Annotated in this window: 51 protein-coding genes (1 of these 51 cut by a window edge); 31 read left to right on the forward strand and 20 right to left on the reverse strand. The window is 64.0% G+C overall.

The genetic code is table 11. The features are described from left to right. The coding region (locus PRZ01_RS14410; RefSeq protein ID WP_273597497.1) for a hypothetical protein at positions 1–421 on the reverse strand (421 nt) is incomplete at its 3' end. 329 nt (positions 422–750) lie between these two features. Between PRZ01_RS14410 and PRZ01_RS14415 the strand changes: the two genes are divergently transcribed. The 9 genes from PRZ01_RS14415 (at position 751) to PRZ01_RS14455 (ending at position 8,320) form a co-directional block, all read left to right on the forward strand. Continuing rightward, positions 751–1,968 carry an amine dehydrogenase large subunit gene (locus tag PRZ01_RS14415; RefSeq protein WP_273597498.1) on the forward strand — a complete coding sequence of 406 codons (1,218 nt, stop codon included), beginning with the start codon at positions 751–753 and terminating at the stop codon, positions 1,966–1,968. 1 nt (position 1,969) lies between these two features. Next, on the forward strand, positions 1,970–2,524 hold the full coding sequence (locus tag PRZ01_RS14420; RefSeq protein ID WP_273597499.1) for a MauE/DoxX family redox-associated membrane protein: 555 nt from the start codon (positions 1,970–1,972) through the stop codon (positions 2,522–2,524). Beyond that, on the forward strand, positions 2,521–3,159 hold the full coding sequence (gene mauD, locus PRZ01_RS14425) for a methylamine dehydrogenase accessory protein MauD (protein WP_273597500.1): 639 nt from the start codon (positions 2,521–2,523) through the stop codon (positions 3,157–3,159). Before PRZ01_RS14420 ends, mauD begins: the two co-directional genes overlap by 4 nt. Next, entirely contained in the window at positions 3,156–3,698 is a 543-nt protein-coding gene (locus tag PRZ01_RS14430) for a methylamine dehydrogenase light chain (protein WP_273597501.1), read from the forward strand. Before mauD ends, PRZ01_RS14430 begins: the two co-directional genes overlap by 4 nt. Positions 3,699–3,700: 2 nt before the next feature. Continuing rightward, positions 3,701–4,183: a c-type cytochrome gene (locus PRZ01_RS14435; protein WP_273597502.1), complete on the forward strand. Its 483-nt coding sequence runs from the start codon at positions 3,701–3,703 to the stop codon at positions 4,181–4,183. Continuing rightward, on the forward strand, positions 4,180–4,671 hold the full coding sequence (locus PRZ01_RS14440; protein ID WP_273597503.1) for a c-type cytochrome: 492 nt from the start codon (positions 4,180–4,182) through the stop codon (positions 4,669–4,671). The genes PRZ01_RS14435 and PRZ01_RS14440 overlap by 4 nt, the downstream gene beginning before the upstream one ends. Before the next feature lie 40 nt (positions 4,672–4,711). Next, positions 4,712–6,142: an aldehyde dehydrogenase family protein gene (locus tag PRZ01_RS14445; RefSeq protein WP_273597504.1), complete on the forward strand. Its 1,431-nt coding sequence runs from the start codon at positions 4,712–4,714 to the stop codon at positions 6,140–6,142. A 154-nt stretch (positions 6,143–6,296) separates the two neighbouring features. Further along, positions 6,297–7,310 carry a helix-turn-helix domain-containing protein gene (locus PRZ01_RS14450; RefSeq protein WP_273597505.1) on the forward strand — a complete coding sequence of 338 codons (1,014 nt, stop codon included), beginning with the start codon at positions 6,297–6,299 and terminating at the stop codon, positions 7,308–7,310. 110 nt (positions 7,311–7,420) lie between these two features. Continuing rightward, positions 7,421–8,320, forward strand: a complete 900-nt coding sequence (locus PRZ01_RS14455; protein WP_273597506.1) for a LuxR C-terminal-related transcriptional regulator — start codon at positions 7,421–7,423, stop codon at positions 8,318–8,320. A gap of 33 nt (positions 8,321–8,353) precedes the next feature. On the opposite strand, the gene PRZ01_RS14460 is transcribed toward PRZ01_RS14455, so the two are convergent. From PRZ01_RS14460 to PRZ01_RS14475, 4 genes are all read right to left on the reverse strand, one after another. After that, on the reverse strand, positions 8,354–9,490 hold the full coding sequence (locus tag PRZ01_RS14460; protein ID WP_273597507.1) for a DmpA family aminopeptidase: 1,137 nt from the start codon (positions 9,488–9,490) through the stop codon (positions 8,354–8,356). 5 nt (positions 9,491–9,495) lie between these two features. After that, positions 9,496–10,848, reverse strand: coding sequence for an omega-aminotransferase AptA (locus PRZ01_RS14465; protein ID WP_273597508.1), 1,353 nt, complete (start codon positions 10,846–10,848; stop codon positions 9,496–9,498). Positions 10,849–10,909: 61 nt separating this feature from the next. Next, positions 10,910–12,082: an MFS transporter gene (locus PRZ01_RS14470; protein ID WP_273597509.1), complete on the reverse strand. Its 1,173-nt coding sequence runs from the start codon at positions 12,080–12,082 to the stop codon at positions 10,910–10,912. 22 nt (positions 12,083–12,104) lie between these two features. Beyond that, complete coding sequence (locus PRZ01_RS14475; RefSeq protein WP_273597510.1) at positions 12,105–13,508, reverse strand: DUF1329 domain-containing protein; 1,404 nt, start codon at positions 13,506–13,508, stop codon at positions 12,105–12,107. 278 nt (positions 13,509–13,786) lie between these two features. Between PRZ01_RS14475 and PRZ01_RS14480 the strand changes: the two genes are divergently transcribed. From PRZ01_RS14480 to PRZ01_RS14505, 6 genes are all read left to right on the forward strand, one after another. Beyond that, the gene (locus PRZ01_RS14480) at positions 13,787–15,445 is read left to right on the forward strand and encodes a DUF1302 domain-containing protein (RefSeq protein WP_273597511.1); all 1,659 of its coding nucleotides are present in this window, start codon (positions 13,787–13,789) and stop codon (positions 15,443–15,445) included. Between the two features lie 18 nt (positions 15,446–15,463). Then, entirely contained in the window at positions 15,464–17,848 is a 2,385-nt protein-coding gene (locus PRZ01_RS14485) for an efflux RND transporter permease subunit (protein WP_273597512.1), read from the forward strand. Between the two features lie 10 nt (positions 17,849–17,858). After that, entirely contained in the window at positions 17,859–18,851 is a 993-nt protein-coding gene (locus tag PRZ01_RS14490) for a WD40/YVTN/BNR-like repeat-containing protein (RefSeq protein ID WP_273597513.1), read from the forward strand. Positions 18,852–18,921: 70 nt separating this feature from the next. Further along, complete coding sequence (locus PRZ01_RS14495) at positions 18,922–19,812, forward strand: LysR substrate-binding domain-containing protein (RefSeq protein ID WP_273597514.1); 891 nt, start codon at positions 18,922–18,924, stop codon at positions 19,810–19,812. A gap of 138 nt (positions 19,813–19,950) precedes the next feature. After that, entirely contained in the window at positions 19,951–21,612 is a 1,662-nt protein-coding gene (locus PRZ01_RS14500; RefSeq protein WP_273597515.1) for an L-lactate permease, read from the forward strand. 16 nt (positions 21,613–21,628) lie between these two features. Beyond that, positions 21,629–22,774, forward strand: coding sequence for an alpha-hydroxy acid oxidase (locus PRZ01_RS14505; RefSeq protein ID WP_273597516.1), 1,146 nt, complete (start codon positions 21,629–21,631; stop codon positions 22,772–22,774). On the opposite strand, the gene PRZ01_RS14510 is transcribed toward PRZ01_RS14505, so the two are convergent. Further along, positions 22,764–23,672: a LysR family transcriptional regulator gene (locus PRZ01_RS14510; protein WP_273597517.1), complete on the reverse strand. Its 909-nt coding sequence runs from the start codon at positions 23,670–23,672 to the stop codon at positions 22,764–22,766. The two genes, PRZ01_RS14505 and PRZ01_RS14510, sit on opposite strands and share 11 nt — an antisense overlap. A 142-nt stretch (positions 23,673–23,814) precedes the next feature. On the opposite strand from PRZ01_RS14510, the gene PRZ01_RS14515 reads away from it, so the two are divergent. Both PRZ01_RS14515 and PRZ01_RS14520 read left to right on the forward strand, forming a co-directional pair. Continuing rightward, on the forward strand, positions 23,815–24,363 hold the full coding sequence (locus PRZ01_RS14515; RefSeq protein ID WP_273597518.1) for a carboxymuconolactone decarboxylase family protein: 549 nt from the start codon (positions 23,815–23,817) through the stop codon (positions 24,361–24,363). A gap of 96 nt (positions 24,364–24,459) precedes the next feature. Continuing rightward, positions 24,460–24,969, forward strand: coding sequence for a nuclear transport factor 2 family protein (locus PRZ01_RS14520; protein WP_273597519.1), 510 nt, complete (start codon positions 24,460–24,462; stop codon positions 24,967–24,969). On the opposite strand, the gene PRZ01_RS14525 is transcribed toward PRZ01_RS14520, so the two are convergent. The 6 genes from PRZ01_RS14525 to nirB all read right to left on the reverse strand — a co-directional run bounded on the left by PRZ01_RS14525 (position 24,939) and on the right by nirB (position 33,849). Further along, on the reverse strand, positions 24,939–26,513 hold the full coding sequence (locus tag PRZ01_RS14525) for a methyl-accepting chemotaxis protein (RefSeq protein WP_273597520.1): 1,575 nt from the start codon (positions 26,511–26,513) through the stop codon (positions 24,939–24,941). The two genes, PRZ01_RS14520 and PRZ01_RS14525, sit on opposite strands and share 31 nt — an antisense overlap. 157 nt (positions 26,514–26,670) lie before the next feature. Further along, positions 26,671–28,443 carry a bifunctional protein-serine/threonine kinase/phosphatase gene (locus PRZ01_RS14530; protein ID WP_273597521.1) on the reverse strand — a complete coding sequence of 591 codons (1,773 nt, stop codon included), beginning with the start codon at positions 28,441–28,443 and terminating at the stop codon, positions 26,671–26,673. A 20-nt stretch (positions 28,444–28,463) separates the two neighbouring features. Next, on the reverse strand, positions 28,464–29,276 hold the full coding sequence (locus tag PRZ01_RS14535) for a formate/nitrite transporter family protein (RefSeq protein WP_273597522.1): 813 nt from the start codon (positions 29,274–29,276) through the stop codon (positions 28,464–28,466). A gap of 247 nt (positions 29,277–29,523) precedes the next feature. Continuing rightward, positions 29,524–30,819, reverse strand: a complete 1,296-nt coding sequence (locus tag PRZ01_RS14540) for a nitrate- and nitrite sensing domain-containing protein (RefSeq protein WP_273597523.1) — start codon at positions 30,817–30,819, stop codon at positions 29,524–29,526. Between the two features lie 105 nt (positions 30,820–30,924). Next, complete coding sequence (gene nirD, locus PRZ01_RS14545) at positions 30,925–31,263, reverse strand: nitrite reductase small subunit NirD (RefSeq protein WP_273597524.1); 339 nt, start codon at positions 31,261–31,263, stop codon at positions 30,925–30,927. 42 nt (positions 31,264–31,305) lie between these two features. Continuing rightward, positions 31,306–33,849, reverse strand: coding sequence for a nitrite reductase large subunit NirB (gene nirB / locus PRZ01_RS14550; protein WP_273597525.1), 2,544 nt, complete (start codon positions 33,847–33,849; stop codon positions 31,306–31,308). A gap of 590 nt (positions 33,850–34,439) precedes the next feature. Between nirB and PRZ01_RS14555 the strand changes: the two genes are divergently transcribed. Further along, the gene (locus tag PRZ01_RS14555; protein WP_273597526.1) at positions 34,440–36,380 is read left to right on the forward strand and encodes a methyl-accepting chemotaxis protein; all 1,941 of its coding nucleotides are present in this window, start codon (positions 34,440–34,442) and stop codon (positions 36,378–36,380) included. 124 nt (positions 36,381–36,504) lie between these two features. Continuing rightward, a complete protein-coding gene (locus PRZ01_RS14560; protein WP_273597527.1) occupies positions 36,505–37,878 on the forward strand; it encodes a sensor histidine kinase in 1,374 nt (457 codons plus the stop codon). Here PRZ01_RS14560 and PRZ01_RS14565 read toward each other — a convergent pair. Continuing rightward, a complete protein-coding gene (locus tag PRZ01_RS14565; RefSeq protein WP_273597528.1) occupies positions 37,838–38,155 on the reverse strand; it encodes a DUF2917 domain-containing protein in 318 nt (105 codons plus the stop codon). The two genes, PRZ01_RS14560 and PRZ01_RS14565, sit on opposite strands and share 41 nt — an antisense overlap. A 107-nt stretch (positions 38,156–38,262) precedes the next feature. Here PRZ01_RS14565 and PRZ01_RS14570 point away from each other — a divergent pair, with 107 nt between their 5' ends. Continuing rightward, positions 38,263–39,729 carry an aminotransferase-like domain-containing protein gene (locus tag PRZ01_RS14570; RefSeq protein ID WP_273597529.1) on the forward strand — a complete coding sequence of 489 codons (1,467 nt, stop codon included), beginning with the start codon at positions 38,263–38,265 and terminating at the stop codon, positions 39,727–39,729. A gap of 190 nt (positions 39,730–39,919) precedes the next feature. On the opposite strand, the gene PRZ01_RS14575 is transcribed toward PRZ01_RS14570, so the two are convergent. Further along, on the reverse strand, positions 39,920–40,393 hold the full coding sequence (locus PRZ01_RS14575) for a hypothetical protein (protein ID WP_273597530.1): 474 nt from the start codon (positions 40,391–40,393) through the stop codon (positions 39,920–39,922). A 314-nt stretch (positions 40,394–40,707) separates the two neighbouring features. Between PRZ01_RS14575 and PRZ01_RS14580 the strand changes: the two genes are divergently transcribed. The 7 genes from PRZ01_RS14580 to PRZ01_RS14610 all read left to right on the forward strand — a co-directional run bounded on the left by PRZ01_RS14580 (position 40,708) and on the right by PRZ01_RS14610 (position 46,932). Beyond that, entirely contained in the window at positions 40,708–40,998 is a 291-nt protein-coding gene (locus PRZ01_RS14580; RefSeq protein WP_273597531.1) for a DUF2249 domain-containing protein, read from the forward strand. 64 nt (positions 40,999–41,062) lie between these two features. Beyond that, positions 41,063–42,283, forward strand: a complete 1,221-nt coding sequence (locus PRZ01_RS14585) for an NnrS family protein (protein ID WP_273597532.1) — start codon at positions 41,063–41,065, stop codon at positions 42,281–42,283. Positions 42,284–42,339: 56 nt separating this feature from the next. Continuing rightward, entirely contained in the window at positions 42,340–42,828 is a 489-nt protein-coding gene (locus tag PRZ01_RS14590; protein WP_273597533.1) for an RrF2 family transcriptional regulator, read from the forward strand. Beyond that, positions 42,825–44,252 carry a cytochrome c oxidase accessory protein CcoG gene (gene ccoG / locus PRZ01_RS14595; RefSeq protein WP_273597534.1) on the forward strand — a complete coding sequence of 476 codons (1,428 nt, stop codon included), beginning with the start codon at positions 42,825–42,827 and terminating at the stop codon, positions 44,250–44,252. Before PRZ01_RS14590 ends, ccoG begins: the two co-directional genes overlap by 4 nt. A 9-nt stretch (positions 44,253–44,261) precedes the next feature. Next, positions 44,262–45,515, forward strand: a complete 1,254-nt coding sequence (locus PRZ01_RS14600; protein ID WP_273597535.1) for an NnrS family protein — start codon at positions 44,262–44,264, stop codon at positions 45,513–45,515. After that, entirely contained in the window at positions 45,512–45,844 is a 333-nt protein-coding gene (locus tag PRZ01_RS14605) for a metal-sulfur cluster assembly factor (protein WP_273597536.1), read from the forward strand. Before PRZ01_RS14600 ends, PRZ01_RS14605 begins: the two co-directional genes overlap by 4 nt. Beyond that, entirely contained in the window at positions 45,841–46,932 is a 1,092-nt protein-coding gene (locus tag PRZ01_RS14610) for a hypothetical protein (RefSeq protein WP_273597537.1), read from the forward strand. Before PRZ01_RS14605 ends, PRZ01_RS14610 begins: the two co-directional genes overlap by 4 nt. A gap of 22 nt (positions 46,933–46,954) precedes the next feature. Here PRZ01_RS14610 and PRZ01_RS14615 read toward each other — a convergent pair whose 3' ends face one another. Continuing rightward, a complete protein-coding gene (locus tag PRZ01_RS14615) occupies positions 46,955–47,713 on the reverse strand; it encodes a Crp/Fnr family transcriptional regulator (protein ID WP_273597538.1) in 759 nt (252 codons plus the stop codon). Between the two features lie 228 nt (positions 47,714–47,941). On the opposite strand from PRZ01_RS14615, the gene PRZ01_RS14620 reads away from it, so the two are divergent. The 4 genes from PRZ01_RS14620 (at position 47,942) to PRZ01_RS14635 (ending at position 51,662) form a co-directional block, all read left to right on the forward strand. Then, on the forward strand, positions 47,942–48,418 hold the full coding sequence (locus PRZ01_RS14620) for a putative zinc-binding protein (protein ID WP_273597539.1): 477 nt from the start codon (positions 47,942–47,944) through the stop codon (positions 48,416–48,418). A 183-nt stretch (positions 48,419–48,601) separates the two neighbouring features. Beyond that, entirely contained in the window at positions 48,602–50,260 is a 1,659-nt protein-coding gene (locus PRZ01_RS14625) for a cytochrome D1 domain-containing protein (protein WP_458296227.1), read from the forward strand. Between the two features lie 65 nt (positions 50,261–50,325). Next, a complete protein-coding gene (locus PRZ01_RS14630; protein WP_273597630.1) occupies positions 50,326–50,628 on the forward strand; it encodes a c-type cytochrome in 303 nt (100 codons plus the stop codon). Positions 50,629–50,891: 263 nt separating this feature from the next. Next, complete coding sequence (locus PRZ01_RS14635; protein ID WP_273597540.1) at positions 50,892–51,662, forward strand: oxygen-binding di-iron domain-containing protein; 771 nt, start codon at positions 50,892–50,894, stop codon at positions 51,660–51,662. Positions 51,663–51,711: 49 nt separating this feature from the next. On the opposite strand, the gene PRZ01_RS14640 is transcribed toward PRZ01_RS14635, so the two are convergent. The 5 genes in view from PRZ01_RS14640 to ahbB (PRZ01_RS14660) are tightly spaced (at most 12 nt apart) and all read right to left on the reverse strand, a layout consistent with a single transcriptional unit that may run on beyond the window. Beyond that, on the reverse strand, positions 51,712–53,385 hold the full coding sequence (locus tag PRZ01_RS14640) for a nitrite reductase (protein ID WP_273597541.1): 1,674 nt from the start codon (positions 53,383–53,385) through the stop codon (positions 51,712–51,714). Beyond that, complete coding sequence (nirJ, locus tag PRZ01_RS14645; RefSeq protein WP_273597542.1) at positions 53,382–54,665, reverse strand: heme d1 biosynthesis radical SAM protein NirJ; 1,284 nt, start codon at positions 54,663–54,665, stop codon at positions 53,382–53,384. The genes PRZ01_RS14640 and nirJ overlap by 4 nt, the downstream gene beginning before the upstream one ends. A 12-nt stretch (positions 54,666–54,677) precedes the next feature. Beyond that, a complete protein-coding gene (gene ahbB, locus PRZ01_RS14650) occupies positions 54,678–55,178 on the reverse strand; it encodes a siroheme decarboxylase subunit beta (protein WP_273597543.1) in 501 nt (166 codons plus the stop codon). Then, positions 55,171–55,698, reverse strand: a complete 528-nt coding sequence (locus PRZ01_RS14655) for an Lrp/AsnC family transcriptional regulator (protein ID WP_273597544.1) — start codon at positions 55,696–55,698, stop codon at positions 55,171–55,173. The genes ahbB (PRZ01_RS14650) and PRZ01_RS14655 overlap by 8 nt, the downstream gene beginning before the upstream one ends. Continuing rightward, positions 55,691–56,236, reverse strand: the 3' portion of a protein-coding gene (gene ahbB, locus PRZ01_RS14660; RefSeq protein ID WP_273597545.1) for a siroheme decarboxylase subunit beta. Its footprint extends 495 nt past the window's final position; only the last 546 of its 1,041 coding nucleotides appear in the window; its start codon lies beyond the right edge, outside the window; its stop codon occupies positions 55,691–55,693. The genes PRZ01_RS14655 and ahbB (PRZ01_RS14660) overlap by 8 nt, the downstream gene beginning before the upstream one ends.

Genomic DNA, 56,236 nt, shown 5'->3' on the forward strand with positions numbered 1-56,236 from the left:
CCAGGCCGGCCCACCACAGACGGGGGCGGACGGTGAGGCTGCAGGCGATCACCTCAGGGCCAAGCGGCGCATGGCGACCTTCTGCCGCCAGCACATCCACGCCCAGCTGCACCTGGGCCACGCTGCCGTAGAGCGGCACCTGGCTCATGGCCTGAGCCTGTAGCGCGAAGCAGGCGGGCAAGCCGTTAGGGCGGCTCAGGCGCTGCTGCAGATCGGAGCCGAAGAGCGCAGCGTGTTCACGCAGCACTTGCAGCACCAGGGTCAGGGTGTAGGGCTCATCCAGGGCAGCGGCATAGCGCCAGGCTTGTACGGAATAGGCTGAGGAGGGGATGCCTTGCAGGGTCAGGGTGAAGGGGGCGCTGTGGGCGGTGTGGGCGCTGGCACCAACGGCAGAGCAAAAGTCGTCGTTCAACGGGTTCATGGACCCCCTCCGGTTGTGGTGTGGCTCGACAGATCGTGAGGGAAGAGGGCTGCGCACAACAAGGTGAAGTGTTGCTAACTGAGGCATCCGCACGTCAGTTGTCCCGTGAATCAGGGGCGGGGGGGCAGCCCCTGTGCGGCGTATCAAGCAGGACTCAAATCCCATCGATCAGGGCGCCGGCCCGGACGCTTCGAGTAATAAGTGTGCACTCACATGTGTCGCGGTTTCTGAAGCGGGTGCGTTCTTACTGAAATGGGATAAAGCTTCGCGGCGGTGCTGAATACGATCCAGGCAGAGCAGATCTGTGATCTGCATTGGGGAGTATTCGTATGGATTTCCAACGGCGAAGGCAAGGATCGAGGGGTTTGTTGGCGGTGGCGGCGGCATTGGTCGCCTGGGCGGGCGTGCACGCCGGTGAGGTGCGGGCTGCGCCCCTCACCCCTCCTCAGCAGCCCCCTGAGCTACCTCTGGAGCAACTCACGGTTGCCGCGCTACCCGCGCCGGACGCCTACCGCCTTTATCTGTCCGATCCGACGATGGGGCATTTGGTCGATGGACGCTTGCATGTGATCGACGCCCGGGGCATGCGCTACCTGGGATTGCTGGGTACAGGCTTCGCGGGTTCGTCAACCTTGTCGCGGGATCGCCAGTCGATCCTGGTGGCCAGCACTTATCACAGCCGCTTGCAGCGCGGCACGCGCAGCGATGTGGTGGAGGTCTATGGCACCAAGGATCTGGCTTTTCAGTATGAGATTGAAATTCCGGCCAAACACGTCCAGTCGCTGCCCATGCGGACGTTGATGGGCACTTCGAACGACGGCCGATTCCTGTTCATTCAAAACGCCACGCCGGCCACCTCTGTCAGCGTGGTTGATCTGCATGCGCGCAAGTTTGTTGAAGAAATCCCGACGCCCGGCTGTTATGGCGCCATTGCATGGCCAGACCAGGCCCGGCGTTTTTCATCCGTTTGCGGTGATGGGCGTCTTGCCACCTTCGAGCTGGATGAGCAGGGTGTCTTGAAGCAGCGTAGCGTCAGCGAACCGTTTTTTGATCCGGACAAAGACCCCATCTTTGCGCACTATCAGTGGAGCGGCTCCCGCCTCACCTTTGTTTCGTACCGCGGGCAGGTGCATGAACTGGACCTGCGTGGCACGGCGCCGGTGGCACTCAAACCCTGGGGGCTGACGGATGCCGCCGCGGCCAAGCAGGGCTGGCGCCCGGGCGGCTACCAGTTGTTCGCGCTCGATTCGCGAAGTGGTCGGTTGTATGTCGGCATGCACGACAAGGGCAGCGAAGGGTCGCACAAGAATCCGGCCAAAGAGATCTGGGTTTTCGACAGCCAAACGCAGCGGCGCATCGGCCGCCTGCCCGGGCAAGGGGCGATTGGCATGGCTCTTTCTCATGAAGACAAACCGAGCCTGTTTGTGTTGAGTGCGATGGAAAACCGTTTGCTGTCCTTCGCCCTGTCTGAGCGACCACCGCTTGCGCGGTTGTTGCACCGCTCGGAGCCCGTGGGTGAAACGCCGGTCTACATGGAGATGCAGTGACATGAGTACCTTGCTGCCCCTGCTCGACCCTGTGCTCTGGCACGCCGCATCGTCGGTTCTGGCTGCGGTCCTGCTTATCGGCGCGGCGGAGAAGCTGCGTGAACCCGAGATCTTTCGCAGCGCCATCGACAACTATCAACTGCTGCCGCCAGCCGCTGTGGGGGGGATGGCTCTCGGCTTGCCCTGGGTCGAGGGTTTGGCCGGCGCCCTGCTGTTGCCCACGGGCACCCGCACGATTGGCGCGGTGCTGGCCTTGCTGGTGATGCTGGCCGTTACGGCCGCGATCGTCATCAACCTGCAGCGCGGGCGTGACCGCATCGACTGCGGTTGCGGTGGCGATACCCACACGCCGCTGAGTGCCGGCTTGGTGGCGCGCAATCTGGTGCTCATCCTTTTGTCGCTGGCGGCGACGGCGTCGCCATCCGCCCGTCCTTTGACCTGGCTGGATTTGTTTGCCACCAGTGTCAGCACGCTATTTCTGTTGGGTTTGTACAGCGTCGTCACGACGTTGTTGAGCCATCAATCGCAATTGTCAGACTTGAGGAATGCGCCATGAATGACGCCCTGATCATCTCCAATATCGTGCTGTGGGTGGCGGTACTCGCCCTGCTGCTCGTTGTGCTCGCGCTGTCGCGCCAGATCGGCATTCTCTATGAGCGCATCGCGCCGATGGGGGCCTTGATGATGGACAGCGGCCCCAAGGTTGGCGACGCGGCGCCGCGCTTCGAGCTGCCGACACTGGGTGGCACCACGCTCGCATTGGGCGGCGCCGATGCGCAGCACAGCCACACGTTGCTGTTCTTCCTCTCGCCGACTTGCCCAGTTTGCAAGAAGCTGCTGCCGATCCTGAAGTCGGTTCGCAAGGCCGAAGGGGCGGGTTTGCAAATTGTTCTGGCCTCGGACGGCGACCGGCCTGAGCATGACGAATTCCGGCATCGTGCGGGCCTCACGGATTTTCCCTACGTGCTCTCTACCGAACTCGGCATGAAGTACCAGATCAGCAAGCTCCCCTATGCGGTGTTGATCGATGGCTCGGGCCGCATCAGCGCCAAGGGGCTGGTGAACTCGCGCGAGCAACTCGACAGCCTCTTCGCCGCGCGCGAGTTGGGGGTGGCGTCTGTGCAGGACTACCTCGACGTCGCGGGCTCCCAAGCCGGTCATAAGCACGCACTGTCGAAGGAGCACGCATGAAACGCCTATTCCAATTCATCGACGGCCTGACCGAGCGACGCGTCCGGTCCCTGGCCAGCAACACCTCGCGGCGCAGCGCGCTGGTCAAGGTTGGCAAGGTCATGGTGGCCAGCGCCTTCACACTACCGGTTTTGCCCTTCGACCGCAGCTCGCAGGCCTTTGCCGCAGGCCATGGCGGCAGCGGCGGCGCGAAAGAACCTTCAGAAACGGATTGCGACTACTGGCGCTATTGCTCGGTCGACGGCTTCTTGTGCTCGTGTTGCGGCGGCAGCACGACAAGTTGCCCGCCCGGCACCTCGCCCTCCAAGGTCACTTGGGTAGGCACCTGCCACAACCCCATGGACGGCAGGGACTACCTGGTCAGCTACAACGATTGCTGCGGGCGCACGAGTTGCGGACGCTGCATGTGCAATACCAACTTCGGTGACCGGCCGGGCTACCGGATGGGGGTGCACAACGACGTCAACTGGTGCATGTCCAATGACAGCTCGGTCTACCACTGCACCGTGTCCATCATCGTGGGGGTTGCGGAGCAATGAAGATGAAGATCAGCAAACCAGCGGTCGCCGTGGCCTGGGGCCTGGCACTTTGCGCCGTGCTGTCGGGGCCCGTGCGGGCGGCGGAGCCGGCGCAGGTTCAAGTCCCTGCGGGCCAGGCGGTGTTCGAGCGGCAATGCGTCGCTTGCCACCAGGCCGGCGGCAAGGGCATGGCGGGTTTTGCGCCAGCCTTGGCGGGCACCCTGGCCCATGCGTTTGAAACCGAGGATGGCCGACGTTATGTCACCTGGGTGCTGCTCAACGGTTTGAGTGGCCGCATTCTGTCCCAGGGGCAAACCTTCACCGGTGCGATGGCGAGCCAGGCGGCCCTCTCGGACGCAGAGCTTGCGGATGTGGGTAACCATCTCGCCCGCGATCTCAATGGCGCGGCCACTGCACCTTTCACGGCGGAAGATTTTGCCCGGGCCCGTGTGAAAACGGTGCCGCACAAAGAGATCCGCGAACTGCGCGCGCGCTTGGCCCCATGAAGAACCGCCGCCTCCTTTCTACGGCTGCGCTGGCCGTGGCGCTCGTCAGCAGCCTGGACGGTGCCACCGCAGGAGAGGGGGCGGGCGCGCCGTACGTCCGACACGACCAGGGCGCCCAGCGCGCCCAGCGCAATTACACCCAGTTTTGCAGCGGCTGCCATTTGCCCGATGGCAGTGGGGCGCCGACCAAAGGCATTCCGTCCATGCAGGGCATGCTGGCCCGATTTCTCGGTGTTCCGGGGGGGCGCCAGTACATCGTCCAAGTGCCCGGGGTTATGAATTCGGGGCTGAAGGACGGTGAGGTCGCTGAGTTGATGAACTGGCTGGTCGGGCAAATGTCGCCGGAGAACGCGGCGACGCCACCCCCAGGCTACTCACCCAGTGAAATCGCCATGTTGCGAAGCACGCGGCCCGTGGATGTGCCCGCGGCGCGGCGCGCGCTGATCCAAAGGATGGCGCTGCCGGAGTCGGGCCAGAGGGCGCCTTGAAGTTTTTTTCCAAACGTACAAAAACACCCAGGAGATGGCCATGAAGACTTTTCTCAATACCCTGAACGGCCAGTTGGTGGCCTCCCCCAGTACCTTTGAGTCCTTGAACCCCGCCACGGGCGAGGTGATTGGCCTGGTGCCGCAGTCAACACCGGAGCAGGTCGCGCAAGCGGTGGCTGCTGCCAAAGCCGCCCAACCCGCCTGGGCCGCCCGCTCGGACGAAGAGCGTAAGGCCTTGACCCTGAAAGTGGCAGCCGTCATCGAAGCCAACGCCGATCACCTGGCCCAATGGGTCACCCGTGAGCAGGGCAAGCCCCTGGGCGGCGTGGGCCCGGGCCAAGTGCCGGGTGCCCGCTTTGAAATCTGGGGTTGCCAAGTCTGGTCGCAGGTCACCGCCTCGCTCGACCTCCCGATGGAAGTGGCCTTTGAAGATGAGACCCGCCGCGACGAGGTTTATCGCAAGCCGTTCGGCGTGATCGCTGCCATTGCGCCCTGGAACTGGCCTTTGCTGATTGGCATCTGGCAGATGATTCCCTCGATCCGCGCGGGCAATACCGTGGTGATCAAGCCCTCCGAGTACACCAGCATCGGCACGCTGGAGTTGGTTCGCCTGATCGCCGAAGTCCTGCCGCCGGGCGTGCTCAACACGGTGAGCGGCACGGGCCAGGTGGGGGCCTGGTTGGTTGAAAATCCGGACGTGAACAAGATCATGTTCACCGGCTCCGGCTCGACGGGCGCGAAGATCACCGCCGCCGCCGCGCGCAACCTCACGCCGACCACGCTGGAGCTTGGTGGCAATGACGCCGCCATCGTGCTGCCCGACGCGGACCCCAAGGCCATCGCGATGGACCTTTTTTGGGGGGCCTTCCTGAACATGGGACAGACCTGCGCGGCCGCCAAGCGCCTCTACGTCCACGAGAGCCTGCATGACGCGCTGGTGGCCGAGCTCAAGGCCATTGCCGAAGCCATGCCCATAGGCAATGGCGCGGACGCGGGCATCGCCATGGGGCCGATCCAGAACCGCATGCAATTCGACAAGGTCGTGTCGCTGGTGGATCAGGCGCGTGCCGGCGGCGCCACCATTGTGTGCGGTGGCCAGCCGACGGGTGGGCCAGGCTATTTCTATCCGCTGACGCTGGTCACGGATATCGCGGACGGCGCCAGCCTGGTGGATCAGGAACAGTTCGGGCCGGTGCTGCCCATCATTCGCTACAGCGATGTGGAGGCGGCGATTGCCAGCGCCAACCGGCTCGATGTGGGCCTGGGCGCCTCGGTGTGGTCCAAGGACATCGCCAGTGCCAAGGCGGTCGCCAGCCGCATTCAGGCCGGCACGGTCTGGATCAACCAGCACGGTGCCATTCACCCGATGGTGCCTTTCGGCGGGGTCAAGCGCTCGGGCTGGGGCGTCGAGTTTGGCGTGGACGGCCTGAAGGCGGTGACCCAGGCGCAGGTGATCAGCGTGAAGAAGTAAGCGGTGGGCATGCTGCGGCGAGGCGCTCGGTAAACGGGGAGGGGTTACTCCACCCGCCGGGAAAGTACTTAGCCCTTCGGCGCTATGGTCACGCGCTTGCAAATTGATGAAACTCCGGATCGCAGACCCCAGTTCTGCGGTTCGGAACTTCATCATGTCTCTCGCCAGCCCAATCTCAGTCTCCCGCAGCGCGCGTGCCCCGGCATCAATGTCCGGCGACACGGTGTTCGTGCGCCAAGTTTCAACCCACGAAGTCGACGAGCACACCGAGCTTCTGGGTGACTGGAGCTTGTCCTATGACCAACTGGACCGTGGCGCTTTTGAAGGCGGCTTCGTCGACATCCGCTGGCCGGGCATGCAGTTGTTCGTCGAGACGACGAACCGGCGCCTGCGCCAGCGCGGCGGGTTCTCGCCAGACACTTTGGCCCTGGGCACCCTGGTTGCGGGCGATGGCGAAATGCTTTGCAACGGCCGGCGCAGTGGGCGGGACTCCTTGATGGTTGTTCACGGTGCAGAAATTGACTTCTGCTCACCGACGAACTGCGCCGTCGCAGGTTTCGTGGTCGACCACTACGGTTTGCTTGAAGCCACTGCGTCAGTGCCGGCGCTGCCGGATGCGTTCAAGTCCGCCGTGACGGTCATCGCGAACCCGCCCGAGTCTGCGCGGGTACCGCTGCGCGCGCTGTTGCAGTCTGTCACCGAGACGGCGCTCCGCCACCCGAAAGCGTTGCAAGACCCGAATGTTCAACAAGGGATTCGTGACGATCTGCTGTTGGCGCTGGAGGGCGCGACGGGGGCCGCGGTGCCGGACGATGCGGCCTGCGCCGATACTCGCCGCAAGGTGGTCGACCGGGCCTGCGAGATCATGCTCAGCCAGCAAGACAGCCCGCCGACGCTGCTTGAAGTTTGCCAGCGGCTGGGCACCAGCCCGCGCAAACTGGGCTACTGCTTTCAGGACATTTTGGGCCTCAGCCCCGCCCGCTACATCAAGACCGTTCGTCTCAACGCGGTGCGGCGTGACCTGCGGCGTGCCGCCGCGTCGCATACCAGTGTTTACGACGTTGCGGCGCGGTGGGGGTTCTGGCATTTCGGGCATTTCTCGGCCGACTACAAACGGCAATTCGCGGAACTGCCTTCCCAGACCCTGCGGGGTGCGATGCTGGCATGATGGTCGTATCATCGGCGCCGCACTTTTCCTGACCGCTAATGCCGATTCTCGACGCCATGTCTGAAACGCCCTCTGCAAACCCCACAAGCTCTGCAATCCCGTCAAGCCCTTTGCCTGCCCCCACAACCGCAGCGAGCGAGATTGATGCCCTGATTGCCAGCCCGAACTGGCATCGCAGTTTTGGCGCCTTGGTCGACATGCTGGACAAGCCCGGTTTCTGGACGGTGCTGATTCGCTATTTGCGCGATGCGGTGGCCTTCGACAACTGGGTGGCTTTGGTGTTCCATCGCGATGCCCGGCCTGAGGTTTGTGCCGAGAGCCCGGCCGCGGGCGGCGGCAACGACCTGCTGTTCAAGGACTATCTGGAGAGCTTTTACCTGCTCGACCCGTTTTATCTGGCCAGTTGCGATGAGCCTCGCGCGGGCCTGTTCCGCATCGACGATGTGGCGCCCGACAACTACGAGGCCGAAGATTATTACCAGCGCTACTTCCAGTTCAACATCGTCAAGGACGAGGTGCAGTTCAATCTACCGCTGGACAAGGGCGGCGTGCTCAGCCTCTCACTGGGCGCGGCGCGGCGTTTCACGGCGGACGATATGTGCGTGCTCAGCGCCATCACGCCCTGGATGCTGGCGCTGATGCGCCAACGCATGCGCTTCGAGGCGCGGCCGCTGGAGGGGGCTGTCGAAGCCGCGCTGCGTGGCACCCGCTCTGCCGAAGCGCTGCACGAAACCCAGCACGAAGCCCCGCACACTGCGGAGCGTGAGCCCGGCGTTGTCAACATGCCGCTGGGCTTGACCGCCCGCGAGGTGCAGATCGTGCACCTGATGCTCAGTGGGCACTCCTCGAAAGGCATCGCCCAGAAGCTGCAGATCTCTCCCGAGACCGTGAAGGCGCATCGCCGCCACATCTACACCAAGATGGGCGTGCGGTCGCACCCCGAGTTGTTCAGCATCCTGATTCAGGCCGGCGCCCTGCCGATGCGCCGGCCGCCAGAGCCCGACCTTTGAGTGGCCAGGCGCCGCGCGGTCCCGTCTTGCCGATCAGGTCATGGCGCGGTGTTCGCGCATCAGGCGCAGCAGGCGTTCGTGGTCGATGGCTTTGTAGGTCTTGCCCAGGGGGCGAATCAGGCTCATGTCTTGCGCAGCGAGCATGGCGTTGATGACGGACTCTTCACAGGCCAGTGCGGTGGCGCGGCTGAGCTCGTCGGTGAGGTTGTCCTCCAGGCAGTTCAGCGGCTTGACCGCGGCGCCGTGATGCAGCTCTGCGCTCGCCCAGCGGCGGGTGTTGGCCGTGCTGAAGGCCAGCATCAAATCGCCTGAATTCACGCCGCCCGTGGTGCCGGTGCGGGTGATGCCCAGGCAGCCACGCTTGGCCAGACGTTTGAGCTGCACCGGGTTGAGTGGGGCGTCGGTGGCCACCACCACCACGACCGAGCCGGTTTCGCCCATCGCCAGTTCGGTCAGCGGCGCGTCTTCGGGCCACAGCTGGCCGATGGGCACGCCCAGGATTTGCAGGTCCTGGCGGGCGCCGAAATTGGCTTGCACCAGCGCGCCCACGGTGTACTGCTGGCCTTCAATCTCGACGCAGCGGCTGGCGGTGCCGGTGCCGCCTTTGAACTCATAGCACATCATGCCGGTGCCGCCGCCCACATTGCCCTCAGCCACGGGGCCGCTTCGCGCGCTGTCCAGGGCCTGGGCCACATGCTCGGGGCCAATATGCTGGCCATTGATGTCGTTGGTGGCGCCGTCGTAGGTCTCAGCCACCACGGGCATGAACCAATGGTGGTGGCTGCGCACCGCCTCCACGTTCTCGATCATCCAGTGGGTCAGGCCGTGATGCACCATGCCCACGCTGTGGCTGTTGGTGATGGCCATGGGGCCGGAGAAGTAGCCGGCGTCGTGAATCCAGTGCGTGCCGGTCATTTCGCCATTGCCATTGAAGGAGAACTGGCCGGCCCAGACGGATTGGTCTGCCCCTGCGCGACCCCGCGGGAAGATGGTCGTCACGCCGGTTCGCACCGGGCCCTTGTTGCCCTGCCAGGTGCTACCCGGCTCGCAGCGCGTGTACATGCCGACCTCGACACCGGGCACATCGGTGATGGCGTTGAAGGGGCCGGTCTTGCCCACGAAAGGCAGGCCGAGGTCGCGGCCGCGGGGCTTGGCGTTAGCTTGGGTCATGTTGTTCAGGGCTGTTCGTTCAGAGCTTCGCCGAGCGCGCCGATCAGGGCATCGATTTCGGCGCGTTCGGTGTTGAATGGGGGGGCGATCTGCAAGGTGTCGCCGCCGCAGCGCACATAAAAGCCGCGCTCCCAGCAACGCATCGCGATTTCGAAGGGCCGGCGGGCCGGCTCACCCGGCAGGGCGGCGACGGTGATGCCTGCAGCCAGACCGAAGTTACGCACATCGGTGACATGCCGGGCGCCCTTCAGGCTGTGCACGGCCGACTCGAAGTAGGGCGACAGTGCACGCACACGTGCCGGCGCGTCATCGGCCTGCAGCGCATCGAGCGTGGCCAGCGCGGCAGCACAGGCTACCGGGTGGGCTGAGTAGGTGTAACCGTGCGGGAACTCGATGTTCAGCTCCGAGCCGCTGGCCTCCATGAAGGCCTGGTAGATCTCGGCCTTGGCGACCACGCCGCCCAGCGGGATGACGCCGTTGGTGATCTGCTTGGCGAAGTTGATCATGTCGGGCGTGACGCCGAAGGCTTCCGCCCCCGTCCAGGCGCCGGTGCGCCCGAAGCCGGTGATCACCTCGTCAAAGATCAGCAGAATATTGTGCTGGGTGCAAATCTCGCGCAGGCGTTGCAGATAGCCCAGGGGCGGCACCACCACCCCGGCTGATCCGGAGAAGGGCTCCACGATGACTGCGGCGATGTTGGAGGCGTCATGCAGCGCGATCAGGTCGAGCAAGTCGTCGGCCCGGTGCGCGCCTTGCGCAGGCATGCCGCGGCTGAAGGCGTTTTCGGGCAGCAGGGTGTGGGGCAGGTGGTCGGCCTCGACACCGCTGCCATAGAGCTTGCGGTTGCCGACGATGCCGCCCACGCTGATGCCGCCGAAGTTGACGCCGTGGTAGCCCTTGCTGCGCCCGATGAAGCGCGTCTTGCTCGCCTGCCCCTTGAGGCGCCAGTAGGCGCGCGCCATCTTGAGCGAGGTGTCGGCAGCTTCCGAGCCCGAGCCGACGAAAAATACATGGTCAAGGCCGGTCGGCATCAGCGAGGTGATGCGCTCGGCGAGTTGGAAGGACAGCGGGTGGCCGAACTGGAACGCCGGCGAATAGTCGAGCGTGGCCACTTGGCGGCTCACGGCCTCGACGATCTCGGGACGGGCGTGGCCAAGCCCGCAGGTCCACAAGCCCGAGAGGCCGTCAAAGATTTTGCGGCCGGCTGCATCGCGGTAGTAGTTGCCCTGGGCTTCCACCAGAATGCGTGGGTCTTTTTTGAACTGCCGGTTGGGCGTGAAGGGCATCCAGTGGGCATTGAGCTGCGCTTCGGTCAGGCCGGCAGGCCGTTTGGCCGACGAGGGGGGCGTCATGTTCATGTCTTCAGTCTCCAATGTTTGAAAGGCGCCAGCGGCGATGCGTTGCCGGCTTGCGCGGGGGTCAGGCCTGGACGGGAACCGCGGCGCTGTGGCGCTCACGGAAGGCGATCCAGGTGGACAGCAGGGCCAGCAAGGCAAAGCCGCTGGCCAGGGCCATTGCGGCGGGGTAGCCGCGCTGCTCGGCCAACTCGCCCGCCAGTAAGGGGGCCAGCGCCAGCCCGAAAGCCTGTGCAGAGGGCGTCAGGCCCACCGCCAAGCCTTGGGCGTCCCAGCGGCCCAGCACAGCCATCTGCACCACCATCAGGGCATTCCAGAGCAGCACGAAAAGCCCCAGATTGAGCAGATAGCCCGTCGGGTTCAAGGGCAACAGCAGGCCCAGTGGCACCAGTGCAGCCAAGCCCAGGCCCAGCAGCAGCATGCGGCGTTCGCCCAGGCGCTCGGCCAGCCAGGGGGCGCCCAGAGAGGCCAGCAGTGCCGGCACATTCGAGATAGCCAGCCACAGGCCGACATCTTCTGCGCTCAGGTGCGCCAGCACACCCACGCGTTCGATAAAGGCCCAGTACACGCCAATGCAGGCAAACAGCAGCAGCACGGCCGCCAGCCCCGCTTTGGCGGGTCGGTCCAGCGGCAAGTGCCTGGCCGGGCCTGAACTGACGCGGGGCAGATGGGCCAGGCGCAGTGCGGCGGCACCGGCCAGCAAGGTCAGCAGCGTGAGGCTGGCGTAGATGCCCGGCACGCCGAAATGGCGCGCGGCGTAGGTAAAGGCGAACAGCTCAGCCGCGCTGGTGCTGACCTGCGCGCCAACGGCCCACGAGAAGGCACGCTCGGGTCGGCTTGTCACCCCCAGGCAGGCCACGGCGGCAGGCATGGCCAGGCCCGAGGCGACGCTGGCCCCCAGCCTGACGGCGAGGAAAGGCGCAAAGCCGCTCACCACGCAAGACGCCAGATTGCACAGCGCCAGGGTCACCATGCCCAGGCCAATCAGCGTGCGGGCCTGCACTCGGCTCAGCAGCCAGGGGCTCAACGCGGCGGTGATGGCCATGCCCAGGGTTTCGGCCGAGGCGATCTGGCCCAACTGCTCGGGCGAGAGGCCGCGCAGGTCGGCCAACGCACCGAGGATGACGGGCAGCCCCAGAAAGCTGGCTGCCGCCACGCAAATCACACCGATCAGCGTCCATTGCTGGGCGAGTGTGTCAAAGGGCGAGGGGGGGCTCGCCGGAGTCGTAATGCTCATGTCGTGGCCCTGGAGCGCGTGCTCAGCGTTCGCTGGTGGCGCGCAGGTTGTCGCTGGTGAAGAAGTCAATCGTGAATCGCTTGTCGGTCGTCTCGCTGAGCCAGCGCACGTCTTTGCCGGTGCCTGTGACCAGGAAGTCGGCGAGGTAGCGTTTTTGCGCCAAGTCATACTGCACGAACGACGAGCTCACACAGGCGCTGCCCAGCTCCCAGGCCGGAATCAGGCTGGCCTCGCGCAGCTTCCACAGTGCGCCTTGAGCGTCGTAGTCTTCGCCCACCAGCACCAGCCAACTGTCTTCGTCAACGTAGAAGACCTTGCGCGGCGCCAGGTGGCGCATGCCCTTTTTGACGGTGGCCTCGACCACCCAGACGCGGTGCGTCTCGTAGCGGCGGTTCGACGCGTTGATGTAGTTGGGGCCGTAGACCTCGTCGCGTTTGGCCGTGAAGTCATTCAGGCGGAAGGTGTTGTAGGGGACCAGAATCTCTTTCTTGCCCACCAGCTTCCAGTCGAAGCGGTCCAGGTTGCCGATGAACATCTGCGTCTGGTCGATGGTGTACTGGTTTTCGAAGCCGATCTGCGGCGCGTCATAACCGTAGGACGGCATGCGGCGCACCCGGCGTTGGCCCGGGAAGTAGAAGTAAACCTCGTTGTCCTTCGCGCCAAAGCTGGCCTTGGCTGCCAGGCTCTGGCCGGCCAGCGCAACGGGCGCGTTAAGGGTGAAATAGGTGGCGGAGAGCACGTCGCCCACCTCTTGCGGGCTGTGCGTGCCCTTGGCGCCGGACGGGAAGTATTGGTGCAGCGGGCCTTCGGTGATGATCCAGCTGCCGCTGCCGCCTCGTGGCGACACCATGGTCAAGGTGTCGGGGTAATCGGCGCCCACACCCGCGTAGCGCGTCTGGAAGTTCCACATCACCTGTGCGCCCGTGGTGGGCAAGGGGAAGGGGACGCCGGGCAGCGCAGCCTGTTGCAGAACGGTGCCGTCCTCCGAGAGTTTGGCGCCGGTCACGTTGCGCTTGGTGTTCTCCAACACGAAGTCAGGTGCCGTGCAGTTGCGGTGTGTGGGATACACGTCCATGCGATACCCGCTGCTTTGCTTGAGCATCTGCACCTGACCGGGGGTGAGTTTGTCACCCTGCTTGTCGGCCGAGGCCGCATCGATGCTGAACAGCGCCTTTTCGTCCTTGTACTTCCAGGCGGCGTCGCGCAGCTTGCCGGGCACCCAGCCCGCGGCGGGCTTGTTGGCGCCTTCCCACGCCGTTACGCCGCCGCTGGCCGTACGTTCACCACCCAGAGGGGTAAGGGAATTCCCGAGCTTGTCGGCATCATGCTCAGCGGCGGCGGCATTGAGGCCGTGCAGGCTCAGCAGGGCGGCCAAGGCCAGCAGGTGCGTCGCGGTCTTGCGGGTGGGATGCGGGTTGCGGTTCATCGTGTGGATCTCCGGTCATTCCATGGAATAGGGGCGCGGTGTCGGTACAGGGCGGTGCAGGTGCAGGTGCAGCGCATGCCATTGAGACGCTAGCATTGTTGAGCGGTCTTGCCGATGCGGCCAATCACCGCGACGTGTTACGTCCTTGGTAGTACGTGCTTGACTGGATGGACGCTGCGTGTTGTCAGGGTCGAGACTGCGGCACGCTCAGGCCGATCTACGGCCACAACCTTCGGATGAGCACCGCGATCTGCACCACGCCAACAGGAAGCAACGCCATGACCACCTGCCCCAAGACTGCCCTGCACCGCCTTGCCCTTGCCGCCAGCCTCTGTGCCGCCGCAACGGCCCAGGCCGCCACTTTCGAGACTGAATCGATCAAGGGCAACTTTGACTCGACCGTGTCGATTGCCTTGGCGCTGCGAACTGCCGCACCGTCTTGCGACTTGGTGCTGCAAGGTGCCACGGGCTCCGGCGCACCCGCCGGCTGCATGTCGCCTTTGTCGGCTTTGGGCGACCAGGGCAATTTGAACTACGGCAAAGGCGATTTGTTCGCCGCCCAACTCAAGGGCACCCACGAGCTGCTGCTGAAGCTGCCCGAGGATGTAACCTTCATGGCGCGCGCCAACTGGGTGCGTGATTTCGCCGCCACCCGCACCACGGGGCTCACCAGCGCGACCACGCCACCGGGCCTGGACCATAACCTCGCCGATGATGCCCATGAAGACCTGAAGTTCAAGGGCCGGCTGCTCGACCTGTGGGTGAGCAAGAAGTTCCAGATCGGCGGGCAGGATGCGCGCATCCGCGTGGGCAACCAGGTGGTGAGCTGGGGTGAGAGTCTGTTCCTGCCCGGCGGCATCAACGCCTCGAACGCCATGGACTACATGCGCCTGTCGCAACCGGGCACTCAGTTGAAAGAGGTTTTTCTGCCGGCGCCCATGGTCAGCGTGGCCAGCGGCCTGGGCCACGGGCTCAACGCCGAAGCCTATGTGCAAACCGATTGGAACCGCAGTTACTTGCCGCCCACCGGCAGTTACTGGTCGGTGGTGAACGGCCTGGGCAAGGGGCATGACACCTATGGCCTGGCCGATATCGGCGCCCGCAAGACGGGGCAATGGGGCGCTTCTTTGCGCTACCAGCCCGATGGCACCCAGCTCAATCTGGGCCTGTACGCCATGAACTATCACGACAAGACGCCGCAGTTCAGCTACAACATCAAGAACAGCGGCACCATGGGCTGGACCTACCCTGAAGACCGCCAGATGCTGGGCATCAGCGCCAACTTCCCCGTGGGTGAATGGGCCGTGGGGACCGAGCTTTCCTATCGACCCAAAGACGCGGTGGCGCTCAATTCCAACGCCGGCTGCACCTCGCAGAACGGCAATTGCTGGGTCGATCAAAAGCGCCTGCAATGGCACCTGACCGGCCTGCTGAGCCTGCAGCCCAGCGGCACCGGACAAGACGTGTTGAAGGCGCTTGGTGCTGACACCGGCACTTTGCTGGCCGAAGCCGTGGTGATTCACTTCCCCGGTTTGAACAACAGCTACGGCGGCGACCCGATCTCCGCCGGCGGCTGGGGCTGGGGCAATGAAACGCCTGCAACCGCAACCACGGGCGTCCCCACAGCGGTCGGGACCAAGACCTCTTCGGGCATCAACTTCGACTTCAGCCTGACCTATGACGGCACGGTGATCGAGGGCTGGCAAGTGGTGCCCGAGGTCTACTACTTCCAGGCTTTGTCGGGCCGCACGCCCAACAGTTCGGCCATCTTCATGGCGGGTGCCAAGTCGGTGAACTTCGTGGTGTCTTTGCTGCAAAATCCTGCGTCCTGGCAGTTCGCCCTCAACTACACCAAGTTCTGGGGCGGCTCCTCGCCGTTGGATCAACCCTACAAAGACCGCGACTTCCTGGGCGTGGTGCTCTCGCGCAACTTTTGACGCGCTGCCTGGACTCACATGACTGATACCCAAAACCAAGGCGACACCGCCACCCGCGTGCTCGCTCGCATCGAGGCGGCGCTGTTCTCGGCACGCATTCCCATCCTGATTGGTCTTGCGCTGCTGACCTTGATCTTTGGGTGGTCAGCCACGCATTTGCGCATGGAAGCCGGCTTTGAAAAGCAGATGCCGCTGGGGCATGAATACATCACGGCGTTCAAGGAGTATCGCGACGATCTGCTCGGGGCCAATCGACTGAACATCGTGGTCAAGGCCCGCAAGGGCAGCATCTGGACCGTGGCGGGTCTGACGCGGCTCTATCAGGTGACGCAGGCGGTGAGTTTTCTGCCCAGCGTCGAGCGCTCGGGGGTGCAGTCCTTGTGGACCCCCAACAGTTTTGTCAATGAAATCACTGAAGAGGGCTTTCGCGCCGAGCCGCTGATCGATGGCAGCATCGTGCCCGAGACGCTGGATGCCCCGTTGGTCGACAAGATCGCCCACGCCGCCGGCGCGGGCGGCTTTGTGGGCACCCTGGTCTCGCGGGACCAGACCAGCGCCATGATCATTGTCGAGCTCAACGAGGTGGATGCCGACGGCAAGCCGCTGGACTACGTGGCGTACAACGCCAACCTGGAGTCGCTGCGGGCCAAGTTCGAGGACGCTGACTTTGAGGTGCAGATCATCGGCTTTGCCAAGCAAATCGGCGACATCGCCGATGGCGCGCGCGGCGTGCTCGTGTTTTGTGCCGTGGCCCTGGTGTTGACGGCGCTGGCGGTGTATTGGTATTGCCATTCGCTCAGCCTGACGCTGCTGCCGGTGGCCTGTTCGCTGGCCTCGCTGGTGTGGCAGTTCGGCACCCTGCATTTCATCGGCATGGGCCTGGACCCCTTGGCGGTGCTGGTGCCCTTTTTGGTGTTCTCCATCGGGGTGTCGCACGGGGTTCAGCAGATCAACTTCATCGTGCGCGAAATCTCGCACGGCAAGAGCACCGAGCAAGCCGCCCGCGCCAGCTTCTCGGGCTTGCTGATCCCGGGCACGTTGGCCCTGGTGACGGCCTTGGTGTCCTTCATCACCCTGGTTTTTGTGCCGATTCCGATGGTGCGTGAACTGGCCGTTACGGCCTCCATCGGTATCGGCTTCAAGATCGTCACCAATTTGGTGATGCTGCCGCTGGCGGCCTCCTTGCTGACCTTCTCGCCTGAATATGCGCAAGAGGCCATGCGCCGGCGCGAACGGCGTGCGGCTGCCCTGAGCTTGCTGGCCCGCGTGGCGGTGCCGCGCAATGCGCTGGTGGTGCTGGGCTTGAGCGCGCTGGTCCTGGTGACCGCCGTCTGGCAGAGTCGCGACCGCGTGATCGGCACCTTGCAGCCTGGCGCGCCCGAGTTGCGGGAGGACGCTCGCTTCAACCGAGATGCCGTGTCCATCGCCAGCACCTACGACACCGGCCTGGACTGGCTTTCGGTGATGTTCGAGGCGCCGCCGCAGTCCTGCGAAAACATCGCCATCGGCGACTACCAGGACCGTTTCAGCGCCCGCATGGCGCAGGTCCCCGGGGTACTCTCAGTGGCTTCGTACGGCGATTTGATGCGCATCTACAACGAGGGCTACAACGAGGGCAATCCCAAGATGTCCGTGATCCCCGCTGACGCGAGCAACTACGGCGCGCTCAGCACCGAGATCGCGCGTCTGCGAGGCTATATGCGGGCCGACTGCAGCATGACGGCGGCCCATATCTTTCTCGCCGATCACAAGGCCAGCACCATCAACGGCGTGATCGAGGCGGTGAAGCAGTTCCGCGACACCGACAAGGTGGATGGCATTCACGTTCGCCTGGCGTCGGGCAATGCGGGCGTACTCGCCGCCATCAACGAAGCGGTGGAGCGCAGCGAGTTGCCGATGATGGCCTATGTGTACGGTGCCATCGTTGTGCTGGTGCTGCTGGTCTACCGCGATCCGCGCGCGGCGGTGGCGTGCTGCCTGCCGCTCACCGTGGGCACCTTCATCGGCTATTGGTTCATGAAGGAATTGCAGATCGGCCTGACCGTGGCCACGCTGCCGGTGATGGTGCTCGCGGTCGGCATCGGTGTGGATTACGCCTTCTACATTTACAGCCGTCTGCAGTTGCACCTTGCGAACGGGCAGACCATTGTCAAGGCGCTGGAGCACGCCATCCATGAGGTCGGCATGGCCACCATTTTTACCGCCATCACTTTGGCGGTGGGCGTGGCGACCTGGTCGTTCTCGGCCTTGAAGTTTCAGGCTGACATGGGCAAGTTGCTGTCCTTCATGTTCATCGTGAACCTCGTCATGGCCATGACCACGCTGCCGGCTTTGGCGGTGTGGCTGGAGCGCCTGTTCCCGCGCAAGCGCCCGGTGCGCCTGTCCGGCCTGCTGAATCACTAAGGTCATCGCGATGAAAAAACGAATGTCTCTGTGGGCGGCCCTGCTGGCCAGCGCCTTGATGCTGGCGCCCGGGCTGGCGTTCACGCAGTCTGACCCGGCCAGCTCGGTTGCGGGCGTGCTTGCGCGCAAGGCCCTGGCCATCAAAGTCAGCGCCCCTGAAACCAACCCGCTGCTTGCTGCGGCCCGCGCCGGAAACCGCTTGGTTGCGGTGGGCGCACGCGGCATGGTGCTGTTGTCTGACGACAACGGCAAACAGTGGCGTCAGGCGGCTGAAGTGCCGGTGCGGAGCATGCTCACCAGCGTGAGTTTTGTGGATGCGCAACGGGGCTGGGCCGTGGGCCATGACACCAGCATCCTGGCCACCACCGACGGCGGCGAGCACTGGCAGTTGCAGCATTTCGATGCCGAGACGGATCGCCCGCTGTTCTCGGTTCATTTCTTTGACGCTCGGCAGGGGGTGGCGGTGGGGCTGTGGTCGACCATCCTGACCACCGACGATGCGGGCGTGAACTGGCGTCAAGTCAAGGCGCCCGCTCCGCCCGAAGGCGGCAAGGCCGACCGCAATCTCTTCAGCCTGTTTGCCAGCCCGGCAGGCGCGATCTATGCCGCCGCCGAACGTGGCGCCGTGCTGCGCTCGAAAGACCGGGGCGTGAGTTGGGAGTACTTGAGCACCGGTTACAAGGGTTCGCTCTGGACCGGCCTTGCGCTGGATGAACAGACCCTTGTGGTGGCCGGCATGCGCGGCACGGTGTATCGAAGCGATGACGCCGGAGCCCACTGGGCGAGCGTGCCTTCGCACACGCAAAGCTCCGTCACCCAACTGGCACGCCATGGCCAGCAGATGGTTGCCGTGGGTTTGGATGGCGTGATGCTGCGCAGCGACGATCAAGCCCGTACGCTGAGCTTCGCCCAACGTGACGACCGCCTCAAGCTGACCGCCGCCATCACCGCTGCTGACGGCAGCCTGCATCTCTTGTCTGCGCAGGGCGTCGTCTTGCCCTGAGCGTGGCAGTACGCTCAACGCGCGGCCGGCGCGTAAACCGCGATTGAAGCAAATCGTGGTTCAATCTTGCATGACTGCGTCGCGCCCCCCGTCCATGCCCGGTTTGCTGGCCTTTGAGGCGCTGGCGCGGCTGCGCAGTGTCACGCTGGCGGGCGAGGAGTTGAGCGTCACGCCCAGCGCCATCAGCCACCGCATCAAGCAGTTGGAGGCGCAACTGGGGGTGGTGCTGTTTGGTCGCAGCGATTTCACGCTCAGCCATGAAGGTGCGCTCTACCTGGCGCGTGTACGCGAGGCGTTGGCGCTGCTGGCGCAGGTGCCGGGCCGCGGGGTGGCTCCGGGCCCGACGCGGCTGCGTGTGGCGGTCACGCCGACCTTTTCGCGCCAGATCTTGCTGCCGCGCCTGGCGCTCTTTCGCCACGCTTATCCCGAGATCGAGCTGGTGCTGCAGGTCACCATCCCCGTGCTCAATGTCTCGGCGGAGGAGGCGGATATCGAACTCCGCTTCGGCCCTGGCCCGCAGGCCCAGTTCAGCGACCGCGAGAGCGTGCATCTGGCCGGCGACGTTGTCACGCCGGTGTGCAGCCCTGATTATTTGAATGACTTTGGCCCGTTTGACGGCTTCGACACGGCCGAGCAGATCGCCCGCGCGCGCCTGATCCGCAGCCCGCTTGAACCCTGGCGAACCTGGTTCACCGCCTGCGGGATCACGCAGAATGAGCCGCTCACCGGCGCGCAGTTCAACGACATCGGCCTGGTGCTGGACGCGGCGGTGGCCGGTTTTGGCGTGGCGCTGATCCGGTTGAAGCTGGGGGCAGCGTGGCTGGACAGCGGGCGCCTGCTGCGGCTCTCGTCGCGCGAGGTGCCCTCGCCGCATCACTACTTCTTGTGCTGGAAGCCCGGCGCGTTGCAGCGCTGGGAGTGCGCCGCTTTTGTCGACTGGCTGCAGCACGCCCTGGCCTGATCACCCTCAGGTCCGGCGCGACCTGTGTTGAATTTCTTTCAACACGCAGGCCAGCAGCTTTCACGCACCCGGGCGCCTGGCTGCATACATTCTCTTTCCACGAGACGGGGCATTCACCGTCAGGATGGAGACAACACCATGGTTTGGCAGCAGATCTACGATCCTTTCGGCAATATGGTCATTTCCACCGCCCTGGCCGCCGTGCCCGTGGTGGTGATGCTGGTGGCCTTGGGCCTCTTGCACATCAAGGCGCACTTTGCCGCTGCGGCGGGCCTGGTCGCCGCGCTGGTGGTGGCGGTGATGGCCTACGGCATGCCATTCGAGATGGCGAGCCGTGCGGCGCTGTACGGCGGGCTCACCGGGCTTGTGCCGATCGGCTGGATCGTGCTCAACATCATCTTCCTGCAGCAACTGGCCGAGCAAAACGGCAGCTTCAAAGTGCTGCAGGATTCGCTCTCGGGCATCACCGAAGACCGGCGCTTGCAACTGCTGCTGATTGCCTTTTGTTTTGGCGCCTTCTTCGAGGGCGCGGCGGGCTTTGGTACGCCGGTGGCGGTCACGGCGGGCATCTTGATCGGCCTGGGCTTTTCGCCCTTGGCGGCCTCGGGGCTGAGTTTGATCGCCAACACGGCGCCGGTGGCTTTCGGTGCTTTGGGCACGCCGGTGATCACGCTGGCCAAGGTGCATGGCTATGACCTGATGCAGGTCACCGCGATGATCGGCCGGCAGCTGCCCTTGTTCAGCCTGCTGGTGCCGTTCTGGCTGATCTGGGCGTTTGCCGGGCGCAAGGCGATGCTGGAGATTTGGCCGGCGATCCTGGTCACGGGCTTGTCGTTCGCGATTCCGCAATACCTGGTCTCCAACTTCATCGGGCCTGAGCTGGTGGACATCATTGCCGCGCTGGTTTCGATGATGTGCCTGGTCGGTTTTTTGCGGGTTTGGCAGCCGAAAAAGGTCTGGACTTCGACCTCGCTCAAGGGCCACGAGCGCGATGGCGGCGACGCCAAGCCCGCTCTGCCGGTGGTTCGCCACAGCGCCGGCGCGCTGCTCAGTGCCTGGATGCCCTGGCTGATTCTCACGGTCTTTGTCTTCGTCTGGGGCCTGCCCAGCGTGAAGGCTTGGCTCAACGGCCTGTGGGCGCCCAGCTTCAAGATTGAAGGGCTGCACAACCTGGTGGAAAAAATGCCGCCGGTGGTGGCCAAGCCCACGCGTGAAGGTGCGGTCTATGTGCTGGGCCTGCTCTCCACCACCGGCACCGGCATCTTGCTGGCGGCCCTGGTCGGCGGCTTGTTCATGAAGTACCGGCCGATGCAGCTGGTGGCGACCTTTGGGCGCACCGTGTGGATGGTGCGTTACTCGCTGCTGACCATTGTGCTGATGCTGGGCCTGGGCACGCTGACGCGCTATTCAGGCACCGACACCACGCTGGGCCTGGCCTTTGCCGGAACGGGGGCGCTGTACCCCTTCTTTGGTACCTTGATGGGCTGGGTGGGTGTGGCCATGACCGGCTCTGACACCGCCAGCAATGTGCTCTTTGGCGGCATGCAGCGGGTCGCCGCCGACCAGCTGGGCCTGAGCCCCAATCTGATGGGCGCGGCCAACAGCTCGGGCGGCGTGATGGGCAAGATGATCGACGCGCAATCCATCGTCGTGGCCAGCACCGCCACGCGTTGGTTCAACCACGAAGGCGATATCCTGCGCTATGTGTTCTTCCACTCGATTGCGCTGGCGTGCCTGGTGGGGGGCTTTGTGACGCTGCAGGCCTACGTCTGGCCGTTCACGCAGATGGTTGTTCGCTGATCACTGGAGACTTTTCATGACCGTCATCACCACCGTTGAAGACCTGCGTGTGCTGGCCGAAAAACGCGTGCCGCGCATGTTCTACGACTACGCCGACAGCGGCTCGTGGACCGAAAGCACCTACCGCGCCAACGAGAGTGATTTCGCCAAAATCAAGCTGCGTCAACGCGTGGCCGTGGACATGAGCAACCGCAGCACCGCCACGAAAATGGTGGGCATCGACGTGAAAATGCCGGTGTGCATCGCGCCTGTTGGCCTGACGGGCATGCAGCACGCCGATGGCGAAATCCATGCCGCGCGCGCCGCCGAGAAGTTCGGCATCCCCTTCACCTTGTCGACGATGAGCATCTGCTCGATCGAAGACATCGCCACGCACACCCGGGCACCGTTCTGGTTTCAGCTCTACATGATGCGCGACCGGGATGCGATGGCCCGCATGATTGAGCGCTGCAAGGCGGCGCGGTGCGGCGCGCTGGTGCTAACGCTTGATCTGCAGGTGATCGGCCAGCGCCACAAAGACCTGAAGAACGGGCTCACCGCGCCGCCGCGCCCCACGCTGGCCAATATCGTCAACCTGATGAGCAAACCGCGCTGGTGCCTAGGCATGGCGGGCACGCGCCGCCACACCTTCCGCAATCTGGTGGGGCATGTGAAGGGCGTCAGCAATATGAACTCCCTGGCGGCCTGGACCAACGAGCAGTTCGACCCCACGCTCTCCTGGGCCGATGTGGCTTGGGTCAAGCAACAGTGGGGCGGCAAGCTGATCCTCAAGGGCATCATGGATGTGGAGGACGCCAAGCTGGCGGTGGCCAGCGGAGCGGATGCGCTGGTGGTCAGCAACCACGGCGGGCGCCAACTCGATGGCGCGCCCTCCAGCATCGCGGCGCTGCCTGACATCGTGGCCGCGGTGGGCGATCAGATCGAAGTCTGGATGGACGGCGGCATTCGGTCCGGCCAAGACGTGCTCAAGGCCTGGGCGCTCGGCGCACGTGGCACGATGATCGGTCGCGCCATGGTCTACGGCCTGGGCGCCATGGGCGAGGCCGGTGTGAGCAAGGCGCTGGAGATCATCCACAAAGAGTTGGACATCACGATGGCCTTTTGCGGGCACACCGACATCCGGCGGGTAGATCGCAAGATTTTGGTCGACGTCAAGCCGTAATTCCGTCGCCCCCGCTGGCGCGCAGACGTTCAACGGCCAGATCAATGAAGGCGCGTGCTTTGTGCGAAGCATGGCGGCCTTCGCGATGCACCAGATGCACCGGCAATGGCGCGGGCTCGAATGCCTCCAGAACGATTTTCAGGCCACCGTTGCGAACCTGCGCCGCCACCTGATAGGACATCAGTCGCGTCAGGCCCAATCCACCCAGCGCGGCGGCCAGGGCCGAGTCATTCGTCGTCGTGAACATGCGCGGCGCAACTTTCACCAGGCGCGAGACGCCGTCCACGACGAAGCGCCATTCAGGTGAGGGCGTCACCACACTTGCCGATACCAGCGTGTGCGCCGCCAGTTCTTCGGGCGACTGTGGGACGCCATGCTGGGCCAGGTACGCGGGCGCGGCGCAGACGACGCGCCGCACGCTCCCAACCCGGATCGCTTGCAGCGAAGAATCCGGCAACTCGCCGATGCGCACGGCCACATCCACGCCTTCGTCCGTCAGATTCACCACCCGGTCCACAAACCAGCAGGCGGCGCTGACCTCGGGATAGCGCTGCAGGTATTCGCTCATGATGGGCGTCACATGCAGTGCGCCAAACAGCACCGGCGCGGTCACGGTCAGGCGGCCACGCGGCGCCCCGTGCAGGCCGATGACCGACTCATCCGCCTCGGCCAGTTCGGTCAGGATGCGCCGGCAATCCTCCACATAACGTGCACCGGCCTCGGTCACACGCACAACCCGCGTGGTGCGGGTTAGCAGGCGCGCACCCAGGTGCGCCTCCAACTCGGCGATGGCCCGCGTGACAGCAGGCGGCGAGATATTGAGCTTGCGCGCAGCCCCGGCAAAGCCATTGGCGTCGACCACCGCCACAAAGACCTGGATGAGATGCAGTCGGTCCAATTATTCCTCTTTATGGAATGGTGTATTGATTTTTTAGGTGATTCTAAATACCAATCGATTCAACGACAGTTCATACATCCGCTGAACAAGCAGCGGATGAACATCCACCCCAAGCCTTATCCCCCCTCACCGGAGTTTGACCATGTCGCGCCTCAGCATCCCTACCGTGGACCAATCCCTCGATGCCGCCAAGCCTTTGTTGGCCGCGGTTCAGCAGCAACTGGGCATGGTGCCCAATCTGATGAAGCTGGTCGGCCACAGCCCCGCTGCGTTGGAGGGTTATCTCGCCTTGAATGGCGCGCTGGCCAAGGGCCGGTTGAGCGTGCAACTGCGCGAACGCATTGCCCTGACCCTTGCCGAGTTCAATGGCTGTGACTACTGCTTGTCGGCGCATGACTACCTGGGCCGCAATGTGGCCAAGATCAGCAGCGAGGAACTCGCCGCCGCCCGCGACGCCCACTCGGCGGACCCTGCCACCGCTGCCGTGCTGCGCTTTGCCCGCCGCGTCGCGGAGGCGCATGGCCGCGTTGCCGATGCCGACCTCGCCGCGCTGCGTGCCGCCGGCTTTGACGAGGCCAGCGTGATCGAGATCGTGCTGAACGTGGCCCTCAACGTGCTGACCAATTACGTCAACAATGTGGCCCTGACCGACATCGACTTTCCGCACATCAGTGCCAAGCTGGCAGCTTGATGCGCTAAGTCAACGGGACATCAACGGGACGGCAGAGGTGCCCCCGCGCCGCCCCGTCCCTGCTCAAGTTCCTTCACCCAACCCAAGGCCGCGCCCATGACTCAAACCGCCGACACCGCCGATTCAGCACAGACCGCTGAAGCCCCGCGCCCACCGCTGCCCCCCTTCAGCCTTGAAACCGCACAACAGAAGGTTCGCATGGCCGAAGACGCGTGGAATACGCGCGATCCCCAGCGTGTGGCGCTAGCCTATACGCCCGACAGCCGCTGGCGCAACCGCAGCGAGTTTGTGCGCGGGCGCGCGCAGATCCGTGAACTGCTGGCGCGCAAATGGACGCGCGAGCTGGATTACCGCCTCATCAAAGAACTGTGGGTGCACGAAGGCCACCGCATCGCCGTGCGCTTCGCCTACGAGTGGCATGACGACGCGGGCAACTGGTTTCGCTCCTACGGCAACGAGAACTGGGCCTTTGATGCACAGGGCTTCATGGCCGAGCGCCACGCCAGCATCAACGACAAGCCCATTCGGCCCCACGAACGGCTGTTCCACTGGCCTCAAGGCCCGCGCCCAGTCGATCACCCGGGCTTGAGTGAATTGGGCTTGTGACGCGCGCCGGACAGCCGGAATACCGCCACCAAATGGCCCAGGGTCTCGGCTTGTGAGCGCAGGGACTCTGCGGCGGCGGCAGTCTGTTCAACCAGGGCCGCGTTTTGCTGGGTCATGTCGTCCAGGCGGGTGACGGCACTGTTGACTTCGGCGATGCCGCTGTACTGGCTTGCGCCGGCATCGCTGATTTCGGAGACCGTGCGGGTCACGCGTTGTACCGAGTCCAGGATCTCGTTCATCGACTGGCCGCTGCGCTCGGCCTGTGCGCTGCCCTGGGCCACTTGTTCAGTCGAATCATTGATGAGCCGCTTGATCTCCTTGGCGGCCTCGGCGCTTCGCCCGGCCAGGCTGCGTACCTCGGACGCCACCACGGCAAAGCCGCGCCCCTGTTCGCCAGCGCGTGCAGCCTCCACCGCAGCGTTGAGCGCCAGGATATTGGTCTGGAAGGCCACCCCGTCGATGACGCTGATGATGTCGCTGATCTTGCCGCTGGACGTGGAGATGTTCCCCATCGAGCTGACCAGGGCCGTCATGACCGAGGCACCTCGCTGGGCTTGGCTGGCCGCGTTGTTGGCCAGTTGATGGGTCTGCCGGGCGGCCTCGGCGGTTTGTTGCACCTGCTCGGTCAACTCGCGCATCGACGCGGAGGTGCGCTGCAAATTGGCGGCCGCGTCCTCGGTTCTGCTTGAAAGATCCTGGCTGCCGGACGCCACCTCCCGCGAGGCGACGCCGATGGATTCGGTGGCATCGCGGATGCCCTGCACCATGTGCGCGAGCCGCGCCTGCATCGCGATGAGCTGATCCAGCACATGGCCGACCTCATCAGCCGGGCCGGCAACAACCGTCCGGCTGAGATCGCCGTGGGCCACGGCCTCCATCGCATTGCGCACGGTGTCCAGCCTTGACCGCAGCCGGCGTACAAACAACTCGATCCCCAGCCATGCAAGAAGGCTGGCGAGCAACACCAGCGCCAGGGTGACGTAGGCGTCCCGCCGTGCGATGGCCGCGACCTCATCCACATAAACCCCGGAGCCGATCACCCAATTCCAGGGCGCAAACAGCTGGACGTAGCTGCGTTTGGGTTCAGGGTCCTTGGCGTCCGGTTTGTTCCACAGATAGTCCACAAAACCGGCCTTGCTGGCCTTGACGGTTGCAACCATTTCGACGAAAAGCCGCTTGCCGGTCGGGTCCACACTGTTGGTGAGGTCTTTGCCGTTGAGCTCCGGCTTGATGGGGTGCATCACCATCGTCGGGCCCATGTCGTTGATCCACAAATACTCTTTGCCCGAGTAGCGGATCTTGCCGATGGCTTCGGCGGCTGATTGGCGTGCCTCGGCATCGCTGATGGCGCCGCTGTGGGCCTTGTCAAACCACTGTTGGGCGATGCGGTCGGCCGCTTGCACCTGCGAGACGGTTTCGTTGAGTCGCAACTCAAGCAGACTTTGCTCTGAACGCCAGGATAAAAAACCAATCACCCCAACAAAGGCCAGCAAGGTACAAGCCAGTGCTGCGCGCAGGCTGCGGGCCAGGGTCCAAGAATTCATGACGAGCTCTCGTGAATGGGGTAGAGCTGTAATTTATCCCTACCCTCCTAACTTGTCACTCAGTGTGAGCTTGCCGGGCATTTGACCCTGGGCCTCACGCTATTCGTGTACCTATCGCACCTCTTTCAAGCGGGAGCGGGCGGCCTTCAAGCTGTTCTCAGGGGCGATGGCCCCACTGGCTGGCCACTACGGCGAGCACCACGACCGCCACGGTCAGCAGCAAGCTCAGGCCTTGCCAAAAGGCGACGGGGTTGCGCTCGATCAACGGGGGCGCGCGCAGGCCCAGGTATTGCGCGCCCGGCGTGCGCAGGTCGTGCATGAATTCCGACAGCGCCTCCTGCCGCTTGTGGGGCTGCGGCTGCAGCGCGCGACGCAGCACCGCGTCCAGCCAGGGCGGCAGGTCGAGCCGGCGCTCACGGGCCGAGATATAGCGCAGCCCTTGCAAGTCGCCGGGTTTGCGCAGGCGGGGTATTTGCAGGCCGTAGGGCAACTGGCCCGTGAGCATCTGGTAGGCAATGACAGCCAGCGAAAACAGCTCCGACTGCGGCGTGCCGACGCCGCCCACAAAATACTCCGGCGCGGTGTATTGCAGCGAGCCGAGCAGGGCGCGGGCCTGCGCCTGGTGGGTGCCTTCGGTCAGCCCCGCCACATGCGTGGAGGCGAGGTCGATGATCTTGACCGTGCCGTTGCGGTCGATCATCAGATTCTCTGGGCGCAAGTCCTGATGCAGCATCTCCTTGCGGTGAAAGGCCTGCAAGCCTTGGGCGACCTGCTCAATGATGCGGCGTACGGCGTCGAGGTCGGGCGCGGGGTGGTCAATCATCCACTGGGCGAGGGTCTGGCCTTGCACGTATTCCAGCGCGACGAACAGATGCTCGCGCGGGCGCTCGGCCGGGCAGGGCTTCACCACGAACTCGCTGTCAATGCGGCGGGCGATCCATTCTTCCAGGAGAAAACTGTCCAGATAGGCCGGGTTGTCGCGCAGATCCACCGAGGGTGTCTTGAGCACCACCTGCCGGCCCGAGTCGGTATCAAGCGCCAGGTGAACATGGCTGCGCGAGCTGCAGTGCAGTTCACGCACGATGGTGTAGCCCTCAAAGCGGTCGCGGGGGTGCAGCGCCGGGGGGATTCTCAGGCCCTCGCGCTGGGTGTGCAGCAGCGCGGCGTCGATGGGCGGCAGGGCGTCGATGCGCACCAACTGCGCGGTCAGGTTGTCTTGGCTGCCGCGCGCCAGTGCGGTCGCGACGAGGGCGGCCGCTGCGGCGTCCAAAGCGTCAAAATTGCCGGCCTCGTTTGAATGGCCGGGCGCCAAGGCCAGCGCGGCATGCACGGCGGCCGCGTCGATGTGCTCGTACACCCCGTCGGTGGCCAGCAGGTAGAGCTCGCCCACTTCAGTGGTCCAGCTGCGGTAGTCAATCTCAACACCTGGCCCCGTGCCGAGGGCGCGCCCCAGATAGCTTTGAACCGACGAAATGCGTACCCGGTGGTCCTCGGTGAGTTGCTCCAGCGCCTGCGCGTGCAGCCGGTACACGCGGGTGTCGCCCACGTGCAGAAGGTGCGCTTCACGTCCCTTGAAGATCAGCGCGCTGAAGGTGCAAACATAGCCCCGGTCTTTGTCGAAGCGGGCGTCGCTGCGTTGGGTCTGAGCGTGCAGCCATGAGTTGCTCGCCTCCAGCACGCATTGCGCCGCCCGCCGCACCGACCACGCCTCGGAGGTGCAGTAGTAGTCCTCCAGAAAGCCTCGCACTGCAGCCGCACTGGCGATCTGGCTGACGCTGCTGCTGCTGATGCCGTCAGCCAGCGCGAGTGCAATGCCCTTGGTGCGCAGGCGCTCTCCGGTGGGCAGCACGGCGCCATGAAAGTCCTGGTTGACCGGCTTGCACCCGGCCTGCGAGTGCTGACCCAGTGTGACGCGCAGGCCGCCCGACATCGCCCGCTTGCCCTTGAAACTCAGGCCACAACGCGCTTGGGCGCCGTCTTGTAGTGGGTGGAGTACAGCGTGGCGCCGACAAAGGTCAGGCCGCCCACCATATTGCCCAGCACGGTGGGGAGTTCATTCCAGAGCAGGTAGTCCATCATTGTGAATTTGCCGCCCAGCATCAGGCCCGAAGGGAAGAGATACATATTGACGACCGAGTGCTCGAAGCCCATGTAGAAGAACACCGTGATGGGCATCCACATGCCGATGACTTTGCCCGTTACTGAGGTCGACATCATCGCCGCAACAACGCCGGTAGACACCATCCAATTGCACATCACCGCGCGGATGAACAGCGTCAGCATGCCCGCCATGCCGTGGGCGGCGTAGCCCACCGTGCGACTTTCACCAATGCTGCCGATCTTCACGCCGATGGCGTTGGGCGCCTCGGTGAAACCGAAAGTGAAGATGATGGCCATGAACAGCGCCACCATCAGCGCACCTGCAAAATTGCCCAAAAACACCAGGCCCCAGTTGCGGCCCACGCCGCCCCAGGTCGCGCCCGGCCGCTTGTCGAACACCGCCAGGGGGGACAAGGTAAATACGCCGGTCAGCAGATCGAAACCCAGCAGGTACAGCATGCAAAAGCCCACCGGAAAGAGCAGGGCGCCAATCAGTGGATTGCCGGTGTTCACGTTGATGCTGACGGCAAACGCGGCTGCCAGGGCCAGAATGGCGCCGGCCATGAAGGCACGGATGAGGGTGTCGCGGGTGGACATCAGCAATTTGGATTCACCAGCGTCGACCATCTTGGTCACGAACTCGGCAGGGGCGAGGTAGGCCATTGAGTTTCCTTTGAACGGTCAGGGGGGCAGGGCAAAAAACAAAACGACGTACCCTCCATGCCCCGCGTTGAAAGGGGAGCAGGACGGAACGCCGTCGTCTTCAGTACCGGGAGAGGGCTGCAGCCACGATCAAGGTGCAGCGGGGTGTCGGGCCGCCGTTGGCCTAACGCGCAAAATGCATGCACGTTTCATGCCCGGCTAATTCGGTGTTTGGGCGGTCTGAAAAGCGCAACTTGGTGCGCAAGGCCTATTTTTGGTGCGCGCTGGGCGGCGTCGTGCCGAAAAGGTCAGGCAAGGTCAGCGCAAGCTCGGCCACGTCCAGCAGCTTGCGGTTGTGGTCCATCGACGCTTTTTGCAAGGCGCGAAAAGCCGCCTCCTCGCTCAAGCCCAGGCGAACCATCAAGGCGCCCTTGGCCCGCTCGATGATTTTGCGGTCCTGCAGGGCGCGCCGGGCCTTGTCCAGCTCCAGCTCCATCGAGCTCAGTCGCGCGGACTGTGCTTGCAGCATCTCGGCCAGCGTTGACGTAGAGGCAGACATTGGCACTGTGACGGCCGGCAGCGACGGAGCCGCGTCCGGTTGCACCGGGGCGTTGAAAAAGCGCTCCACCGCATGCGCATGGGCGGGCGGGTTGACGCGCAATTGCTGCAGCAGGCCCGCCGTGTCTTGCAGGTCTTGCTGCGCACTGTGCAGCCGGCTGGCGCAGGCCGTTTGCAGATCTTGCACCAGTTGCTGCTGGAATTGCCCCATCTCGTCAATCCGGTGGCTGGACACCTCAAACCAGCGCTCGCTCGACGCCGTGTCCAGCCCTGCGCCGGCTTGGGTGGTGCACAGCACGCGGCGCAAGCGCTCCAGCTGCGCCGCTTGGGGGGCGAGTTGCAGCTGCTGCCAGCGCGCCTGCATGGCAGGTTCTGAAAACTCTTCGAACACGCTCAGGCTGCGTTCTTGCGCGTTGATCAGGTGCACGATGCGCTGTTGCTGGTCTTCGCTGCAGACGCCTGAGGAGAACAGCGTGGCCCCCACGGCGCGCTCCTGCCCGGCCGACTCCTTGCCCTGCACCAGATGGACAAAGGCCACCAATGGCCGCGAGAGGCCGGCTTGCAGATCGGCCTCGGCCACTTGAAAAATCAACTCCACCAGCCCGGCGATCACGCGGCTGAAGGCGGCCACTGCGGCATGCGCCGAGACGCCCTGCTGGCTGATTTTCTGGCGCAGGGGCGGCAGCGCCTCCAGGTCCAACAAGACCCAGGCCATCAGCGAGGCCAGTTTGGCCGAATCGCCGGAGCCGGGCGCCAGCCGTTCGGCAAACAGGGCGCGCAGCGTCGTGTCAAAGGTTTGCGCCTGCGCCACGGCAGCAAGCCGCACGGCGTCAAAACGCTGGCCTTTGGCCGCCAGGAAGATGCTGGTGGCGCCACGTTCAGCCTGCAGGGCGTGAATCAGCTGGGCGATTTGATCGGCAAAGGAAACGCGCCCGGCGAGCCGCTGAATCGCCTCGATTTCCAGCTGCTTTGAACGAAGAACCAGATCGGAGACAGACAGTTGCATGGGCGGCCACAGGATCGCAGATCCCAGAATCGGGAGACAAGAATCAAGCGGCGCGCGGCCCTTGATGCGCCATTGTCCGTGATCCCGGCCGGCGGGCCGCGAGGTTCAACGCGTGGCGATGAAGACCCGCCCGTCTTCCACCCGAATCGGGTGCGTACGCACCGAGTGCTCGGGCGCCTCCAGGCATTCGCCACTGCGCAGGTCAAAGTGGTTTTTGTACAGCGGCGAGGCAACGACGATGCGCCCGCCGAGGCAGCCCACCAGCCCTCGCGACAGCACGCTGGCACGTGACAGGGGGTCGACATTGTCGATGGCGAACAGTTGCGTCTCTCCAACGCGAAACACCGCAATATGCCGCCCGTCCATGCGGGCGCAAACGCCCATGTCCGGCAGGATGTCGTCGACCGCGCACACGGCGGTCCAGGTCAGGGTGTCAGTGCTCATGATGATGTCCTTCCGGTTCATGAAAATTCAGACGGGCGGGCCTCAAACCGCCTCGTTGGCGGGCGTGTTGCTGGGGTTGCGCTCCGCCGTGCGGGCCGGGCGAATCTGCCCGCGTTCTTCCACGAACACGATGTGCTCGTCGGGCCGGTCGCTGTTCACAAAGGAGCGGAAGCGGCTGCGGATCGCCGGGTCCGTCACCGCCACCTTCCACTCGCAGGCGTAGGTGTTCACCACGTGCTGCATCTGGGCGTCCAACTCCGCGCCCAGGCCCAGGCTGTCTTTGAGGATCACGTCCTTCAGGTAGTCGAGGCCGCCTTCGAGGTTGTCGCGCCAGGTGCTGGTGCGTTGCAGGCGGTCGGCGGTGCGCACGTAGAACATCAGCACCCGGTCGATCGTGCGCACCAGTTCTTCCTTGTTCAGGTCGGAGGCCAGTAGCTCGGCATGGCGGGGTTTCATGCCGCCGTTGCCGCACACATACAGGTTCCAACCCTTTTCGGTGGCGATGATGCCGATGTCCTTGCCCTGCGCTTCGGCGCATTCGCGGGTGCAGCCCGACACGCCAAATTTGATCTTGTGCGGCGCACGCAAGCCCTTGTAGCGGTTCTCCAGCTCGACCGCCAGGCCCATGCTGTCGCCCACGCCAAAACGACACCAGGTTGAGCCCACGCAGCTCTTGACGGTGCGCAGCGACTTGCCATACGCGTGGCCGGACTCAAAGCCGGCGGCAATCAACTCCTCCCAGATCAGCGGCAACTGCTCGACGCGGGCACCGAACAGGTCAACCCGCTGACCGCCGGTGATCTTGGTGTAGAGCCCATACTTCTTGGCGATTTGGCCGACGGCGATCAGCCCGTCTGGCGTAACCTCGCCGGCCGGCATGCGCGGCACGACCGAATAGCTGCCGTCTTTCTGGATATTGCCCAGGTAGTAGTCGTTGCTGTCTTGCAGGCTGGCCAGGTCCTTTTTCAGCACGAACTCGTTCCAGCACGAGGCGAGGATGCTGGCCACCGTCGGTTTGCAAACCGCACAGCCCAGGCCCTTGCCGTGCTGGCTCAGCAAGGCGTCGAAGCTGCGGATTTCGCCCACGCGAATCAAGTGGAACAACTCCTGGCGCGAGTAAGCAAAGTGCTCGCAGAGGTGGTTGTTCACCACCAGGCCCTGCTTCTTCATCTCGACCTTGATCAGCTGGGTCACCAAGGGCACGCAGCCGCCGCAGGTGGCGCCGGCCTTGGTGCAGGCCTTGACCTCCGCCATCGAGGTGGCGCCAGCCGACACGGCCTTGCAGATTTGGCCCTTGTTGACGTTGTTGCAGGAGCACAGCTGGGCGCTGTCGGGCAAGGCGTCGGCGCCCAGGCCGGGCTTGGCTGCGCCCTCGCTGGACGGCAAGATCAAGAACTCGGGCGATGCCGGCAGCGCGATGCCATTGAGCGCCATCTGCAGCAGCGTGCCGTATTCAGCGGCATCGCCCACCAGCACGGCGCCCAGCAGGCGCTTGCCATCGGCGCTGACGACGATCTTCTTGTAAATTTGGCGAATCTCGTCGCTGTACTGGAAGGAGCGGCACCCAGGGGTGTTGCCGTGCGCGTCGCCGATGCTGGCCACGTCCACGCCCATCAGCTTGAGCTTGGTGCTCATGTCGGCCCCGACAAAGGCCATGTCATCCGCACCGCTGAGGTGGTGGGCGGCCACGCGGGCCATGTCGTAGCCGGGGGCAACCAGGCCGAAGGTCTGGCCATTCCAGGCCGCGCATTCGCCGATGGCGTAAATGTCGGGGTCGCTGCTGCGGCATTCGCTGTCGATGGCCACGCCGCCGCGCGCGCCGATTGTCAGCCCGGATTGGCGAGCTAACTCATCACGTGGGCGGATACCGGCGGAGAACACAATCATGTCGGCTTCAAGATGGCTGCCATCGGCAAACACCATGCGGTGACCGGCCTCGCTGCCGTCGATGATCTCGACCGTGCTGCGCTGGGTGTGCACATGCAGGCCCAAGGCCTCGATCTTGCGGCGCAGCGTCTCGCCGCCGCCGGTGTCCACCTGCGCGGCCATCAGCCGGGGCGCGAACTCGACCACATGGGTGTCCAGGCCCATATCGCGCAGCGCCTTGGCGCACTCCAGCCCCAGCAGACCGCCGCCGACCACGATGCCGCTGCGCGAGCGTGCGCCGCAAGCCTTCATGGCCTCCAGGTCTTCGATGGTGCGGTAGACAAAGCAGTCGGGGCGGTCCTTGCCCGGCAGGTTCGGCACAAAGGGGTAGGAGCCGGTGGCCAGCACCAGCTTGTCGTAAGGCAGTTGCTCGCCGTCAGCCGTGGTCACGATGCGGGCGCTGCGGTCGATGGCGACGGCCCGTGACGCCAAGTGCAAGCGGATGCCGGTGCGCTCGAAAAACCCGGGCTCGACCAAGGAAAGATCTTCCGCCGACTTGCCGGAAAAGAAGGCCGACAAATGCACGCGGTCATAGGCGGGCCGAACTTCTTCGCACAAGACGGTGATCTGCGTGGCAGCACCGGCATTCAGGCCCGACTCAGCAAGGCTCTCAAGGAATTTGTGGCCCACCATGCCATGGCCGATGACGACGATCTTCATATGTTCTCCTGCAACGCGAGGGCAGCGCCCCTGCGATTGGGGCCAGACGGATTGGAAATTTGCGCCAGCGAGAGTCGCTGGCGTCAGCCCGACCGCCCCACCTCAAGCGAAGAGGGGGCGACGAAGCACGCCTGTCGGGACAGGGGCCGGGCTGATATCCGCCGTCGTTAGCGGAGACCTTGGGGCTGCGGAGGCGACGGTACCTGCAGCCACGGCATGAGCTACGCAAGGGGCGTGCCAGGTGGATTTGCCGTTAGTCGCCCGCGGGTTTGCCTAAATTGCGCGCCCGAGGGACGTGGGTGCACCAACTCGGTGGTCGTTGGTGGTGCATTGCCGGATGCGAGCGCCAAGCTGGTGCGGTTCCGGGCGGCTCGCTCAGGTCAGCTGATCGTAGGCGCTTGGTGCTTCTTTGTGACGGCTATTTCTCGTTTTTGGCGAAGCTAATTGATGAACGATGCGTTTTGACTGCCGCGATGTTGGCTAGACTTTGGTCTGGTGAGATTATTCGTTAGTCTGCGAATTCAAACCCAATGTCCGGCGCTGAACGACGTGCCGGGCCAGTGGCAAAGCTGGTAAAACCGGGGCTCGTTATGAACTTGCTGAATCGTTTGAGCATCAGTCGCAAACTGTTGTTGCTGACCGTTTTGGTGCTGATTGCGATCAGCATTCCATCGTTCTTCCATATCCGCCAGTCTTGGGCGCTGGCGGATGCAGCACAAAGCGAATTGAATGGCCTGGTGCCTGCGCGCCAACTCATCAAGCTGGTGCAAATCACGCAGCAGCACCGGGGGCTGTCAGCCGCCTTTCTGGGCGGCAACGCCCAGGTACAAGCGGCGCGCGAGGCCAAGAGCGTCGAAGTCAAGCAGCAATTCGACAAGCTCAAACCCCAACTGGTTGGCGCACTCATGACAGAGTCCATGCGCGAAACCTGGGAGGAGGCGCAGAGCCAGTGGAACAGCCTGTCCGGTGAAGTCGGGGCCAAGTCCTTGAAGGCCGGAGTCAGCAGCACCCGGCACGCCCAACTCATCGCCATCTATTTCAAGCTCTTGGATCAGATGGTGGACCAATCGGGCTTGATTCTGGACCCTGAGGCCGCCAGCTACTTTCTCGTGAGTGCCAGCCTGATCAAGCTGCCCATGGCCACCGAGGCGCTGGGTCAGACGCGCGCGCGCGGGGCCGGTTTTTTGGCCGAAGGCCAGATTGGCCCGGAGGGGCGCACGGTGCTCGCGGGGCTGGTGCAACAGGCCAGTGATCACCACGCCAGCATGGTGGGCGCGTTCGAGAAAAGCTTTCATGCCGACCCGACATTGAAGAAGGCTCTGGGGGACAAGATTGCAGAGTTGGGCAACCGGGTCACCACCTCGCTCCAAATCACCCGCCAAGAATTGATTGCCAAGGACGAACTCAAGTTCTCGGCGCCTGACTACATTGCCAGCTACACCCAAACCATCGACGCGATGTTTGCCAGCGATGAGGCGGCCCTTGATGCCTTGGAGGGCCTGCTCACCCAGCGGGTCAAGGACTTGCACGCCAGCAGTTGGTGGGTGATGGTCTTGCTGTGTCTGATGATGCTGGGCATCTATTTCATGTCGCGCAGCATCTCCAAAAGCATCACCCTGCCGCTCCGGCGCGCTGTGGCCTTGGCCCAGCAGATTGCCGAGCGCGACCTGAATGGCAGCGTGGAGAATTCGCGCAACGATGAAATCGGCCAACTCACCGGTGCGCTGTTGACCATGCGTGACAGCTTGCGCGGTGTGATTGGGGAAGTGCGAGGCAATGCCGATCAGGTGGCACGTGCTTCGCAGGAGTTGGCCCAGGGCAATAACGACCTGTCTCAGCGGACCGAGCAACAGGCTTCTGCCCTGCAGCAAACCGTCAGTTCGATGGATCAGCTCACTTCCACCGTGCGCAGCAATGCCGACCAGGCGGCCGATGCCAGCAAGTTGGCGCAGCGCGCCTGCCAAGTGGTTTTGAGCGGTGGCGAGGCGGTGGACAAAATTGTCACCACCATGGGCGGCATCGAGGCCAGCAGCCGCAAGATCGAGGAAATCATTTCGGTGATCGACAGCATTGCCTTCCAGACCAACATACTGGCCCTCAACGCTGCGGTGGAAGCCGCCCGGGCCGGCGAACAGGGGCGTGGCTTTGCGGTTGTGGCCTCTGAAGTACGGGTGTTGGCCCAACGCAGTGCGGAAGCCGCCAAGCAGATCAAAATCTTGATTGCAGCCAGCGTGACTCAGGTTGAGGCCGGCACCCGCCTGGTGGGTGGCGCGGGCAGCACGATGCATGAGGCGGTCAGCGCCATCCGCAGCTTGAGCGAAATGGTGGTGCGTATCAGCCAGGCCTCGTCCGAGCAAAGCGGTGGCTTGGTGCAAATCAGCCAGGCCGTCTCCCACATGGATCAGCTGACCCAGCAGAACGCGGCCCTGGTGGAGGAAACAGCGGCGGCCGGCGTGGGTCTGCAAGACCAGGCGCATCGGTTGGCGGTGCTGGTCGGGACTTTCAAGGTTGCTGAGGCTCGGGCCAATTGAGCTCTCTTTCGGCGGAAGTGCCGTTGTGCCTGGATAAATTCGCGTCAACGCTGACGTTGTTGATGGAGGCGATGGATCGGTGCGTCAATCCATGGATTCAATTCTGAACAGTTCCAATAGAGCCTTGGAAACGGTCACCAAGTACCGGCGTCAAGCGCTTGCTTCCATGCAGGGTGCGCTCTTGCTGGGGATCTTGGTCGCCAGCACGCAGTTCTTGCATGATCCGATAGTCTTTGGCGTTATGGGCTTGGGAATGCTGGCCAGCCTGTTGTCCTTGCTGCTGGCGTTTAAGGGAATTTCGGGCTGGGCCACTTGCATTTTCGGGCTGCAATTGCTGGTGATGCCGCCGGTGCTGTCCTTGCATGAAACCGGCATGTACGACTCGGCGATGTACCTTGTGCCAGTTTCCATGGTGCTCATGGCGGCAGTTGGGCGTGCGCGCTTCGTGTGGGCCTTCAATTCGCTGGTGGTGTTGAGCACATTGGGTGTGATCATTGCGACAACACATGGCGTGAACGGCCAGCGTTTGAGCGCCGATCCCCCGCTCAATGAGGCGGCCGATGGTGCCGCTATTTTGATCATCATCGTGTTGTGCGGGTTCGCCACCGGCTACCTGTCTTTGATCATGCAACGCATGCTCGATGTCATTCGCGGGGAGCAAGAGCTTCTGGAGGCGCGTGTCAACTCGCGAACCCAGGACCTTGAGCAGGCGTTGGTGCGCATGCAGCGGATTCAGGACGAGTTGGTTCATTCTGAAAAACTGGCCTCGCTCGGATCCCTTGTTGCCGGCATCTCGCATGAGTTGAACACGCCCATTGGCAATGCGCTCATCATGGCGACCAGCTCGCAGGAGCGGATCCGGTCCCTGCGGCAGATGATGCTTGCAGGGCCTCTGCGTAAATCTTCGCTGGAAAATTATCTGCACGCCAGCGAGGAGATGGCCGATCTCCTGGTTCGTGCCATTGAGCGATCTGCCACCTTGATTGCGAGCTTCAAGCAAGTCGCGGTCGATCAAACCTCCGAGCGCCGGCGGGAGTTCAATTTGCTTGAAGTGCTGCACAGCGTCGTCGATACGCTGCGCGCCGGTATCAAGCACCAACCCTGGACATTCCACATCGAGGCAGACGCCGGAATTGCTTGCGATAGCTATCCGGGGCCGCTGGGGCAGATCCTCACCAACCTTGTGCAGAACGCTTTGCGCCACGGCTTCAATCAGCGCAATCACGGCACGGTTTGGATCGACGTTAGGTTGGTGGACGACGAGGTTTGGCTTCAGGTGCGTGACGACGGGCATGGCATGGATCCGGGTGTGCTCGCTCGTGTCTTCGACCCCTTTTTCACCACCCAACTGGGGCAAGGCGGATCGGGCCTGGGCTTGGCCATTTGTCGGCGCTTGGCCACTTCGGTGCTTGGCGGCGATCTCACCGCCAGCTCGGTCAGCGGTGAGGGCGCCTGCTTCACGCTGCGCTTTCCAAGGGTCGCGCCGGGGCAGATCTAAGCCGTATAGCGAAGAGCGGCTTCAGCGGTGACGTGTCCGTTTTGCGGATCGGGTTCAAAATTTGCAGCGACGCGGTTGGCTCACCAGACAGCCAGAGCTTCACTGAGGCCGATGCGGGCGCCTGCCATTCCTGCGCGGGCAGCAGCCACAGGTCTGCGCTGTCACGGTCTTGCGTCAGCCAGACGCGCCCGGTGAGCACGCGCAGGATGCAGCCCTGGCGCAGATGCAGGGGCCGTGCCACGGCGTCACGGAGTTCCAATTCAACAATGCGATACATGGGGTCTCCTTTTCGTTGGGGGTAACCATAGCTCGGTAGACCAGGCCAGTTCCGGTACAGTTGATTGGATACTTGATTGCACTGGCCTGGTCATGGGCCCGATACACTTGAAAAATTCCACCCAGCCCGCGCCCGTTTCTGCTTCCGTTTCTGGCGGCACGCAATCGCCCTTGCTGCCCGGTCGAATCAGCTTGGTTGACCAAGTCGCCCAGTGGGCCGAGCAGCGTATTGCCGAGCGCGTGTTTCAGCCGGGCATGCGCATGCCCTCGGTGCGCGAGTTGTCGCTGCAGCGCGGCGTTTCGCGGTTTACGGTGGTGGAGGCCTATGAGCGATTGGTGGCGCGCGGCCTGCTGCTGGCTCGCCCGGGCTCAGGTTTTTATGTGCGGGAGCAGGCGCCGCGCCGGGAGCGACGGGCCGCCGCGCCGGTGCGCTCCAAGGTGATCGATGTGGGCTGGCTGGCGCGCAATATGCTCAGCGGCATCGCGCCGGAGCGTTCGCCGGGCTTTGGCTCGCTGCCCGCTTCCATGTGTGGCGGCGAGATGATCCGGCTGGGTTTGCGGGCGACTTCGGCGTTTCCGCTGGCGCAGCTCAGCCGTGGCGCGCAGGCTCAGGGTTATCTGCCTTTGCGGGAACAGCTGGTGCGCAAGCTGGCTGAAATCGAAGTGGCCGCCACGCCCGCCCATGTGTTGACGACCACCGGCTGCACGCAGTCTTTCAGCCTGATTGCAGAGCACTTCTTGAAGCCGGGCGATGTGGTGCTCACTGGCGATCCAGCATGGTCGGCCCAGCTGGGTGCCTTGGCCATGGGTGGCGTGCGCGTTGTTGGCGTGCCTTATGACGCGCACGGGCCCGACCTGAAGGCCATGGCCGCGCTGGCGGCGCAGCACAAGCCGCGCATGCTGGTGATCAACAGCGTCTTGCACAACCCGACCGGCACGGTGCTGAGCCTGGCCAGTGCGTACCAAATTCTGCGCATTGCCGAGCAGCACGATATGTTGATCGTCGAGGACGACGTTTATGCTGACTTCGTGCCCGACAACCAGGCCGCGCCGCGCCTCGCCAGCCTCGATCAGCTGCAGCGGGTGATCTACCTGAGCAGCTTTTCCAAGATGCTCGCGCCCAGCATGCGGGTGGGCTATATCGCCGCCAACCCGCAGTTCATTGAAGACCTGATGCTGCACAAGCTGCTGGGCTCCTGGGCCACACCCGAGTTGGTGGAGCGTGTGGTGTTGCACGCGCTGACCGAGGGCAGCTATCGCCGGCATTGCCAGCGCGTGCGGGCGCGCCTGGATGCGCTGCGCGAGCCCGCGTATCAGCGCTTCGAAGCCTTGGGCTTTCAGTTGCTGGGCCGCCCGAGCGCTGGTTTTCTGGGGTGGTTTGATGCCGGCGTCGATACCAATCAATTGGCCGCCGCGGGGCTGGAGGCGGGCTATCTGTTTGCGCCCGGCGCGCTTTTCTCGCCCACGCAGGCGCCAGGGACGCTTTTGCGTATCAATATCACAACCAGTGATGACGCAAGCATGTTGAAATGGTTGATGAAGACGCTGGAGCAGTTGCGCGCGCCGGCGCAATAGACTGCAGAACTGCAATACTCAGCGCACTCAAATTACCAAAGGCCTCGGCCTCCGCTTCGGCCCGGGCGACAGGTCAACGAGGAGGCAAGAAGGGAGTCGATCTTGGGCACACTGGACCTGAGAACAGCGCTCTTGTTGTCGGCCCTGGTGTCAGCCCAGGTCATGCATTAAGTGGGCTGTGAGTGCATTCTCAGGCGTACTTGCATTGCATGGCAATTTGCAGTTCATCGTCCAGCCAGCCTTGGGCCTCGGCGGCGTTGTCGAAGAGTTTGACAAGGCGGCCCTGGCGCAAAAAGACATCGTGATAAAACGGCCATACCAAGTCGCGGCCTTCTACATCGGCCTCGACAACAAAAGCCACCGCGACCGGCGCCCGCCCGAGTTGGCCGAAGCGGCGGAGCAAGTCCTCCAGCGCTTGGAGCGCATCCGGGGCGATCATGAGGCTCTCGGTGAATTCCAGCAGATTGACCAAAGGCGTCGCGGCGGGAATTTCGTTGTAGAGCGCGCCCATGCCTTGCGCCATGGCCTCGATGGCCTCACGGTTGAAGGGCCCCTGGGCGCGGACATGAAACGTGCTGCCGTGCACCCAGAATTCAAACTCGCCATGGGGTCTGAAGTTGCAGGTCGCGAACTGTGATGCCTTGCGATGTTGATTCAGTGGCATGGGAAAGAGGGGGCAAGGTACCCGCAGAGGAATCGTTCGTTCGTCTTGATTCTGAATGAGTGCCCAGTCGACTCGCCTCAATGCTTACCCTCAGGATGGGCGGTATCTGTTTGAATTTTGGCAGCGGCACGAATTTTTTCACACGTCCATAACGCTCCAGCGACGCTGACCCATCAAGGCTGCTGCAGCCCCGTGCATTCAGCGGAACGGCTGCCTTGACTTGCCTCATTTTAAAAGATTCATCCAAAATATTGCTTTTGCGAACGGAGGCTGAAATAATAGGTTCATATTAAATGCAACTTAAAGGATATTGCATGACTGCCACTTCTGCTCCCACGGCTTCTCAAGCCGTTGTCATCGACGTGCGGCAAATTCCTCCGGCACAGCGGCATGCGCGCATTTTTCAGCAATTTGAATCGCTGCCTGTGGGCGCCTGGTTTGATTTGCACAGCGACCACGAGCCTCTGCCCTTGAAGCAGCAATTCCAGGCGCAATGGGCCGGGCAGTTCGATTGGGAGGTGCTGGAGGCGGGGCCGCAGCAATGGCGCGTGCGCATCGCGCGGCGCCCGGCCGGCAAGAGTTGCTGCGGTTGCTGCGGCGGCTGATGGGCGGCGTCAACACTGCCCCGCAATTTGCGCCCTAAGAATCGTCGGAACGATAGGAACTCTCATGAGCAGCGTCTTTGTGCAGTTGCAGGAACCGCCCCGGCGGCGCCATCCCGGCAAGGGCTTGGCGCTCTGGGATCTTGGCTTTCGCCCGTTTTACCTGCTGGCGGCCACGCTGGCGTTGCTCTCCATCCCACTATGGGCTTTGCAGTTCAGCGGTTTGCTGGGTGAGGGCTTTTTGCGCGGTCCGACCTGGCATGCGCATGAGATGGTGTTCGGCTACGCGCTGGCCATCGTCATTGGCTTCTTGTTCACGGCCGGGCGCAATTGGTCGGGCCAGCCTACGCCCACGGGCCGGCCGTTGATGGCGCTGGCCTTGCTGTGGGTGCTGGCCCGGGTTTTGGTGCTGGTGCCGGTGGGGCCCTGGGTTTGGGCGTCGATGGCCGTCAATGTGGCGGTGCCCTGGGCGGCTGCCTGGGGCTTGTGGCGGGCGCTGCGTGCCGGCAACAACCGGCGTAACTACTTCTTCGTGCTGTTGCTTTTGGCCATGGGCCTGGCCACGGGCGCGTTGCACCTGAACCTGCTCGGGCACCTGTCTTTGCCGGCCGCTTTGGGTCAAGGCCTGGGACTGCCGCTGGCGCTGGATGTGCTGCTGTTCATGATCGCCATCATGGCCGGCCGGGTGGTACCCATGTTCTCCAACAACGGTGTGCCGGGCATGAATGCGCAGCGTGCGCCTCGAGTGGAGCAAGCCGCCCTGGGCAGCGTGTTGCTGCTGGGTGCCTGCGACGCTGTGGGCCTGAGCGGGCCGCTTCTGCTGTTGGCCTTGCTGCCCGCCTTGGTGGCGCACGGTTGGCGTTGGCTGTTGTGGCAGCCCTGGAAGACGCTGCGCAATCCGCTCGTGTGGGTGCTGCATGCGGCCTATGCCTGGCTGCTGGTGCACCTGGCTTTGCGCGCTGCGGCAGCGCTGCACTGGTTGCCGGCCTCACCGGCCACGCATGCCTTGACGGTGGGGGTCATCGGCATGATGACGCTGGGCATGATCACGCGCACCGCCCTGGGTCACACCGGCCGGGCGCTCAAAGCCGGGCCGATTGAAACGGGGGCCTATCTGGCGCTGTTGTTGGCCGGGCTGCTGCGGGTTTTTCTGCCGCTGATGCTGCCTGCGACGACGATGCTGGCGGTGGGTGTGTCGGCTGGGCTCTGGGCGCTGGCCTTTGCCTTGTATTTGTGGCGTTATGTGCCGCTGCTGCTGCGGCCCCGGGTTGACGGACTGCCGGGTTGATTTGCCCTCATGATGCCCACTATGACGCTACACAAGAACAAAGAAGAGACCCCCGCATGCGACTGACCACCATGACCGACTATGCCTTGCGCATGCTGATTTACCTGGGCCAACACCCGGAACGCTTGTGCACCACGGCTGAGATTGCGCAGGCTTACGCGATCTCCGAATCTCATCTGACCAAGATCACCCACCAACTTGGCCTGGGCGGTTGGATCAGCACGGTGCGAGGCAAAGGCGGCGGGATGCGCCTTGCCTTGCCGCCGGAGGACATCGGGCTGGGTGAATTGGTGCGGGCGGTGGAGCCCGACTTTGCGCTGGTGGAGTGCCTGGGCACCGGCAACACCTGCAGCTTGACCCAGCGCTGTGCCCTGACCGGCATCTTCAACAACGCGTTGGCCGCCTTTTTGGCGCAGCTGGACGGCCACAGCCTGGCCGATCTGCTGCCGCCCCAACTGCCTCGGGTTGGCGTGGTGGCGGCCCTGAAGCCGCAGGCCGTCGCCATGCCTCTGCCTCACGGCAGCCGGGCGAACAAAACGCCATGACTGCACCTGATCCCAGCAGCGCGGCGCGGCGCGTGATTCCGCTTTATGTGGCCGAGGCCAAGGTTTATCCACGCTCGGTCAGTGGTCGCTTTGCCAATTGGCGCTGGCTGATGGTGGGCCTGACCCAGCTCTTTTTCTACGGCATGCCCTGGCTGCAGTGGAATGGCCGGCAGGCTTTGTTGTTCGATCTGGAGGCTGGGCGTTTTTATGTGATGGGCCTGCTGCTTTATCCGCAGGACTTCATTTATCTGGCGGCCCTGCTGGTGCTCAGCGCTTTGGCGCTTTTCTTCTTCACCGCCGTGGCCGGGCGCCTGTGGTGCGGCTACAGCTGCCCGCAGACGGTGTATACCGAGATGTTTCTCTGGATCGAGCGCCACACCGAAGGCGACCGCCAGGCCCGGATGCGCCTGGACCGCGCGCCCTGGTCGCTGGAGAAGTTGCTGCGCAAAGGCGGCAAGCACGGCGGCTGGCTGGTGCTGTCCTTGTTGACGGGCTTCAGCTTTGTGGGCTATTTCATTCCGGTGCGCGAGCTGGCGGTGCAGGTGCTGAGCCTGCAGGTGCAGGCCTGGCCCTTGTTCTGGGTGCTGTTCTACGCCGGTGCGACCTATGGCAACGCGGGATTCTTGCGCGAGCAGATGTGCAAGTACATCTGCCCTTACGCCCGCTTTCAAAGCGCACTGATCGATGGCGATTCGCTCATCATCAGCTACGACGCCCAGCGCGGCGAGCCACGCGGTGCCCGCTCGCGCAAGCAGGCGCAGGACGTGCTCGCGGGCGGCGCTGCCGATTGTGTGGACTGCACTTTGTGTGTGCAGGTTTGCCCCACGGGCATCGACATCCGCAACGGTTTGCAAAACGAGTGCATCGGTTGCGCCGCTTGCATCGACGTGTGCGACCAAGTCATGGACAAGGTCGGCTCTCCCCGGGGACTGATCCGTTATGCCACCGGCAACGGCATGGCCGGCGGCTGGACCAAGCAGCAGATGCTGGCACGGGTGCTGCGTCCGCGCGTGCTGCTCTACGGCGCCGGTTTGCTGGCTTTAAGCCTGGCGTTTGTGTTCAGCTTGCAGCAACGTGAAGACCTGTTGATCGATGTGATCAAAGACCGGCAGCTGATGGCGCGGCAGGTCGGCGAGGGCGAGATCGAGAACGTCTACCGCCTGCAATTGATCAACCGCACCGAGCGCCCTTTGCGCTTGCGGCTGCAGGCCAGCGGCTTGGCCGGCCTGCACTTGCTGAGCGTGGGCGACCAAGAGCTACAGGTTGCCGCATCAAGCATCGGTGCCTTGCCGGTGCAACTGCGCTTGCCGCCCGGCGCCGGCCAGGAGTCGGGCGCCCACACGGTGAAGATTCAGGCGCTGGACCTGGACGCCCCGGGCAGGGTCTTCACGGCCAAGGCGGTTTTCTTCGTCCCACGCACCTAGCGTTTGTACATGTTGGGCTCACCGCATCGTCCCTTCTTCAGCGCCGCTGCGCTGGTCTGGCTGCTGGTGGCAGGTTGGTGGGCGTGGCGGTGGGTGGGGGCTGAACCCGCTGAGGCGGGGCTGATCCCGTCAGGGTTGTTGCACGGCTGGGTGATGAGCCTGGGCTTCATGCCCTTGTTCATCGCGGGCTTTGCCCTGACCACGGTGCCGCGTTGGTTGGACTGGCGGGCACCCCCCCCGGCGGAGCTGCCGGGGCTGGCACTTGCGGCGGCTGCGGGTTGGGCTCTTCTTTTGATCGGCAACGCGTTGGCGCAACGGGGCGAGGTCATTGCAGTTGCAGTTGCAGTCGTGGGCGCTGCGTTGCCGGCGCTGGTGCTGGGGGTGTTGGCGGTGCGCCTGTGGCGTTGGTGCAGGGCAGCGGGCGTTCGCCCGTCCGGCCATGCGCAGGGTTTGGCGCTGGGCCTGGCGGTATTGGCCTTGAGTCAGGCCGGGGCTGCGTTGGCGCTGGCCTTGCATCAACCGCTGGGTGTGCGCCTGGCCGTTCACGCCGGCTTGTCTTTCGGGGTGGCTGGCGTGTTTGCGCTGGCCCTGCAGCGCCTCACGCCTTTTCTGCATGAACAAGGGCGGCGCCAACCCCGATTTTTGGTCTTGTTGCTGGCAGGTTTGGCGCTGCGCGGTGGGCTGGAGTTGGCGGGCCTGCGGGCTTGGACGCCCCCGCCGATGCTGGGCGGTGTATTTGCTGCAATGCTGCTCGGCTTGGCCAATATTTTGTGGCGCGATGCCTGGCGGCCAGAGTTGGCGGGGGCCCGGCGCATGCCCTTGGTGGCGCAGTTGCACCTGGGCTATGTCTGGCTGGCGGTCAGTCTCGCGCTGGAGGCGGGGGCCTTGTTGGCCGCAGCTTTGGGCCGGCCCGGCCTGCTGGGGCTGGCGCCCGTGCATGCGCTGAGCCTGGGCTTTATGGGCAGCACTTGGCTGGCCATGGTCAGCCGGGTTACCGCCGTACAGCAAGGCCGCAGCGTAGCGGCGGATGCCGGCCTGTGGGCCTTGCAGGTTTTGCTGCAAGCGGTGGCGCTGATGCGCCTTGCGGCGGAAATGGTCATTGCGGCCACTCTGGCGCCTATGCCGTTTGATTTCAGCATAAGGCTTCGGCCAACGCTGCTGACGGGGGCTGCCGCTGGCTTCGCCCTGCTGGCCTTGCTTTGGTGTTTGCGCTATCTGCCCTGGCTGTTGCGCCCGCCGGTGAACAAGAGGATGACCCGATGAATGAAGCTGAACTGAGCGCTCTGCGCGCCCGCATCATGACCGCCCTGCGCCAGGTGGCCGACCCCGAGATTGGCGAGAACATCGTTGACCTCGGCCTGGTTGAAACCTTGGCGTTGGTGCCGCCGCTGGCGTCGCTGATATTGATCCCCACCAGCGCCACCTGCCCCATGGCGGACCAGATCATGAACGATGCGGGCTGCGCGATCGAGGCCCAATGCCCGCCGGACTGGCGGGTCGAGGTGGACATGAATTGGGACTTCACCTGGACCCCGGACCGCATGGCGCCCGCGTTGCGCCTGCGCTTTGGCTGGGGCGGCGGCGCAGTATGAGCCGGGCGTTATCTCGTTTCAGTGGGCCCGCGCCCCTGCCGCGCGCCTTCGCCTTGGTTTGCCTGATTCTTGCGGCGCTCAATCTGGTTGGCGCCTTGGGCGGCGGCCTGCTGCGCCTGGGTTGGGGCGCCTTGCCCGCGCCGCTGGCCGCGCAGGCTTTGCAGGGGCATGGCGCCTTGATGATGGCGGGATTTTTCGGCAGCCTGATTGCGCTGGAGCGGGCCTTGGCCTTGCGGCGCGGCATGGGGGTGCCGCTGTCGGCTGCGTGTGCGGGCTTGCTGGCGTTGGCCGGCTTTTGGGCCTGGGCGGGTTGGCTTTGGTTGCTGGCTGCAGTGGGCTTGCTGGGCCTTTATGTGTGGGCGGCTTACAGCCGGGCGCGGTCGTTGCCGCTGGCGGTGGAGGCCAGTGGGGCGCTGGCCCTGGTGTGGGCCGCGGCGGCATTTGTGCTGGGCGCGCCGGAGCAATCCCGCTGGGGCTGGAGTTTGTTTTTGCTGCTGACCATCGTGGGCGAGCGGCGTGAGTTGATGCGCCTGCGGCCACTGCCGGGCTGGGCCGCCCAGGCCTTTTTGCTCGCCTGGGGCGTATTGGGCGTGGCCGCCTTGCTCTTGATGGGGCCTGCACCGGGGTTGGGTGCGCCGCTGGTTTGGATCATTATGGGCTTGCTGAGCCTGTGGTTGCTGGCCTTTGATTTGGCGCGCCTGCAGTGGCGGTCAAACGGTTGGGCCGGCCATACGGCGCGTTGCCTGCTGGTGGGCTATGTCTGGCTGCTTGCCGCGGCCTTGGCGGGCCTTTGGGGGCAGGGCGGGGCGGGGGGCATCGCCTGGCATCTGCTGTGGCTGGGCTTTGTTTTCTCCATGGTGTTTGCCCACGCGCCCATCATGCTGCCCGCCCTGGCCGGGTTGCGGCCGCGCTACAGCCCTTGGGCTTTGTTGCCCTTGGCGGTGATGGGCTTGAGCCTCTTGCTGCGCAGTACCGCCGTGCTGGCGGGGCACCCTAACGCACTGGCTTGGGCGGGCGCGGGCCATGGCGTGGCGGTGCTGGGCTTTGGCTTGATCATGGGCCGTTTGTGCAGTTCGACTAGCGCCTGAGCGCCGGCGCCGACGCGTCGGCTCAGATGCTGAGCCCGGCTTTGCCGATGCGGGCCAGGCGTTGGGCGTCGGGAATCCACACGTCGTTGTGCCGCATGTCGATCAGCCCGTCTTGCTGAAACTGGCGCAGGGTGCGCGACAGCGTTTCGGGCGTAGCCCCCAGTTGGGCGGCCAGGTCGCGTTTGAGTTCGCGAAGGATCAAGTGGTCCGCGCTGTCGGAGCGGCGCAATTCCTGCAACAGCCATTCGGCCAGGCGTGCAGCGAAATCGTTGAGGGTCAGGGCCTGCCGGGCGGCAATGGCCTCGCAGGTGCGTTGAGCGAGGCTGGACAGCAGTGCGTTCAGCAGTGGCGGGTGTGCCTGGCTCAAGGCCAGTACCTCAGCCGCAGGATATTCATGCGCCAGCACAGCGCTCAGCGCCTGGGCTGTTTCAGGATAGGGCGATTGGCTCCAGGCGCTGGACAGGTCCAGCCACTCACCCGCGTTCAAGGAGTGGCTTTGCCACCATTTGCCATTGCTGGCGCGTTTGCCCATGCTGACCTTGCCGCGCACCAGCAACCAAAGGCTGCCCTTGTTGACATGGCCGTCCTGCCACAGGCGGCAGCGCGTGCGTACCCGGTGGCTGCGGCCCAACCGGGCCAGCGCGTTCAAGGCCTCGGGCGCCTCGGCCAGGGCTGGCCAGGCCTGCGCCAGCGCCTGGCGCACCTGCAGCACTTGTTGTGCGCCCGGACTGAGTTGCGGGCTGCTGTGCAGGGTGTGCACGGCAAGGGGCTGAGCGTTCATGGCAAGGAGGGCTTTCGCTGAAAAAATTGAGCAGGAGTTGGCGAGGAGTCAGGGGGCTTAGTCGACCATTGAAGCCCCTCGGCTCACCTTGATTTGGTGCAAGAATCCGAGTTAATTTGTCGGATATTTTTGTACCAAGTTTCTCCGGCATGTGCCGCCGTTCAATCGCGAAGGGCGGGTTTGATTTTTCGCAAAACCTTGCGGGCAGGGGCTGTGCACCATGGTCCGATGAGTGCAAATCCAACCGTCGGCGGCGTGGCCGCTCCTTTGCCCCTGGTCTATAGCTGTTCCGGCTGCTCCGACGCGGCGCAACTGGCCAACCATTTGGCGGTGCGGCTGGACCGCGCCGGCTTGGCTGAAATGTCTTGTATCGCCGGGGTCGGCGGGGGCGTCCCGAATCTGGTGCGCAAGGCCACCGAGGCGGCGGCCAGCGGGCGGCCCATCATTGCGCTGGATGGGTGTGTACTGGCCTGCTGCCGTGCTTGTTTGGGCCAGCAGCAGGTGCAGCCGACCCATCATGTGCGCTTGCATGAGCGAGGGGTGCGCAAGCACTATCACATGGATTTCGACGCCGAGCAGGCAGACCGCTTGTTTGAGGAGTTAGCGCAGCAGTTGCAAGGCTTTGGCTTGAGTGGGATCAAGCGCCCTGGATCACCTCCCGATGAATGCAGAGCTTCCTTAACCCAGTTCAAGGACGCCCGCTAAGTCTGGCGGGACGATGCGATCAAGTCTCCTGACATTGCGCCAGTGATTTGAGATTCATCCAGAGAAAAGAGGTATGACATGAAGCAAAACAGCTCCCCCCTCATGCGCGTTCAACGCAACCGATTGCTGCGTTTGAGCCTGTTGGGCCAATTGGCGCTATTGATGGCATTGCCCTTGAGCGCAATGGCGGACGAAGGCAAGAAAGATATCTCGCCCGGTGACGTGAAGTACCACGCCGCCCCCTCGGCGCTGACCGACGTGCCCATGGTGCAAAGCAGCAACCCCAAGGCCCCGCCGATGACGCAGGCCGAGTTTGATGCCGCCCGCAAGATCTATTTCGAGCGTTGCGCCGGTTGCCACGGCGTGCTGCGCAAGGGTGCCACCGGCAAGCCCTTGACGCCCGACATCACCCTGGGCAAGGGCACTGACTACTTGAAGGTGTTCATCGCCTACGGCTCACCCGCCGGCATGCCCAATTGGCAAACTTCGGGCGAGATGAGCGAACAGCAGGTGGACCTGATGGCGCGCTACATCCAGCACGATGCGCCCACGCCGCCCGAGTTCGGCATGGCCGACATGAAGGCGACCTGGAAGGTGCTGATTCCGCCTGACAAGCGCCCCACCCAAAAGATGAACAGCTACAACATCGAGAACATCTTCTCGACCACGCTGCGCGACACCGGTGAGGTGGCGCTGATTGATGGCGACACCAAGCAGATCATCAACATCGTCAAGACCGGCTACGCCGTGCACATCTCGCGCACCTCGGCCTCGGGGCGCTATTTGTTCGTGATCGGCCGCGACGCCAAGGTCAACATGATCGACCTGTGGATGCCCAAGCCCGACAACGTGGCTGAAATCCGCATCGGCCTGGAGGCCCGTTCGGTTGAGGCCAGCAAGTACAAGGGCTATGAAGACAAGCTGGTGATCGCCGGCGCCTACTGGCCGCCGCAGTACGTGATCATGAAGGGCGACACCCTGGAGCCGCTCAAGATCGTCTCCACCCGTGGCAACACCGTGGACAAGCAGGAGTACCACCCCGAGCCGCGCGTGGCCTCCATCGTGGCCAGCCACTACCGGCCGGAGTTCATCGTCAATGTGAAGGAAACCGGCAAAACGCTGATGGTGGACTACTCCGACCTGAACGCGCTCAAGACCACCGAGATTGGCACCGCCCGCTTCTTGCACGATGGCGGCTGGGACGCCAGCAAGCGCTACTTCATGATTGCCGCTAACCAGAGCAACAAGATTGCCGTGGTTGACGCCAAAGACGACAAGTTGGTCAAGCTGGTCGACGTGAGCAAGATCCCGCACCCGGGCCGTGGCGCGAACTTCGTCCATCCCAAGTTCGGCCCGGTCTGGAGCACCGGCCACCTGGGTGACGAGGCCATCTCCCTGGTCGCGACCGACCCCGTCCATCACAAGCAATACGCCTTCACAGAAGTGGCCGAGCTCAAGGGCCAGGGCGGCGGGGCGTTGTTCATCAAGACCCACCCCAAGTCCAAGCATCTGTATTCGGACACCCCGTTGAACCCGGATGCGGCCATCTCGCAGTCGGTGGCGGTGTTCGACATCGACGCTTTGGATAAAGGCTTCAAGGTGCTGCCCATTGCTGAATGGGCCGGCTTGAAGGACGACGGCGCCAAACGCGTGGTCCAGCCCGAGTACAACAAGGCGGGCGACGAGGTGTGGTTCTCAGTTTGGTCCGCCAAGGATAAGCAAAGCGCCATCGTGGTGGTTGACGACAAGACGCTCAAGCTCAAGACCGTGATCAAGGACCCGCGCCTGATCACGCCGACCGGCAAGTTCAACGTCTACAACACCCAGCACGACGTGTATTGACCTGTTTCCCCCGAGGCGCAACGCGCCTCGGTTCACCCTATATCCATGGAGATTCCGCAATGCGCATGCATTCAATCCTGTTGATCTGTTTGGGCTTGGTGGCAGCTTCGGTGGCCCAGGCCGATGAGGCTATTCTGACCAAGGCTGGCTGCATGGCCTGCCATGCCAAAGACAAGAAACTGGTCGGCCCCGCCTTCAAAGACGTGGCGGCCAAGTACAAAGGCCAAGACGTCGCCGTCGCCCTGGCCCAAAAGGTTCGCGCTGGCGGCAAGGGCGTGTACGGCCCCATCCCAATGCCCCCCAACCCGCCCGAAAAGATCAGCGACGCCGATCTGAAGGAAAGCGTGGGCTGGATTTTGAAGCTGTAATTTCGAACCCCGCGGATTCGAAATCCCAGAACGCAAGAAGCCCGGCGATTTTGGCCGTTCTTGTAGCGGCCGGGGCAAGATGACGACCGCACGGGACAGTGAGTCAGTGAATGGTGCAGCTTGTTCCCGGCGAAAAATGAGCCTTGCAGTCCCGGTCAGCGGGCCGCCACGTTCGCGGGACAGCCGCATTGCGCGCTTGACGTTAATCAAGTTAATGCGAAGTGGCGACATCTACATTGGGCTGATTCAATCCGAGCCCAACCATGCCGATCGAACTTTTCAACAAGGACGGACACCTTTGCCTGATGTTCACCGACCTCTGCCGCGAGGGCGGTGAGGCGGTGCAGTCGAATCAGTTCTTGTTGATCGACAACAAGACCGGCGTCATCATCGATCCTGGCGGCAATCTGGCCTATGGTGAGTTGTATCTGGGTATGACGCAGCACTTCGCGCCGCATCAGCTCTCGGCCATCATCGCTTCGCATGCAGACCCCGACATCATTGCGTCGCTCGACCGCTGGATGACGGCCACCGCCTCCGCCAAGGTCTATATCTCGCGCATCTGGGAGCGTTTTGTGCCGCACTTCTGCAAGGCCGGCAAGACCACTGGCCGTCTCGTGGGCATCCCTGATGCGGGGATGCGCATCCCGCTGGGGCGCAGCCATCTGCTGGCGCTGCCCGCGCATTTTCTGCACTCAGAGGGCAACTTTCAGTTCTACGACCCGGTCAGCCGCATCTTGTTCTCGGGCGATTTGGGCGCGTCCCTGGGCGCGGGGTTCAACCCGCAGCAGCCCGTGACTTCTTTGGCCGGGCACCTTCAGTACATGGAGAGTTTTCACCGCCGCTATATGGTGGCCAACAAGGTCTTGCGGCATTGGGCGCAAATGGTACGCAAGCTCCCCATTGACATGATTGTTCCTCAGCACGGCGCCATCCTCAAAGGCGAGGCCGTGCCAGAGTTCATCCAATGGGTCGAATCCCTGAGTTGCGGCATCGACCTCATGACGGACCGGGACTACGCCGTGCCCGATTGAGCGCGGGCTCTTTGGTGGCGCGCACAGTTGCTGGCCTATGACGGGCCCCTCAATGCGACGTCCCTTCTTCCCGGCTGATCTTGTTCCAGATGTTGTATTTGCCGACGGGTTTGCTCATGGGCAGGCGTTTGACTTCTTTGAAGGTGGTGGCGTCGTAGACGATCAGGGCGCCGTCCATTTCCCACAGGCTGGCCAGCACGTAGCGGCCGTCTTTGGTGAACTCGACGTGGGCCAGGGTTTTGCCGGGCTGCTTGACTTGGGCGACGATTTCTAGGCTTTGCTTGTCGATGATGCTCAACGTGTCGCGGGCCTCTGGGCCGCCCATCATGGCGTCGGTCCAGGCGTAGCGGCTCTTGGCGTGGCTGCGCATGAAGAAGCCGGGGCCGGGCGTGGCGATCTCTTTGATCAGGGTCCAGTTTTTCAAGTCGATGACGCTGATGAGTCCATCCTTCAGGTTAGGGCTGGCCATCACGCGGCGGCCTTGCCAGTCGAAGCTGATGCCTGAGCCCAGATGCGGCATACCGGCGATGGGCAGGCTGGCGACTTTGCGGCGGGCGTCCAGGTTGACGACTTGGCCCAGGGTGGCGCCGGCTTCGTCTTTGCCGCGTGGGCGGGCTGTGCCCAGCGCGTGGCGGTAGCTGTCGTCGAAGAAAAAATCGTCCAGCGGCTCGTCCAGCGGTGTGCGGCGTGGGTTCAGGTAGCCCGGCGTGGCGATGGCTTCGCCCATGCGGAAGTCGTGTACCAAGCCCGCGTGGATGGGCTCGGCCTTGGGGTCGTAGGAGATCTCCCAAAGTTCGGCCAAGTCTTTGAGTGCGAGCACAAAGCTGCGGCGCGGTGCGGCGTCGTAAACGGCCGAGACGCGGGAGCTTTGCTTGCCGTCGGGGCTGCGGGTGTCGAAGGTTTTGACCGGATTCAGCTCGGCGTCAAACAGCACCGCGTTTTGCGGCAGGTAGTTGGCGGCCATGACCCAGCGGCCATCGCTGCTCACGGCGACGTTGCGCATGTTCAAGCCAGCGCGCACTTCGGCCACCATTTTGAGGTTCCAGAGGTCGTATTTGCTGATCCAGCCGTCACGCGAGCCGAAGTACACATAGCGGCCATCGGGTGAGAACTTCGGGCCGCCGTGCAGGGCATAGCGGCTGGGGAAGCGGTGGATGACTTCAAAGCGGTCGCCGTCCACCAGGCTGATGTGGTGGTCGCCCCCTTCCACCACGACGAAGAGATTCATTGGGTCAGCGCGCCATTGCGGGCGGGCGGGCCAGTCGCCGCTGTGGGCGTCAAAGCTGCGGGAGGCGAGGATGTCGGCCGTTGCCCATTGCGGTGCCGGCGTTTGGGGCTGGTAGATCAGCTGCGCCAGGGCTTGCATCTCGGCCTCGCTGAGCGTGCCGCCGAAGGCGGGCATCTGGGTGGCGGGCCGGCCCTCGCGGATCAGCTTGAGCGCCTCGGGCCGGCGCAGGCGCTCCAGGCTTTCAGGCAACAAGGCAGGGCCCATGGCGCCCAGGCGCTGCTCGCCGTGGCAGGCGGCGCAGTGCTGCTTGAACAACGCGTCAGGCTTGGGCGATTCAGGGCTGGCGAGCGGGGCAGAGGCACTGGGATTCAGCGCTTCCTTCTGCACATCCCTTTGCGGTGCCGGCGCCGTTTGTGCGCTAGCGAAATCCACGCCCACCCAGAAAATGCCCAGGGCCAGCGCCAGTTTGATCAAGGTCTTGAGGAGTTCATTCATGGGTTTGCGGTGATAGCGTCCGGCTGGATTTGAAGGGTCTTGCGCCGTGAACTGAAGGGCTTCGAGGTGACTCGTTGGGGCAGGGCTGCGGCGGCTTCGGGTGAGAGGCCGATTTCTTCATCGCTCAAGTAGCAGCCTGGGTCTTCGGCCCACAGGTCGCCGGTGATTTGCTGGGCTCGCACGCGGGTGTTGCCGCCGCACAGGGCGAAGTGCTGGCACTCGGCGCAGCGGCCTCCCACCGGGCGCGGCTGGGTCTTGAGTCCGTCCATCAGCGGGTCGCTGCGGTCGCTCCAGATGGCGGAGAAGGGCCGCTCTCGCACATTGCCTAGGCGGTAGTGCCACCACATGGTGTCGGGGTGCACATCGCCCACATTGTCGATATTGGCCACGCCCACGCCAGAGGCATTGCCGCCCCAGGCCACCAGACGGGCGCGCAGCGCATCGCCCCACTGCGGCCAGCGTTGGCGCACCCAGGCCAGCAGGTAGGCTGCATCTGCGTCGTTGTTGCCGGTGACGTAGTCGCGTTGCGGGTAGCCGGGCTGCTCGATGACTGCGCGGGCGTCTTGCCAGGCGGCTTCAAACAAGGTGTCCAGGGCCTGGCGGGTGGCCTGGAAGTGCGCGTCGCGGCCACGGTGGATGTTGCCGCGCCCGGCGTAGTTGAGGTGTGAGAAGTAGAACTTGTCCACCTGCTCATCTCGCATCAGCTGCAGCATGGCTGGAAAGTCTTGCTGGTTCAACTCGGTGAAGGTGTAGCGCAGGCCGGTCTTGACGCCTTGTTCGTGCAGCAGGCGCAGCGCTTGCAGGGAGGCGTCGTAAGCGCCTTGCTGGCGGCGAAAACGGTCGTGGGTTTCGCGCAAGCCATCAATGCTGATGCCGACATAATCAAAATTCTGAGCGGCAATGCGTGCCGCCATGGGCGCGTCGATCAAGGTGCCGTTGGTGGACAAGGCGGTGTAGAAGCCCATGTTTTGGGCGCGTGCGGCGATGTCGAACAGGTCGGGCCGCAGCAGCGGCTCGCCGCCGGAGAGGATCAGCACCGGCACGCCGTAGGTGCGCAGATCCGTCATCACCGTGCAGACCTCGTCGAAGCTGAGTTCGCCCGGGTACGCGTGGTCGGCCGAGAGCGCGTAGCAATGCTTGCAGGTGAGGTTGCAGCGGCGTGTCAGGTTCCAGATCATCACCGGGCCGGTGGCGGCGCGGGCGCTGCGGCCTGGGTTGGGGTAGTGGCCGTCGCGTTCGGCGCGGGCGACTTCACGCAGGTACTGGCTGATGCGCAACATGGGGCGGGGCTTTCACTCAGGTTTCAGGCGCAGGCCGGTCTTTTTGAGAATGGCGCTGCTGTAGAGGATGTCGTGCGCCCGGCAGGCCGGGCCCAACAGGGTGCGCAGATCGTGCGCTTGCGCTTCGACCTGGGCGCGGGTCTGGCCGTGCAGCATGGCGAACAGGTTGTAAGGCCACTGCGGCAGACGGCGCGGGCGGCGGTAGCAGTGGCTGACGCCAGGGCAGGCGGCGACCAGGGCGCCGAGGCGATCGACATCGGTGTCAATCACGTCCCAGACCGTCATGCCGTTGGCCACATAGCCGAGCCGGTAGTGGTTGGGCACCGCGCCGATGCGGCGGATCAGGCCGCTGGCCTGCATGCGGGCGAGTTCTTCGCAAACCTGCGTTTCGCTGATGCCCAGCATGGCGCCCAACGCCTCAAAGGGGCGCTCCACCAACGGCATGCCGCTCTGGGTGGCCAGCATGAGTTCGCGCTGCAGGGTGCTCAGTTGCTGATTTGTGCACTCAGACATGGCTCGCCTCCTCGGGGTCAGTGCGCTCCGGCGGGTGAGCGAGCACATGGGCGTGGGCTTGCAGGTGCAGGCCGACAAAATACTCGCGTTCTTTGGGAAAGGCCAGCACGTTCAGCCCGGTCATGGCTTCGATTCGCGCGCAGCAAGGGGCGATGTCTTCGGGCTTTTCGGTGGCCAGCACAAACCACATATTCAGCGCGTGTTCGCGGCGGTAGTTGTGCGCCACCTCGGGTAGGGCGTTCAACTGCGCGCTGACGGCCGCAAAACGGTCTTCGGGCACCTGCATGGCGGCCAGTACAAAGCGGCCCCCGGCGCGCTCGATCTGGAACAGCGGGCCGAAGCGGCTCAGTGTGCCGTCGGCCAGCAGGCGGCGCAGGCGCAGCAGCAGCAGGTCTTCGCTGCAGCCCAGCTCCTCGGCTACAGCGGCGAAGGGGCGCGGCACCAGGGGAAGCGTGCCTTGCAGGCGATTGATCACGGCGGCGTCCAGCGCATCTAGCGTGGCCGGCAGGTGTTCAGACATGGTGGGGCTCCTCTTTCGTGATTTCGACGCCTTCCGCAACTTCCGCGGGGCGGAAATAGCGCGCCCCGCATTGCTTGAAACGGCGCCGGCTGAACAGTTGCTGCTGCTCGAAGCCATCCAGGCCTGCGGCCTCGACCGCTTGCGCCAGCCATTGCTGCACCTCGCCGCGCTCGCGCCCATGAAACATGCAGTAAAGGTTGTAGGGCCAGCCCGGTGCGCGGCTGCGGCGGTAGCACAGGGTCACGCCGGTTTGTTGGGCCAGCAACTGCGCATGGGCGTCCACGCACTCATCCGGCAGGTTGAACACGCACATGGCGTTGGCGCCAAATCCCAGCTCGTGATGGCGCACGATCAGGCCGAAGCGGCGCAGGCTTCCTTGCGCCAACCAACGGTGCAGGCTCGCCTGCACGCGGGCTTCGTCCCACCCGATGGCCGACGCCCAGGCGGCGTAGGGCCGCGCCACCAGAGGCAGGCCCTGTTCAACGCAAGCGGCCAGGGCGCGGTCTTCGGCCGCCACGGGCACACCGGGTCGATTGCG

The sequence above is a fragment of the Roseateles koreensis genome, from assembly GCF_028595305.1.
GTDB lineage: Bacteria > Pseudomonadota > Gammaproteobacteria > Burkholderiales > Burkholderiaceae_C > Paucibacter_A > Paucibacter_A koreensis.

Bases quoted from the DNA above. Each gene is read 5' to 3' on its own strand.
- PRZ01_RS14530 (WP_273597521.1), bottom strand. From the start codon at position 28,443: ATGTCGGGCGGCCTGCGCGTCACACTGGGTCAGCACTCGCAGGCCGGG.
- PRZ01_RS14635 (WP_273597540.1), top strand. From the start codon at position 50,892: ATGCCGATCGAACTTTTCAACAAGGACGGACACCTTTGCCTGATGTTC.
- PRZ01_RS14655 (WP_273597544.1), bottom strand. From the start codon at position 55,698: ATGTCTGAACACCTGCCGGCCACGCTAGATGCGCTGGACGCCGCCGTG.
- PRZ01_RS14540 (WP_273597523.1), bottom strand. From the start codon at position 30,819: ATGCAACTGTCTGTCTCCGATCTGGTTCTTCGTTCAAAGCAGCTGGAA.
- PRZ01_RS14465 (WP_273597508.1), bottom strand. From the start codon at position 10,848: ATGAACATGACGCCCCCCTCGTCGGCCAAACGGCCTGCCGGCCTGACC.
- PRZ01_RS14615 (WP_273597538.1), bottom strand. From the start codon at position 47,713: ATGAACGCTCAGCCCCTTGCCGTGCACACCCTGCACAGCAGCCCGCAA.
- PRZ01_RS14590 (WP_273597533.1), top strand. From the start codon at position 42,340: ATGCGACTGACCACCATGACCGACTATGCCTTGCGCATGCTGATTTAC.
- PRZ01_RS14625 (WP_458296227.1), top strand. From the start codon at position 48,602: ATGGCGGACGAAGGCAAGAAAGATATCTCGCCCGGTGACGTGAAGTAC.
- PRZ01_RS14420 (WP_273597499.1), top strand. From the start codon at position 1,970: ATGAGTACCTTGCTGCCCCTGCTCGACCCTGTGCTCTGGCACGCCGCA.
- PRZ01_RS14565 (WP_273597528.1), bottom strand. From the start codon at position 38,155: ATGTATCGCATTGTTGAATTGGAACTCCGTGACGCCGTGGCACGGCCC.
- PRZ01_RS14585 (WP_273597532.1), top strand. From the start codon at position 41,063: ATGAGCAGCGTCTTTGTGCAGTTGCAGGAACCGCCCCGGCGGCGCCAT.
- PRZ01_RS14535 (WP_273597522.1), bottom strand. From the start codon at position 29,276: ATGGCCTACCTCGCCCCTGCCGAGTTCGTGACCAAGATGGTCGACGCT.
- PRZ01_RS14640 (WP_273597541.1), bottom strand. From the start codon at position 53,385: ATGAATGAACTCCTCAAGACCTTGATCAAACTGGCGCTGGCCCTGGGC.
- PRZ01_RS14620 (WP_273597539.1), top strand. From the start codon at position 47,942: ATGAGTGCAAATCCAACCGTCGGCGGCGTGGCCGCTCCTTTGCCCCTG.
- nirD (WP_273597524.1), bottom strand. From the start codon at position 31,263: ATGAGCACTGACACCCTGACCTGGACCGCCGTGTGCGCGGTCGACGAC.
- PRZ01_RS14490 (WP_273597513.1), top strand. From the start codon at position 17,859: ATGAAAAAACGAATGTCTCTGTGGGCGGCCCTGCTGGCCAGCGCCTTG.
- PRZ01_RS14500 (WP_273597515.1), top strand. From the start codon at position 19,951: ATGGTTTGGCAGCAGATCTACGATCCTTTCGGCAATATGGTCATTTCC.
- PRZ01_RS14630 (WP_273597630.1), top strand. From the start codon at position 50,326: ATGCATTCAATCCTGTTGATCTGTTTGGGCTTGGTGGCAGCTTCGGTG.
- PRZ01_RS14610 (WP_273597537.1), top strand. From the start codon at position 45,841: ATGAGCCGGGCGTTATCTCGTTTCAGTGGGCCCGCGCCCCTGCCGCGC.
- PRZ01_RS14480 (WP_273597511.1), top strand. From the start codon at position 13,787: ATGACCACCTGCCCCAAGACTGCCCTGCACCGCCTTGCCCTTGCCGCC.
- nirB (WP_273597525.1), bottom strand. From the start codon at position 33,849: ATGAAGATCGTCGTCATCGGCCATGGCATGGTGGGCCACAAATTCCTT.
- nirJ (WP_273597542.1), bottom strand. From the start codon at position 54,665: ATGTTGCGCATCAGCCAGTACCTGCGTGAAGTCGCCCGCGCCGAACGC.
- PRZ01_RS14575 (WP_273597530.1), bottom strand. From the start codon at position 40,393: ATGCCACTGAATCAACATCGCAAGGCATCACAGTTCGCGACCTGCAAC.
- PRZ01_RS14445 (WP_273597504.1), top strand. From the start codon at position 4,712: ATGAAGACTTTTCTCAATACCCTGAACGGCCAGTTGGTGGCCTCCCCC.
- PRZ01_RS14470 (WP_273597509.1), bottom strand. From the start codon at position 12,082: ATGAGCATTACGACTCCGGCGAGCCCCCCCTCGCCCTTTGACACACTC.
- PRZ01_RS14475 (WP_273597510.1), bottom strand. From the start codon at position 13,508: ATGAACCGCAACCCGCATCCCACCCGCAAGACCGCGACGCACCTGCTG.
- PRZ01_RS14525 (WP_273597520.1), bottom strand. From the start codon at position 26,513: ATGAATTCTTGGACCCTGGCCCGCAGCCTGCGCGCAGCACTGGCTTGT.
- PRZ01_RS14460 (WP_273597507.1), bottom strand. From the start codon at position 9,490: ATGACCCAAGCTAACGCCAAGCCCCGCGGCCGCGACCTCGGCCTGCCT.
- PRZ01_RS14505 (WP_273597516.1), top strand. From the start codon at position 21,629: ATGACCGTCATCACCACCGTTGAAGACCTGCGTGTGCTGGCCGAAAAA.
- PRZ01_RS14415 (WP_273597498.1), top strand. From the start codon at position 751: ATGGATTTCCAACGGCGAAGGCAAGGATCGAGGGGTTTGTTGGCGGTG.
- PRZ01_RS14600 (WP_273597535.1), top strand. From the start codon at position 44,262: ATGTTGGGCTCACCGCATCGTCCCTTCTTCAGCGCCGCTGCGCTGGTC.
- PRZ01_RS14485 (WP_273597512.1), top strand. From the start codon at position 15,464: ATGACTGATACCCAAAACCAAGGCGACACCGCCACCCGCGTGCTCGCT.
- ccoG (WP_273597534.1), top strand. From the start codon at position 42,825: ATGACTGCACCTGATCCCAGCAGCGCGGCGCGGCGCGTGATTCCGCTT.
- ahbB (WP_273597543.1), bottom strand. From the start codon at position 55,178: ATGTCTGAGTGCACAAATCAGCAACTGAGCACCCTGCAGCGCGAACTC.
- mauD (WP_273597500.1), top strand. From the start codon at position 2,521: ATGAATGACGCCCTGATCATCTCCAATATCGTGCTGTGGGTGGCGGTA.
- PRZ01_RS14440 (WP_273597503.1), top strand. From the start codon at position 4,180: ATGAAGAACCGCCGCCTCCTTTCTACGGCTGCGCTGGCCGTGGCGCTC.
- PRZ01_RS14430 (WP_273597501.1), top strand. From the start codon at position 3,156: ATGAAACGCCTATTCCAATTCATCGACGGCCTGACCGAGCGACGCGTC.
- PRZ01_RS14555 (WP_273597526.1), top strand. From the start codon at position 34,440: ATGAACTTGCTGAATCGTTTGAGCATCAGTCGCAAACTGTTGTTGCTG.
- PRZ01_RS14495 (WP_273597514.1), top strand. From the start codon at position 18,922: ATGACTGCGTCGCGCCCCCCGTCCATGCCCGGTTTGCTGGCCTTTGAG.
- PRZ01_RS14605 (WP_273597536.1), top strand. From the start codon at position 45,512: ATGAATGAAGCTGAACTGAGCGCTCTGCGCGCCCGCATCATGACCGCC.
- PRZ01_RS14580 (WP_273597531.1), top strand. From the start codon at position 40,708: ATGACTGCCACTTCTGCTCCCACGGCTTCTCAAGCCGTTGTCATCGAC.
- PRZ01_RS14520 (WP_273597519.1), top strand. From the start codon at position 24,460: ATGACTCAAACCGCCGACACCGCCGATTCAGCACAGACCGCTGAAGCC.
- PRZ01_RS14450 (WP_273597505.1), top strand. From the start codon at position 6,297: ATGTCTCTCGCCAGCCCAATCTCAGTCTCCCGCAGCGCGCGTGCCCCG.
- PRZ01_RS14515 (WP_273597518.1), top strand. From the start codon at position 23,815: ATGTCGCGCCTCAGCATCCCTACCGTGGACCAATCCCTCGATGCCGCC.
- PRZ01_RS14435 (WP_273597502.1), top strand. From the start codon at position 3,701: ATGAAGATCAGCAAACCAGCGGTCGCCGTGGCCTGGGGCCTGGCACTT.